Annotated in this window: 53 protein-coding genes and 3 tRNA genes (1 of these 56 running past the window's edge); 20 read left to right on the plus strand and 36 right to left on the minus strand. The window is 68.8% G+C overall.

Features of this window, described 5'->3' with window-relative positions; genetic code table 11:
- Window positions 1-49 precede the first annotated feature (49 nt).
- The gene (locus M1M07_RS09420) at window positions 50-1213 is read right to left on the minus strand and encodes a steroid 3-ketoacyl-CoA thiolase (protein WP_248673941.1); all 1164 of its coding nucleotides are present in this window, start codon (window positions 1211-1213) and stop codon (window positions 50-52) included.
- Window positions 1214-1479: 266 nt separating this feature from the next.
- Between M1M07_RS09420 and M1M07_RS09425 the strand changes: the two genes are divergently transcribed.
- Window positions 1480-2295, plus strand: a complete 816-nt coding sequence (locus tag M1M07_RS09425) for an SDR family oxidoreductase (RefSeq protein ID WP_197251975.1) — start codon at window positions 1480-1482, stop codon at window positions 2293-2295.
- A 59-nt stretch (window positions 2296-2354) separates the two neighbouring features.
- Here the strand turns inward: M1M07_RS09425 and M1M07_RS09430 are convergent, their stop codons facing one another.
- Together M1M07_RS09430 and M1M07_RS09435 are read right to left on the minus strand one after the other, a co-directional pair.
- Window positions 2355-3455, minus strand: coding sequence for a hypothetical protein (locus tag M1M07_RS09430; RefSeq protein WP_248673996.1), 1101 nt, complete (start codon window positions 3453-3455; stop codon window positions 2355-2357).
- A gap of 5 nt (window positions 3456-3460) precedes the next feature.
- Window positions 3461-4606, minus strand: a complete 1146-nt coding sequence (locus M1M07_RS09435; RefSeq protein WP_248673942.1) for a phosphotransferase family protein — start codon at window positions 4604-4606, stop codon at window positions 3461-3463.
- Window positions 4607-4947: 341 nt separating this feature from the next.
- On the opposite strand from M1M07_RS09435, the gene M1M07_RS09440 reads away from it, so the two are divergent.
- Complete coding sequence (locus tag M1M07_RS09440; protein ID WP_248673943.1) at window positions 4948-5580, plus strand: TetR/AcrR family transcriptional regulator; 633 nt, start codon at window positions 4948-4950, stop codon at window positions 5578-5580.
- A 29-nt stretch (window positions 5581-5609) separates the two neighbouring features.
- Here M1M07_RS09440 and M1M07_RS09445 read toward each other — a convergent pair whose 3' ends face one another.
- Window positions 5610-7202, minus strand: coding sequence for an acyl-CoA synthetase (locus M1M07_RS09445; protein WP_197251977.1), 1593 nt, complete (start codon window positions 7200-7202; stop codon window positions 5610-5612).
- 193 nt (window positions 7203-7395) lie between these two features.
- Here M1M07_RS09445 and M1M07_RS09450 point away from each other — a divergent pair, with 193 nt between their 5' ends.
- Together M1M07_RS09450 and M1M07_RS09455 are read left to right on the plus strand one after the other, a co-directional pair.
- Window positions 7396-8319, plus strand: coding sequence for a 3-oxoacyl-ACP reductase (locus M1M07_RS09450; protein ID WP_197251978.1), 924 nt, complete (start codon window positions 7396-7398; stop codon window positions 8317-8319).
- 31 nt (window positions 8320-8350) lie between these two features.
- A complete protein-coding gene (locus tag M1M07_RS09455) occupies window positions 8351-9097 on the plus strand; it encodes an SDR family NAD(P)-dependent oxidoreductase (protein ID WP_248673944.1) in 747 nt (248 codons plus the stop codon).
- A gap of 84 nt (window positions 9098-9181) precedes the next feature.
- Here the strand turns inward: M1M07_RS09455 and clpX are convergent, their stop codons facing one another.
- From clpX to M1M07_RS09480, 5 genes are all read right to left on the minus strand, one after another.
- Window positions 9182-10459, minus strand: a complete 1278-nt coding sequence (gene clpX, locus M1M07_RS09460) for an ATP-dependent Clp protease ATP-binding subunit ClpX (RefSeq protein WP_197251980.1) — start codon at window positions 10457-10459, stop codon at window positions 9182-9184.
- Window positions 10460-10763: 304 nt separating this feature from the next.
- Window positions 10764-11426: an ATP-dependent Clp protease proteolytic subunit gene (locus tag M1M07_RS09465; RefSeq protein WP_197251981.1), complete on the minus strand. Its 663-nt coding sequence runs from the start codon at window positions 11424-11426 to the stop codon at window positions 10764-10766.
- A gap of 48 nt (window positions 11427-11474) precedes the next feature.
- Entirely contained in the window at window positions 11475-12101 is a 627-nt protein-coding gene (locus tag M1M07_RS09470) for an ATP-dependent Clp protease proteolytic subunit (RefSeq protein WP_197251982.1), read from the minus strand.
- Window positions 12102-12215: 114 nt separating this feature from the next.
- Complete coding sequence (tig, locus tag M1M07_RS09475; RefSeq protein WP_197251983.1) at window positions 12216-13607, minus strand: trigger factor; 1392 nt, start codon at window positions 13605-13607, stop codon at window positions 12216-12218.
- A gap of 74 nt (window positions 13608-13681) precedes the next feature.
- Window positions 13682-13758: transfer RNA gene (locus tag M1M07_RS09480), tRNA-Pro, on the minus strand.
- Window positions 13759-13901: 143 nt separating this feature from the next.
- Between M1M07_RS09480 and M1M07_RS09485 the strand changes: the two genes are divergently transcribed.
- The 4 genes from M1M07_RS09485 (at window position 13902) to M1M07_RS09500 (ending at window position 17769) form a co-directional block, all read left to right on the plus strand.
- Window positions 13902-13975: transfer RNA gene (locus tag M1M07_RS09485), tRNA-Gly, on the plus strand.
- 154 nt (window positions 13976-14129) lie between these two features.
- The gene (locus tag M1M07_RS09490; protein WP_197251984.1) at window positions 14130-15359 is read left to right on the plus strand and encodes a wax ester/triacylglycerol synthase domain-containing protein; all 1230 of its coding nucleotides are present in this window, start codon (window positions 14130-14132) and stop codon (window positions 15357-15359) included.
- A 53-nt stretch (window positions 15360-15412) separates the two neighbouring features.
- Window positions 15413-16237 (plus strand): GA module-containing protein, encoded by an 825-nt coding sequence (locus M1M07_RS09495; protein ID WP_197251985.1) that lies wholly within the window; start codon window positions 15413-15415, stop codon window positions 16235-16237.
- Between the two features lie 161 nt (window positions 16238-16398).
- Window positions 16399-17769, plus strand: a complete 1371-nt coding sequence (locus tag M1M07_RS09500) for a wax ester/triacylglycerol synthase domain-containing protein (RefSeq protein WP_197251986.1) — start codon at window positions 16399-16401, stop codon at window positions 17767-17769.
- A 22-nt stretch (window positions 17770-17791) separates the two neighbouring features.
- Here M1M07_RS09500 and M1M07_RS09505 read toward each other — a convergent pair whose 3' ends face one another.
- From M1M07_RS09505 to M1M07_RS09515, 3 genes are all read right to left on the minus strand, one after another.
- Window positions 17792-18589: a DNA-formamidopyrimidine glycosylase family protein gene (locus tag M1M07_RS09505; protein ID WP_248673945.1), complete on the minus strand. Its 798-nt coding sequence runs from the start codon at window positions 18587-18589 to the stop codon at window positions 17792-17794.
- A 12-nt stretch (window positions 18590-18601) separates the two neighbouring features.
- Window positions 18602-19075, minus strand: coding sequence for a ribose-5-phosphate isomerase (locus M1M07_RS09510; protein ID WP_248673946.1), 474 nt, complete (start codon window positions 19073-19075; stop codon window positions 18602-18604).
- A 125-nt stretch (window positions 19076-19200) separates the two neighbouring features.
- Window positions 19201-19818, minus strand: coding sequence for a DsbA family protein (locus M1M07_RS09515; protein WP_197252001.1), 618 nt, complete (start codon window positions 19816-19818; stop codon window positions 19201-19203).
- Between the two features lie 190 nt (window positions 19819-20008).
- Here M1M07_RS09515 and M1M07_RS09520 point away from each other — a divergent pair, with 190 nt between their 5' ends.
- Both M1M07_RS09520 and pepN read left to right on the plus strand, forming a co-directional pair.
- Complete coding sequence (locus M1M07_RS09520; protein ID WP_197251989.1) at window positions 20009-21241, plus strand: NAD(P)/FAD-dependent oxidoreductase; 1233 nt, start codon at window positions 20009-20011, stop codon at window positions 21239-21241.
- A 92-nt stretch (window positions 21242-21333) separates the two neighbouring features.
- A complete protein-coding gene (pepN, locus tag M1M07_RS09525; RefSeq protein ID WP_248673947.1) occupies window positions 21334-23916 on the plus strand; it encodes an aminopeptidase N in 2583 nt (860 codons plus the stop codon).
- A 131-nt stretch (window positions 23917-24047) separates the two neighbouring features.
- On the opposite strand, the gene M1M07_RS09530 is transcribed toward pepN, so the two are convergent.
- From M1M07_RS09530 to M1M07_RS09540, 3 genes are all read right to left on the minus strand, one after another.
- On the minus strand, window positions 24048-24530 hold the full coding sequence (locus M1M07_RS09530) for a DUF5130 family protein (RefSeq protein WP_197251991.1): 483 nt from the start codon (window positions 24528-24530) through the stop codon (window positions 24048-24050).
- Complete coding sequence (locus tag M1M07_RS09535; RefSeq protein WP_197251992.1) at window positions 24517-24774, minus strand: hypothetical protein; 258 nt, start codon at window positions 24772-24774, stop codon at window positions 24517-24519. The genes M1M07_RS09530 and M1M07_RS09535 overlap by 14 nt, the downstream gene beginning before the upstream one ends.
- Before the next feature lie 64 nt (window positions 24775-24838).
- Window positions 24839-25465: an HNH endonuclease gene (locus M1M07_RS09540; RefSeq protein WP_197251993.1), complete on the minus strand. Its 627-nt coding sequence runs from the start codon at window positions 25463-25465 to the stop codon at window positions 24839-24841.
- Between the two features lie 162 nt (window positions 25466-25627).
- Here M1M07_RS09540 and M1M07_RS09545 point away from each other — a divergent pair, with 162 nt between their 5' ends.
- A complete protein-coding gene (locus M1M07_RS09545; protein ID WP_197251994.1) occupies window positions 25628-26020 on the plus strand; it encodes a globin in 393 nt (130 codons plus the stop codon).
- A gap of 24 nt (window positions 26021-26044) precedes the next feature.
- On the opposite strand, the gene M1M07_RS09550 is transcribed toward M1M07_RS09545, so the two are convergent.
- Complete coding sequence (locus M1M07_RS09550; RefSeq protein WP_197251995.1) at window positions 26045-26467, minus strand: cupin domain-containing protein; 423 nt, start codon at window positions 26465-26467, stop codon at window positions 26045-26047.
- 136 nt (window positions 26468-26603) lie between these two features.
- On the opposite strand from M1M07_RS09550, the gene M1M07_RS09555 reads away from it, so the two are divergent.
- Window positions 26604-28160 carry an alpha-amylase family glycosyl hydrolase gene (locus M1M07_RS09555; RefSeq protein WP_248673948.1) on the plus strand — a complete coding sequence of 519 codons (1557 nt, stop codon included), beginning with the start codon at window positions 26604-26606 and terminating at the stop codon, window positions 28158-28160.
- Window positions 28161-28197: 37 nt separating this feature from the next.
- Here the strand turns inward: M1M07_RS09555 and M1M07_RS09560 are convergent, their stop codons facing one another.
- The 8 genes from M1M07_RS09560 to M1M07_RS09595 form a co-directional block, all read right to left on the minus strand.
- Window positions 28198-28893, minus strand: coding sequence for a hypothetical protein (locus M1M07_RS09560; RefSeq protein ID WP_197251996.1), 696 nt, complete (start codon window positions 28891-28893; stop codon window positions 28198-28200).
- Entirely contained in the window at window positions 28886-29320 is a 435-nt protein-coding gene (locus tag M1M07_RS09565) for a thioesterase family protein (RefSeq protein ID WP_197251997.1), read from the minus strand. Before M1M07_RS09565 ends, M1M07_RS09560 begins: the two co-directional genes overlap by 8 nt.
- Before the next feature lie 3 nt (window positions 29321-29323).
- Window positions 29324-34114, minus strand: a complete 4791-nt coding sequence (locus tag M1M07_RS09570; RefSeq protein ID WP_248673949.1) for an NAD-glutamate dehydrogenase — start codon at window positions 34112-34114, stop codon at window positions 29324-29326.
- Window positions 34115-34216: 102 nt separating this feature from the next.
- On the minus strand, window positions 34217-34648 hold the full coding sequence (locus M1M07_RS09575) for an acyl-CoA thioesterase (protein WP_248673950.1): 432 nt from the start codon (window positions 34646-34648) through the stop codon (window positions 34217-34219).
- The gene (gene ettA, locus M1M07_RS09580) at window positions 34641-36314 is read right to left on the minus strand and encodes an energy-dependent translational throttle protein EttA (protein WP_197251999.1); all 1674 of its coding nucleotides are present in this window, start codon (window positions 36312-36314) and stop codon (window positions 34641-34643) included. Before ettA ends, M1M07_RS09575 begins: the two co-directional genes overlap by 8 nt.
- A gap of 84 nt (window positions 36315-36398) precedes the next feature.
- On the minus strand, window positions 36399-37520 hold the full coding sequence (locus M1M07_RS09585; RefSeq protein ID WP_248673951.1) for an alpha/beta fold hydrolase: 1122 nt from the start codon (window positions 37518-37520) through the stop codon (window positions 36399-36401).
- A gap of 70 nt (window positions 37521-37590) precedes the next feature.
- A complete protein-coding gene (locus M1M07_RS09590) occupies window positions 37591-39621 on the minus strand; it encodes a cytochrome c oxidase assembly protein (RefSeq protein WP_248673952.1) in 2031 nt (676 codons plus the stop codon).
- A gap of 88 nt (window positions 39622-39709) precedes the next feature.
- A complete protein-coding gene (locus tag M1M07_RS09595; protein ID WP_197256800.1) occupies window positions 39710-40327 on the minus strand; it encodes a TetR family transcriptional regulator in 618 nt (205 codons plus the stop codon).
- 141 nt (window positions 40328-40468) lie between these two features.
- Between M1M07_RS09595 and M1M07_RS09600 the strand changes: the two genes are divergently transcribed.
- From M1M07_RS09600 to M1M07_RS09610, 3 genes are read left to right on the plus strand one after another with little or no spacing between them, the layout of a single operon-like run.
- Complete coding sequence (locus M1M07_RS09600; RefSeq protein WP_248673953.1) at window positions 40469-40669, plus strand: ferredoxin; 201 nt, start codon at window positions 40469-40471, stop codon at window positions 40667-40669.
- Between the two features lie 32 nt (window positions 40670-40701).
- Complete coding sequence (locus tag M1M07_RS09605; protein WP_197256796.1) at window positions 40702-41982, plus strand: cytochrome P450; 1281 nt, start codon at window positions 40702-40704, stop codon at window positions 41980-41982.
- A 59-nt stretch (window positions 41983-42041) separates the two neighbouring features.
- Window positions 42042-42881 (plus strand): mycofactocin-coupled SDR family oxidoreductase, encoded by an 840-nt coding sequence (locus M1M07_RS09610; RefSeq protein WP_197256794.1) that lies wholly within the window; start codon window positions 42042-42044, stop codon window positions 42879-42881.
- 65 nt (window positions 42882-42946) lie between these two features.
- Here M1M07_RS09610 and M1M07_RS09615 read toward each other — a convergent pair whose 3' ends face one another.
- From M1M07_RS09615 to M1M07_RS09645, 7 genes are read right to left on the minus strand one after another with little or no spacing between them, the layout of a single operon-like run.
- Complete coding sequence (locus M1M07_RS09615) at window positions 42947-44296, minus strand: wax ester/triacylglycerol synthase domain-containing protein (RefSeq protein ID WP_248673954.1); 1350 nt, start codon at window positions 44294-44296, stop codon at window positions 42947-42949.
- A 22-nt stretch (window positions 44297-44318) separates the two neighbouring features.
- On the minus strand, window positions 44319-45524 hold the full coding sequence (locus tag M1M07_RS09620; protein ID WP_197256790.1) for a VWA domain-containing protein: 1206 nt from the start codon (window positions 45522-45524) through the stop codon (window positions 44319-44321).
- Window positions 45524-46414, minus strand: coding sequence for a MoxR family ATPase (locus M1M07_RS09625; RefSeq protein ID WP_248673955.1), 891 nt, complete (start codon window positions 46412-46414; stop codon window positions 45524-45526). The genes M1M07_RS09620 and M1M07_RS09625 overlap by 1 nt, the downstream gene beginning before the upstream one ends.
- Complete coding sequence (locus M1M07_RS09630; RefSeq protein WP_248673956.1) at window positions 46411-47286, minus strand: XdhC family protein; 876 nt, start codon at window positions 47284-47286, stop codon at window positions 46411-46413. The genes M1M07_RS09625 and M1M07_RS09630 overlap by 4 nt, the downstream gene beginning before the upstream one ends.
- A 19-nt stretch (window positions 47287-47305) precedes the next feature.
- Window positions 47306-49702, minus strand: coding sequence for an aerobic carbon-monoxide dehydrogenase large subunit (locus tag M1M07_RS09635; RefSeq protein WP_248673957.1), 2397 nt, complete (start codon window positions 49700-49702; stop codon window positions 47306-47308).
- Window positions 49699-50196, minus strand: a complete 498-nt coding sequence (locus M1M07_RS09640) for a (2Fe-2S)-binding protein (RefSeq protein WP_248673958.1) — start codon at window positions 50194-50196, stop codon at window positions 49699-49701. The genes M1M07_RS09635 and M1M07_RS09640 overlap by 4 nt, the downstream gene beginning before the upstream one ends.
- A 4-nt stretch (window positions 50197-50200) precedes the next feature.
- A complete protein-coding gene (locus M1M07_RS09645; protein ID WP_248673959.1) occupies window positions 50201-51082 on the minus strand; it encodes a xanthine dehydrogenase family protein subunit M in 882 nt (293 codons plus the stop codon).
- Window positions 51083-51227: 145 nt separating this feature from the next.
- Between M1M07_RS09645 and M1M07_RS09650 the strand changes: the two genes are divergently transcribed.
- A tRNA-Arg gene (locus M1M07_RS09650) sits at window positions 51228-51304 on the plus strand.
- A gap of 89 nt (window positions 51305-51393) precedes the next feature.
- Window positions 51394-51561, plus strand: a complete 168-nt coding sequence (locus tag M1M07_RS09655; protein ID WP_248673960.1) for a hypothetical protein — start codon at window positions 51394-51396, stop codon at window positions 51559-51561.
- A gap of 11 nt (window positions 51562-51572) precedes the next feature.
- On the opposite strand, the gene M1M07_RS09660 is transcribed toward M1M07_RS09655, so the two are convergent.
- Window positions 51573-52235: a PaaI family thioesterase gene (locus M1M07_RS09660; RefSeq protein WP_248673961.1), complete on the minus strand. Its 663-nt coding sequence runs from the start codon at window positions 52233-52235 to the stop codon at window positions 51573-51575.
- A gap of 235 nt (window positions 52236-52470) precedes the next feature.
- Here M1M07_RS09660 and M1M07_RS09665 point away from each other — a divergent pair, with 235 nt between their 5' ends.
- Entirely contained in the window at window positions 52471-53277 is an 807-nt protein-coding gene (locus M1M07_RS09665) for a DUF5602 domain-containing protein (protein WP_248673962.1), read from the plus strand.
- A gap of 98 nt (window positions 53278-53375) precedes the next feature.
- Here M1M07_RS09665 and M1M07_RS09670 read toward each other — a convergent pair whose 3' ends face one another.
- Together M1M07_RS09670 and M1M07_RS09675 are read right to left on the minus strand one after the other, a co-directional pair.
- Window positions 53376-54491: a glycosyltransferase gene (locus tag M1M07_RS09670; RefSeq protein ID WP_248673963.1), complete on the minus strand. Its 1116-nt coding sequence runs from the start codon at window positions 54489-54491 to the stop codon at window positions 53376-53378.
- A gap of 37 nt (window positions 54492-54528) precedes the next feature.
- Entirely contained in the window at window positions 54529-55674 is a 1146-nt protein-coding gene (locus tag M1M07_RS09675; RefSeq protein ID WP_248673964.1) for a helix-turn-helix transcriptional regulator, read from the minus strand.
- 110 nt (window positions 55675-55784) lie between these two features.
- Here M1M07_RS09675 and M1M07_RS09680 point away from each other — a divergent pair, with 110 nt between their 5' ends.
- Window positions 55785-56531 (plus strand): Mut7-C ubiquitin/RNAse domain-containing protein, encoded by a 747-nt coding sequence (locus M1M07_RS09680; protein WP_248673997.1) that lies wholly within the window; start codon window positions 55785-55787, stop codon window positions 56529-56531.
- Between the two features lie 10 nt (window positions 56532-56541).
- On the opposite strand, the gene M1M07_RS09685 is transcribed toward M1M07_RS09680, so the two are convergent.
- The gene (locus tag M1M07_RS09685; RefSeq protein WP_197256779.1) at window positions 56542-56946 is read right to left on the minus strand and encodes a DUF1304 domain-containing protein; all 405 of its coding nucleotides are present in this window, start codon (window positions 56944-56946) and stop codon (window positions 56542-56544) included.
- Window positions 56943-57398, minus strand: coding sequence for a hypothetical protein (locus tag M1M07_RS09690; protein ID WP_248673965.1), 456 nt, complete (start codon window positions 57396-57398; stop codon window positions 56943-56945). The genes M1M07_RS09685 and M1M07_RS09690 overlap by 4 nt, the downstream gene beginning before the upstream one ends.
- 88 nt (window positions 57399-57486) lie before the next feature.
- Here M1M07_RS09690 and M1M07_RS09695 point away from each other — a divergent pair, with 88 nt between their 5' ends.
- A protein-coding gene (locus tag M1M07_RS09695) for a helix-turn-helix transcriptional regulator (protein WP_248673966.1) crosses the window boundary here: on the plus strand, window positions 57487-57671 show its beginning. The gene runs 853 nt beyond the window's last position; the window shows 185 of its 1038 coding nt (coding positions 1-185); the start codon lies at window positions 57487-57489; its stop codon lies beyond the right edge, outside the window.

Genomic DNA, 57671 nt, shown 5'->3' on the forward strand with positions numbered 1-57671 from the left:
GCGGGAGGGGAGTGCACAGCCGGGATGGCGCGGGTACAGGTGGAACGGTCTAGATGCGCTCGATGATCGTGGCGGTGGACAGTGCCCCGCCCGCGCACATGGTGATCAACGCGGTGGAACGATCCGAGCGTTCGAGTTCGTGCAGGGCGCTGGTGATCAGCCGGGCACCGGTGGAACCGACCGGATGTCCCAGCGCGATCGCGCCGCCGTTGACGTTGACCTTGCTCATGTCGGCATCGAGAACCTGCGCCCACGACAGGACGACCGACGCGAACGCCTCGTTGATCTCGACGATGTCGATGTCCGACAGCGACATTCCGGTGCGTTCGAGGACGTCCCGGGTGGAGTCGATCGGGCCGTCGAGATGGAAGTACGGGTCGGAGCCGACGAGGGTGGACGCGAGGATCCGGGCTCGCGGGCGCAGGCCTGCCGCGCGCGCCTTGTCCTCGTTCATGAGCATCACCGCGGCCGCGCCGTCGCTGATCTGGGACGAGTTGCCGGCGGTGTGGATTCCGCCGTCCATCACCGGTTTCAGGCCGGCCAGCGCCTCCGCGGTGGTGTCCCGGAGGCCGCCGTCGGTGGTGACGGTCGCGACCTCCCCGGTGGGTTCGCCGTCCTTGGTGACGACGGGCGCGACCACCGGGACGATCTCACGGTCGAAGCGGCCTTCGCTCCACGCCAGCGCGGCGCGTCGCTGCGATTCCAGCCCGAACGCGTCGACGTCGGCGCGGGTGATCCCCCGGTGGGCGGCGATCCGTTCGGCGGAGGTGAACTGGTCGCCCATGTCGACGGTCCAGTCGTCCGGGTAGGGATTGCCGGTGCCGGGTGTGTTGGCCTGGCCGAGGAACACGCGGCTCATCACCTCGACGCCGCAGCCGATTCCGGCGTCGATCTGCCCGGACGCGATGAGCCCGGCGACCATGTGGACGGCCTGCTGCGACGATCCGCACGCGCAGTCGATGGTGGTGGCGGCGGTGCGGTACGGGAACCCGGCGTGCAGCCATGCCTGGCGGGTCACGTTGTTGGACTGCTCCCCCGCCTGGGTGACGACGCCACCGACGAGTTGCCCGATCCGGTCCGCGGGCAGGCCGGTCCGGTCGAGGACGGCCTTCTGGGCGGCGCCCAGCAACACAGCCGGATGCACTCCGGACAGTTGCCCGCGACGACGGCCGATCGGCGTCCGCGCGGCCTCGACGATGACGACGTTGCTCATGTCCACTCCCTGCTCCCGAATACTGAAATTTATTCTATTCCGCTGGCGGGCCGCTCCCCCGTCCATCCCACCGAGCGGGACCACACTGCTCAGCGCCGATGTCGGAGACACACCGGGGGCACGAGATCGCCTGTAGCGCTGGGCAAATTGCCTTCACGACCAGCTCACCGGTGTTACAGTGCCCACACCCGTATCCAGTTCTAACGAATCGACGCACTGCGCCGGGAACGCCGACCGGCGCCCACCGCTGTCACGAGGAGGGCTCCATGCCCGATTTCTCCGGCAAGACCGTCGTCGTCACCGGCTGTTCGTCCGGGGTCGGCGCTGCCGCCGTCACCAAGCTCGCCGCCCAGGGCGCCACCGTGATCGGCGTCGATCGAGTCGAGAGCACCGATCCCGCGATATCCCGGATGGTGGTGGGCGATCTGTCGACGCACGCCGGCGTCCTGGACATCGCCGAGCAGATCGCCGGTCCCGTCGACTCGCTCATCAACAACGCCGGTGTCGCCGCGACCCTGCCGTGGCGGACCGTGCTGTCGATCAACACCCTCGCACCGCGCGACCTCACGCGCGCGCTGACCCCGAAGTTCACGCCGGAGCCCACCGTCGTCACGACCGCCTCGCAGGCCGGTTTCATGTGGCAGCAGCACTACGACCTGCTCAACGAGTTCCTCGCCGTCGACGACTGGGACGCCGCGCTCGACACGTTCACGGATCACCCCGGCATCGAAGGCGCGTGCTACAGCCTCTCCAAGGAGGCCGTGATCATCTGGTCGAAGAACCTGGCCGTCGAGGGGAAGGCCACCGGCCTGCGTTCGAACAGCGTCTCCCCCGGCACGATCGGCACGCCGCTGCTGAAGGACTTCACCGCGACGATGGGCGCGGACACCATCAACGGCGCCGCGGCGTGGGCGGGCCGGCACGGTCGCCCCGAGGAGATCGCCGACGCCCTGCTGTTCCTCGCGTCGTCGGAGTCCACCTGGATCAGCGGCGCGGATCTTCCGGTCGACGGCGGGTTCGGCGCATACGTGCACCGCACGTTCATCGCACCGGCGCCGGCCGCCCAGACCACGGAGAACTGAGGGCGGTCCGCAAGGGGCAGCCCATCGATCACCGCACCACCCCTTGCGTTTTCGTCTTCCTACGGCGCCATGTCCAGCCAGCCGGTGAAGCCCGACGGATCGTGGCGTCCCATGACCGCGTGCTCGAACATGCCCCAGCCCACCCGGCCGTCGATGGTCGCCTTCGCGACGTGGTCGATGGTGGAGAACGGGAGCCGGCCCAGAAAGTCCCGGCTGGTGGTGTCCACGAAGGACGACGACGACCAGTTCGCGCCCTTCCACTCGCCGTGCGTCCACTCCGGGTCACCGCCGTAGCCGGCGCCGTGACTCAGCGAGATGAACCCGAGGGGTTCGATGTCCACGACGACGGGCTCACCCTTGGGCGTGGTCAGGTGCAGCCGCGCCGACTCGGGATGCCGTGTGCCGCTGCGGTAGTTCACCTCGACGCGGGGCCAGCCCAACTGCTCGACCCGACCGTCCGCGAAGACGCGGGTGGCGTGATTGAGGGTGCGGTGCCCGTCCTGCGACTCCTGCACGATGACGACGAGCGCGAAGTCGTCGAAGCGCAGCGGGACGTAGGTCCAGTAGTGGCCGCCGCGGTTCTCGTAGGTCCAGCGACCCTGCGGATCCGGCTCGCCGACGGGACGGATCCCCCAGGAGCGGTCGCGCGTGCCCATCCAGATCTCAGGATCGACGGCGAAGTCCTTGCCCTGCACCGACAGGGTGCCGGACCAGCTACCGACCTGGGCGAAGCGGGACGCGTCGAGGATCGGTCGCGGACCGGACATGAGGATGTGCGCCTCCTCGAGCACGGCGGGAAACGAGCCGTCCCACGTGATGTCGCACGAGAGGTCGTCGTGCTCGCAGATCACCCGGATCTTCTGCAGGGGCTCGACGACCTCGAGCCGATAGCCGCCGACCTTGCTCTCCATCGAACGCTCGTCGAGCGCGTCCGAGAACCGGACTGCGACCTGCGAGTCACCGTGCCGCACGGTGACGAACGCGTCGACGACACTCAGGTTCGGGTAGACCCCGAAACCGGTGATCAGGAAGATGTCACCGGTGCGGTCGTGGGCGTTGAAGTAGTTGCGGTCGTAGAAATTCCGGTCCGTGGAGGACACACGACCCAGCGACAGCGGCGACTGGTGAATCGGATATTCGTCGAGCTGAACCGGTTTCATCGGCGTCACTTCTCCCAATCGTAGGAATCGTCGATCAACTGCGCGAGCATCGCGTGGTGGAGCACCAGGTGGTCGGGGTCGGCAGGGATCTCCATTTCCCCGAAGTGCACGCGGCGCCGCATGATCTGCGACATCACGATGCCGTGGCGCAGTGCGGCGTACACGAGGTAGAAGTCGAGGTCGCGGACCTCGACGCCGGAGATCCTCTCGTATTCCGCCACGACGTCCGAGCGCCGGAGGAATCCCGGCAGGCCGGGGATCGAGAACTGGTCGGCGATGTCCTGGAACATACGATGGAAGAAGATGAACCAGCCCAGATCCAGTTCGCGGGGAGCGAGCGCAGCCGACTCCCAGTCGAGGACCGCAGCGACGTCGGTGCCCCGGTACATGATGTTGCCGATCCGCGCGTCGCCCCAGCACAGCACGTCCGCGGACGGCTCCGCCGGCCAGTTCTCCTCGAGCCAGTCGAATGCCTTCTCCAGCACAGGGATACGAATCCCGTCCTCGCGGCGGGTCCATTCGTAGTAGGCGCACTCGTTCTCGAAGTGCCGACGCAGGCTCGACTGCCCGTCCGGAGCGACCAGCGCGGGAAACTTGGACGCGGGATCGGCGATCGCGTGGATGTCGGCGAGAACCTTCACGCTCGCGCTCTGCACGGCCCTGCGGGTGTCGTCGTCGGCGTCGAGCAGCCAGCCGGTGAACACGTACGGCGGGTTGTCCACGGGCACGACACCTTCGGCGCGATCCATCACGAGGAACGGCCGGCCGAGCGGGCCCGCGGAGGTCTCGACCCACCGCACCTTCGGCACCGCGATGCCACCGTGTTCGCGGACGGCGGTCATGACCTCGAACTGGCGCTGCAGGTCGTAGCCGGGGAACACCGGATACGCGTCCTCCTCGGGGGCGAGCCGGGCGACGAGCTGTGCCGTCTGCTCCGCACCGTCCTTCGTCCAGTCGAGATCGAACAGGACCGAGATGCTGGACATTCCGGAGTGTTCCGGTCGCGTCAGGTTGTGGACACGCGGCGGCGCGTCGGCGCCGAGACGCTCGCCGAGCCGGCCTTCGAGCCGGCTGCGCAGCTCGTCCAGGTCGGTCTCGCTGGTCTTGATCTCCTGCTCCGCACCTTCAGGCACCACACTCTCGGCGGTCATGCCCGTACCTCCCGTTCGTCGACGAAGTAAGCCCGTGCGACGCGCTGCGGTTGCCGGAAATCGTTCGCGTCGAAGCGGGGTGTTCGGATGAGGGTCGCGATCGTGGCGGATCTCGTGCTGCGTAAGCATTTTCGATCCGCCCTGCGACGGGAGCGCCTTGTCCCATGTAGTCACCCCCGTTGCCGACCCCCTGGGGACAAAGATAGACGCTGGTCCAACTTCTTGGAACCCGTTCCAGGAATTCTCGCAACTCCGGGCGAACCTTCTACGCTGACAACGACTCAGCGCCTCGCCCACGCGTACGGCGGAACGAGAGGCCCGACGAGGAAAGTGCGGACACCATGAGCGAGCCCACGGCACTCGGTCGCCGCGAGCGGAACAAGCTGCGGACCCGGCAGCGCATGCTGGACGCGGCCAGACGGCTGTTCGCCGAACGCGGCGTCGACGGTTCGACGATCGAGGACATCGCCGATCTCGCCGGCGTCTCGCGCGCAACGGTTTTCAATTACTTCCCCAGCAAGGACGACCTGATCACGGCGCTGCACGCGAGTCACATGGACGCGCTGACAACCCTGATCGACCAGCTGCTCGCGCAGGACCTCACCACCGCGGAACGGATCGCGGGCGTCTTTGCCGACTTCGCGCGTGAATCGCGGCGGTATCCCGGTTACATGCGGGCGGTCACCGGCGAGATCGAAAGGGATCTCGGCACACCCGATACCGCCCGCGAACGCACGCAGCGATTCGACGAGCAGATGCTGCGCATCGTCGAGCCCGGTGTCGAGCGCGGCGAGGTCCGCACCGACTACCCGCTGCCGTTCCTCGCGCAGATGGTCGGCGCCGTGTACGTCTCGACGCTGCGGCACTGGCGTCAGAACCCGGACGACGACGGCACCGAGAGCTTCGACCGGGCAGCACGATTCGCTGCCGACGCCCTCGCGCCCGGCACCGGATCCGGTCGCGGTCACGGGTAGCGCACCCGCGACCGCGACCGGTAGAGGGACTACTTCGCGGCTTCGAGAGTTGCCTTGGCCCACCGGTAGTCGGCCTTGCCCGCGGGCGAACGCACGATCGTGTCGACACCGACGACCAGCCGCGGCACCTTGTAGCCGGCGATCCGGTCGGCGACATGCGCGATCAGCTCGTCGAGATCGGGCACCGCGTGGCCCTCGCGCGGCTGCACGACGGCTCCGACGCGCTGCCCGTAGCGTTCGTCCTCGACTCCCGCGACGAGCACATCCATCACGGCCGGGTGGCTCTTGATGGCCATCTCCACCTCTTCGGGATACACCTTTTCCCCGCCGGTGTTGATGCACAGCGAGCCGCGTCCGAGCAGCACGATCGTGCCGTCCTCCTCGACTTCGGCCATGTCCCCGAGAACCGACATGCGAACCCCGTCGATGACCGGGAAGGTCGCCGCGGTCTTCTCCGGGTCGCCCCAGTACCCGAGCGGCACGTGGCCGGCGCGGGCGATGTAGCCGATCTCGCCGGAACCCGGCTCGATCGGGCGCATCCGCTCGTCGACGACCTTGACGGTCGGCTTCGCGGCGATCCGCATCCGGCCGTCCTCGCCGATCGACAGATCGCCGTCGATGCCGGACTCGGAGGATCCGAATCCGTCGCGCACCATGACGTTCGGCAGGAGCGAGACGAGCTGCTCGCGGACCTGCTTGGAGAACAGCGCGCCGCCGGACCCGACGACGAACAGCGAACTCAGGTCGTACTCGGAGCCGTGTTCGGCGATCGCGTCGGCGAGCGGACGAGCCATCGCGTCGCCGACGATCGTCATCGTCATCACGCGTTCGCGTTCGACGACCGCGAGCACCTCCTTCGCGTCGAACGCCGGGAGCACGACCTGCGAGACTCCGAGGCAGAAGGCACTGAACATGCTGTACATCGCGGCGCCGTGGATGAGCGGCGCGGTGAGCAGCCACGTCATCTCCGGCATGTTCGCGGCCTGGTTCGCAACCGATGCGATGTCCGAGTGCGGCTCCCCCATCGAGTTGCCGCCGGACAGTGCCGCGAAGAAGAAGTCCTCGGCGCGCCACATCACGCCCTTCGGCATGCCGGTGGTGCCACCGGTGTAGATGATGAACTGGTCGTCGCCGCTGCGCGGCGCGAAGTCGCGCGCGTCGGACTCCGCGGCGACCGCCTTGTGGAAGTCGGCGGTGGTGACCGTCCCCCAGTCGACGTCGTCGGCCGGTCCCACGGTGACGATGTGCCGGACCGTCGGCGTGCGCGGCAGGACCGCGGCCGTCCTGGGCGCGAACTCACCGTCGGCGACGATGGCGGCGAGTTCGGCGTTGGCGAACAGGTAGGCCAGCTCGGCGTCGACGTAGCGGTAGTTGATGTTGATCGGGACGGCCCGGATCTTCAGGATCGCCAGAAGCGCTTCGACGAATTCGGTGCTGTTGCGCATGTAGAGACCGACGTGCTCACCTGCGGAGATCCCCGCACCGGCCAGATGGTGAGCGAGCCGGTTGGCTGCGGCATCGAGTTCGCGGTAGGTGAGGCGGCTGTCCCCACAGATGATCGCGGTGCGATCGGGGACGGCGTCGGCGATGGCTTCGAACAGGTCCGCGAGGTTCAGCGACATCGAGATTCCTTCTGACACAGTGGTGGAAATCGTCGCGACACCGTGACATCTGTCACCCCGGCGATTCCTGTCACTCCCGGCCAGTGGGACAGCTCCGGACCGGCCGACCCACCGGCCTCACAAACTAGAACCAATACTAGTTCTGTCCCGGGGTTCGTTCTCCCCGTGGCAGCCGCACACAGGGAGAGATCGCATGGGCGAATCAGTCAGCTTGGCCGGCCGCACCGCCGTCGTCACCGGAGCCGGCGCGGGTCTCGGCCGCGCCGAGGCGCTCGCTCTCGCCGCCGCGGGCGCCGCGGTCGTCGTCAACGACATGGGTCCGGCCGCGCACGACGTCGCCGACGAGATCACCGCGGCCGGCGGCCGGGCGGTCGCCGTCACCGGCGATGTCTCCGACTGGTCGCTCGGCGGCCGTCTCGTCGACGAGGCCGTGAGCATGTTCGGCTCCCTCGACATCCTGGTCAACAATGCGGGCATCCTGCGCGACAAGATGATCTTCAACCTGTCCGAGTCCGACTGGGACGACGTGATCCGCGTCCATCTCAAGGGCCACGCCGCCACCTCGCACGCCGCCGCCGTGCACTGGCGCAATGCGAGCAAGGCCGCCGGTGCCCCTGTCTACGGCCGGGTCGTCAACACCTCCTCCGAGGCATTCCTGTTCGGTTCGGCCGGGCAGCCCAACTACTCGGCGGCCAAAGCGGGAATCACCGCGTTGACCCTGTCCACCGCACAGGGCCTGGCCCGCTACGGTGTCACGGCGAACGCGATCTGCCCGCGCGCCCGGACCGCGATGACCGCCGGGACGTTCGGTGAGAACGAGAACCCGAACGGCGGACTCGATCCCCTCGCACCCGAGCGCGTCGCGACCCTGGTGTCCTACCTGGCATCGCCCGCGTCCCACGAGATCACCGGCCAGGTCTTCGTCGTGTACGGCAAGATGGTCGCGCTCATGGCCTCACCGAAGGTCGAGAACCGTTTCGACGCAGCGGGATCCGAGTTCACGGTGAACGAACTCGACGAGCAGCTCTCCACCTACTTCACCGGCCGCGGCAGGTACGAGACGTACTCGGCGTACAGCGTGGCCGAGCTGGAGAAGCCCGCACTCGCCATCGACTGACCGGATCCGAGACCGAAAGCAGACGCACGACATGAGGCTTGCAGGCAAGGTTGCGATCGTCACCGGCGGCGCCGGTGGTATCGGACGAGGCATCGTCCGCGCGTTCACCAAGGAAGGCGCGAAGGTTCTGTTCGTCGACGTCGACGCGACCGCGGGTGCCGCGCTCGAAGACGAACTGGGAAGCAGCACAGCGCGATTCCTCGAAGCGGATATCTCCGAGGAGACGAGCGCCGACCGGATCGTGGCGGCTGCGGTCGACGCGTTCGGGAAGGTCGACGTGCTGGTCAACAACGCGCACGCGTCGAGGCAGGCACCGCTGCTCGAGACCACCCAGGAAATGCTCGACCTGTCCTTCGGAACGGGCTTCTACCCGACCTTCCGGCTGATGAAGGCCGCGCACGCTCAATTGGCCGCGAACCGCGGTTCGGTGATCAACTTCGCGTCCGGTGCCGGCATCGAGGGCAACGTGACGCAGAGTTCCTACGCCGCGGCCAAGGAGGCGATCCGCGCGATCAGCCGGGTCGCGGCCAACGAGTGGGCCGCCGACGACATCAACGTCAACGTCATCTCCCCGCTGGCGCTCACCGAGGGCGTCCAGGCATACATCGAGGCGAACCCCGGTGTCGAGCGGGCACTGCTGTCGAAGACGCCGCTGGGCCGCTTCGGCGACCCGGAGTCGGACATCGGCCGGGTCGCGGTGTTCCTCGCCAGCGACGACGCCTCATACATGACCGGCCAGACGCTGATGGTCGACGGCGGCAGCGTCAAGCTGCGCTGAGCACCGAATCCGCAGGAACGGCCCCCGCAGAACCGACACGGCCCCCGGCAGATGCCGGGGGCCGTCGTCGTCGAAGTTCGGAGCCTAGGCGGTCTTGTCGCGACGCTCGCGGTCCTGCTTGCGGGGAACGATCGTCGGCAGCACGTTGTCGGTGACGGTCTCCGCGGTCACCACGACCTTCTCGACGTCGTCGCGGCTCGGGATGTCGTACATCACCGGCAGCAGCACTTCCTCCATGATCGCGCGCAGGCCGCGGGCACCGGTGCCGCGCAGGATCGCCTGGTCCGCGACCGCTTCGAGCCCGTCGGTGGTGAACTCGAGTTCCACACCGTCCATCTCGAACAGGCGGACGTACTGCTTGACGAGGGCGTTCTTCGGCTCGGACAGGATCTGGACGAGCGAGTCCTTGTCGAGGTTCGTCACGGACGCCACGACGGGCAGGCGGCCGATGAACTCGGGGATCAGACCGAACTTGATCAGGTCCTCCGGCATGACCTCGGCGAAATGGTCGGTGGTGTCGATCTCGGCCTTCGAGCGCACCTCGGCGCCGAAACCGATTCCTCGCTTGCCGACGCGATCGGACACGATCCGCTCGAGGCCCGCGAACGCACCGGCCACGATGAACAGCACATTGGTGGTGTCGATCTGGATGAATTCCTGGTGCGGGTGCTTGCGTCCGCCCTGCGGCGGCACCGACGCCTGCGTGCCCTCGAGGATCTTCAGCAGCGCCTGCTGCACGCCCTCCCCCGACACGTCGCGGGTGATCGAGGGGTTCTCGCTCTTGCGGGCGATCTTGTCGACCTCGTCGATGTAGATGATGCCGGTCTCGGCCCGCTTGACGTCGTAGTCCGCGGCCTGGATGAGCTTGAGGAGGATGTTCTCCACGTCCTCGCCGACATAGCCGGCTTCGGTGAGGGCGGTGGCGTCGGCGATGGCGAACGGCACGTTCAGCATCTTCGCCAGCGTCTGCGCGAGATAGGTCTTGCCGCAGCCGGTGGGGCCGAGCAGCAGGATGTTGGATTTGGCGAGTTCGACGGTCTCGCCGCGCGCGTCGCGGGTCCTGTCGCCCGCCTGGATGCGCTTGTAGTGGTTGTAGACCGCGACCGCGAGGGTTCGCTTCGCGGAGTCCTGGCCGATCACATAGTTGTCGAGGAATTCCCGGATCTCGGCCGGTTTGGGCAGCTCATCGAGCTTGACCTCACTGGATTCGGCCAGTTCTTCCTCGATGATCTCGTTGCAGAGATCGATGCACTCGTCGCAGATGTAGACACCGGGGCCTGCAATGAGCTTCTTGACCTGCTTCTGGCTCTTTCCGCAGAACGAGCACTTGAGCAGATCTCCGCCATCACCGATACGTGCCATCTGTCAGGTCCCCTACTTCCTCGTGTGCGTGCAACCGACCCCGGGACCGCCGACAGTGCCGGTCCGGCGAGCGCGCCTCGGTTCGACCGTACCCGGAGATCACCACGCAGGTCGACCTGTTGTCCACGTTTCGAAGGTCATATTTGTGTGGTGCACTGTGTTTTCTTCATGCGGTGCACTGTGTTTTCTTCGTGCGGCGCACAGTGTTTTCTTCGTGCGGCGCACCGGGATTTCGTTCCGCCGCGTGTGGACCGGCCCGGTCCGGAAGCCCGCGATGGCGGTGCCTCGGACCGGGCCGTGCCGGTCACTTCTGTGCCGAGAGCTTGCGGTACTCGAGCACGTTGTCGATCAGGCCGTATTCGACGGCCTCGGCCGCGGTGAGGATCTTGTCGCGGTCCGTGTCCTTGCGGATCTGGTCGGGATCCTTGCCGGTGTGCTTGGCCAGCGTGGTCTCCATGAGGCGACGCATGCGCTCGATCTCGGCGGCCTGGATCTCCAGGTCGGAGACCTGGCCCTGGATACCGCCGGTGGCGGGCTGGTGGATGAGCACGCGGGCGTTCGGCAGCGCGAGACGCTTGCCGGGGGTGCCGGCGGCGAGCAGCACGGCCGCGGCCGAGGCGGCCTGGCCGAGGCACACGGTGGTGATGTCGGCGCGCACGTACTGCATGGTGTCGTAGATCGCCATCAGCGACGTGAACGAGCCACCCGGCGAGTTGATGTACATGGTGATGTCGCGGTCCGGGTCGAGCGACTCGAGAACCAGCAGCTGCGCCATGACGTCGTTCGCCGACGCGTCGTCGACCTGCACGCCGAGGAAGATGATGCGTTCCTCGAACAGCTTGTTGTAGGGGTTGGATTCCTTGACGCCGTAGCTCGAGTGCTCGATGAACGACGGAAGGATGTAGCGCGAGGAGGGGCCGGCCGGTGCGGCTCCGCCCAGAGCGCGGGGATCGAAAAGGTTGGTCATCGCTTCTCCAAGAAGTTCGTGATGCGGGGGACGGATCGTCGGGGTCGGCTAGTTGCCGGTGCCGCCGGCCTGCGCGGCCCGGGACACGACGTGGTCGACGAAGCCGTACTCGAGCGCCTCGGCCGCGGTGAACCAACGGTCCCGGTCGGAGTCGGCGGTGATCTGCTCGACCGTCTGACCCGTGTGCTCGGCGATGAGCTCGGCCATCTCCCGCTTGGTGTGCGCGAACTGCTCGGCCATGATCGCGATGTCGCTGGCGGTACCACCGATGCCCGCGGACGGCTGGTGCATCATGATCCGCGCGTGCGGAAGGGCGTACCGCTTGCCCTTGGTACCGGCGGAGAGCAGGAACTGTCCCATCGAGGCGGCCAGGCCCATGCCGAACGTCGCGACGTCGCACTCGACGAACTTCATGGTGTCGTAGATCGCCATACCGGCGGTCACCGAACCACCCGGGGAGTTGATGTAGAGAGAGATGTCGCGCTCCGGATCCTCGGCCGCGAGCAGGAGGATCTGGGCGCAGAGCTTGTTGGCGATGTCGTCGTCGACCTGGGTACCGAGGAAGATGATCCGCTCGCGGAGCAGGCGCTCGTAGACCGAGTCGCTGAGGTTCAGCCCAGCGGTGGCCGAGGTCATCGTCGGACCGATGGATGTCGCCGGATTCTGAGGAGTCACGGTACCTGCCTTCTCGTCAATCGTGGATTGCTGACACAGACACTAACGAAAGCGGGGCGGCACCGGATGCCCGGTGCCGCCCCAATTCGCTTACAGCGGAACGATCAGCGCGTTCTACTCGGCCGACTCGTCGGCCGCAGCCTCGTTCTCCGCACCTTCGGCCTCGGCCTCGGCGCCCTCTTCGGTCTTCGAACCGAACAGCGTCTCGGTGTCGACGGTCGCACCGGTGGTGTCGGTCACGGTCGCCTTGTTCACGACGCTGCCGAGCGCCTTGCCGCGACGCACGTCCGCGAAGATCGCGCCGAGCTGGTTCGCCTGGCTGATCTGCTGGATGAACTGCTCCGGCGGGATGCCGTAGCGCTGCGCCTGGAAGAAGATGCGCTCGGTGAGCTCCTGCTGCTCGACCGTGGTGCCCTCGGCCTCGGCGATCGCATCCAGCAGCAGCTGGGTCTTGACGGAACGCTCGGCGGACTCGCGGGCGTCCTTGTCGAACTCCTCGCGGCTCGAACCCTGCTCCTCGAGCAGCTCGTTGAGCTTGGTCTCGTCATGGTCGAGCGCGTGGATGGCGTCGTGCAGCGCGCTGTCGATCTCGGCCTGGACGACGGCCTCGGGCAGCGGGACCTCGACGGCCTCGAGGAGAGCCTCGAGAACCTTGTCGCGGATCTGGCCGGCCTGCTCGACCTGCTTGACGCGCTCGACGCGCTCACGCAGGTCCGCCTTCAGCTCGTCGAGGGTGTCGAACTCGCTCGCGAGCTGCGCGAAGTCGTCGTCCTCGGCGGGAAGCTCGCGCTCCTTGACGGAGTTCACCTTGACGGTGACGACGGCTTCCTTGTCGGCGAACTCACCGGCGACGAGCTTCGAGGTGAACTCGGTGGAGCCACCGGCCTCGAGACCGATGATGGCCTCGTCGAGGCCCTCGATGAGCTGGCCGGAGCCGACCTCGTGGGACAGGCCCTCGGTCGCGGCCTCCGGGACGGGCTCGCCGTCGACGGTGGCCGACAGGTCGATGGAGACGAAGTCGCCGTCCTGCACGGGCCGCTCGACACCCTTGAGGGTGCCGAAGCGCTGGCGCAGCGAGAGAAGCTGCTCGGCGACGTCCTCGTCGGTGATCTCGACGGGATCGACGGTGACGGCGATCTCGGAGAAATCGGGGAGGGTGATCTCGGGGCGGACGTCGACCTCGGCGGTGAACGCCAGCTCGACGTTGTCCTCGATCTTGGTGAGCTCGATCTCGGGCTGGCCGATGACCTTGACGTCGTTGGTGGTCACGGCCTCGCTGTAGCGGGGGCCGATCGCGTCGTTGACGACCTGCTCGAGCACGGCGCCGCGGCCGACACGAGCCTCCAGCAGCTTGCGGGGAGCCTTGCCGGGACGGAAGCCGGGCAGGCGGATCTGGCTGGCGAGAGCCTTGAACGCGCGGTCGAAATCAGGCTGGAGCTCCTCGAAGGGCACCTCAACGTTGATACGGACTCGCGTCGGGCTGAGCTGCTCGACGGTGCTCTTCACGGACATGCTCCTTCTGTGTCGTGCTCTTGTCTAGGTCTGACTACAGGCGCCGATTTCTCCGCCGCCGTTCGTTCTGGTCGGGATGACAGGATTTGAACCTGCGACCCTCCGCTCCCAAAGCGGATGCGCTACCAAGCTGCGCCACATCCCGTCGTCCAACCGGTTCCCGTCGACCGCCCGGGGACCCGCTGAGGAATCCTACGGCCCCCCGATTATGAAATCCAAAGCGAGGTTCGGTACAGTCTCATCCGGCAGCGACGGAGACGGCGATCCCGGCAGAAGTCGCTTGCTCGCGGGGATGTAGCTCAATGGTAGAGCCCCAGTCTTCCAAACTGGCTACGCGGGTTCGATTCCCGTCATCCCCTCCACGGGACCTCACGTCCGCCACCACTTCCGGTGGCGGGCGTGAGTCGTTTCCGGGCACCCCGTTCCTGTTCCTCCCGGTCACCGTTTCGACTCGAAACGGTCATCACACCGAGATCGAACGGGTTCCGCCGGTGTCGGTATGAGAACGTTCCGAGCATGAACGACGCTTCCGGCCGTCCCGCCGCGCCCCCTGAGCAGACGGCGCTGCGGTCGACGATCGTCGCCGCCGTCCTGCTCGACGCCTCCCCCGACTGGGATCGGGTCGGTGAGATGCTCTCCGGTGGAACCCCCGAAACGCCGGCGTTCCGGCACCGCGTTCTCGACGTGCCGTTCGGGCTGGCGCCGCCGCGATGGGCCGGCGAACACGACTCGGACCTGCCGTGGCAACTCGATCGGGTGACCCTGCCCTCCCCCGCGACCTTCGACGACGTTCTCGACTACGCCCGCACGACCTCCGCCGCCGCGGTCCCGGAACATCCCGGGTGGGAGCTGACGCTGGTCGAAGGGTTGCTCGGCGGCCAGTCCGCCCTGCTGATCCGCATTCACCACGCGTACGCCGACGGCGCCGACGGCACCCACATCACCGCCCGCATCGTCGACCTCGAACGACACGGTCACGAACACCCGGAACCCGAGCCGGAAACGACGACCGCGGAGGACGCGACCGATCGGGCAGCCGGCTCGTTCGGTTCCCTCGTCGAGTCGATCGGCGGACTGGTGCAGTCCCTCGCGGCGCCGCTGCGGTGGTTCACGTCGTCCGCCGAACCCGCCAGGACCGGCGCCCGCCGGCTGCACGTGGTGGACGTGCCGCTCACCGAGTTGCGGGCGGCCGCCGAGCGCGCGGGCAGCACCCTGGACAGCGCGTTCCTCGCGGCGGTGCTGCTCGGGCTGGCCGATTACCGGTTCCGCTGCGGTATCGACGTCGACGAGCTGAGCCTGGCGATGCCGCTGGCCCCAGAGAACGGTGGTACAGGGAACGGCGGTCCCGGGATCAGCCTGGCCCGTGCCGACCTGCCGGTCCCCGCCGACGATCCGGCGCTGCTCATGCGACTGCTCGACGAGTACTCCGGCCCCGCCACCGAACCCGGCCGGCACCTCGCACCCCCACCGAACCTGCTGCCGGCGGTGATCGACGACCCGCTCGACCACGACGACGTGTTCGCCTGCACGGTGCCGGGATCGCACGTGCCCCTGTACGTGGCGGGCGCGAAGATCGAGAAGTACTACGGCTTCGGGCCGACGCTCGGTTCGGCGTTCAACGCGACCCTGATGTCGTACCTGGACAGCTGCTGTCTCGGGTTCACGATCGACACCGACGCGGTGCGCGACGCCGAGATGTTCGACGACTGCATCCGCGCCGGTCTGCTCGCAGTCCTCGAGAGCTGACCGTCGGTAGGCTGGGCGTCGTACCCGCACGCACAGTCGGAAGGCGCATCGCCGTGGAACTCCTGCTCATCGTCCTTGCCGTCGGCGCGGTCGTGTACTTCGTGTCGCGGAGCCAGAAGAAATCGTCCGGCCACAGCGCGGTCCGTCTCGACGATGCGAAGGCGGACGCCCGTCAGGCGATCGAGCGTCTCGGCGGTCAGATCTACAACCTGACCGGGACCGACGACGCCTCCAAGCAGGCGCTCGCGGACGCGTCCGAGCGCTACAACGCGGCCGGCTCGCAAATCGAGCAGGCGCAGACCCCGGCGCAGGCGCGCCTCGCGAAGCAGAGCGCTCTCGAAGGGCTGTACTACATCCGGGCGGCCCGCATCGCGATGGGCATGGATCCCGGACCGGAGATCCCGCCGCTCGACGGCCAGAAGTCGGCCGGCGCCGTCACCGAGGAACGGCAGATCGAATTCGAGGGCCGGCAGGTGTCCGCATCCCCGTCCCCGTCGCCGCGGACGCCGAACTACTACCCCGGCGGCCGGGTCGCGGGCCGTCCGGTGCCGGCGGGCTGGTACTCGGAACCGTGGTGGAAGCCGGCGCTGGTCGCGGGCGCCTGGGGCGTGGGATCGATGCTGCTGTTCTCGGCGATGTTCTCGGGCATGGCCGGGGTGCCGTACGACGCGCAGGCGTTCGAGAGCGGTGTCGGCGACGGCACCGCGGACGTCGGTGACGTGGGCGGCGGTGAGGACTTCGGCGGAGACGATTTCGGCGGCGGTGACGATTTCAGCGGTGGTGACGATTTCGGCGGCGGTGGCGACTTCGGCGGCGGTGGCGACTCCGGCGGGTTCGACTTCGGTGGCGGCGACTTCGGGGGCGGGTTCGACTTCTGACCGGCGCAGCTGAATCGTCGATCCTGTCGACGTAGGCAGCCGTTCCGATCGGCGGTCACCGGTGTCCGGGGACTTCCGACCGGAACGGCCGGGATCGTGGACTCTGGCCGCGGCGCCCGCAAATGTGGGATCGTCCGAACATGGGCACCGCAGGACGGCGCATGGCGCAGACCGATTTCCTGACGTGGAGCATGGAGCAGGACCCCGCGCTGCGTTCGACGATCGTCGCCGTCATCACACTCGATTCGTCCCCCGACTGGGACCGCGTCGTCGAGATGATGGACCGCGGCACCCGGGACGTCCCGCACTTCCGGCACCGGGTCGTGTCCGTCCCGTTCGGCCTGGGCGCGCCGCGCTGGGTCGCGGACCCGGACTTCGACCTGTCCTGGCATCTGCGGCACACCGCGCTGCCGTCCCCCGGCACGATCGACGACGTCCTGGAACTCGCCCGCATCGCGGCCATGACGGCGTTCGACCGGGCCCGGCCGCTGTGGGAGCTGACCGTCGTCGACGGCCTCGCCGACGGAGGCGCAGCGATCCTGCTCAAGGTGCACCACGCGCTCACCGACGGTCTCGGTGGCATGCAGATCACCGCGCACATCGTCGATTTCACGCGGGAGGGCACCCCGCGGCCGGAACCGCCCGCTCCCCCGGAACCCGAGCGCCTCGGCTCGTGGGACCTCGTGACCGAACTGCTAGAGGATTACGGGTCCCAGGCCCGCGGCATGGTCGGCCGGGGACTGCGGTCGGTGTGGCCCGCGACCCGCGCGGTGGTCACCGACCCGGTCGGAGCCGCGCGCGGTGTGCTCGGCACGGTGTCGTCGGTGGCCCGCTATCTGCGGCCGATCACGACGACCGCGTCGCCGGTGATGACCGAACGCGCCTTGGGCCGGGCGCTGTTCTCGTTCGATGTCCCGCTCGAGGGGCTCCGCGCGGCGGGGCATCGCGCCGGATGCACCGTCAACAGCGCCTTCCTCACGGCACTGGTCGTCGGCCTGCACCACTATCACCGCGCTCACGACGCCGACGTCGAGTCGTTGCGGGTGACGATGCCGCTGAGCGTGCGCCGACCGGACGACGAGATGGGCGGCAACCGCATCAACCTGGCGCGATTCGCGCTTCCGGTACACGGCGGCGACGTCGACGACCTCATGCGGGAGATCGAGTCGATCGTCCGTGCGTGGCGGGCGGAACCGGCGCTCGATATGGGCGAGGTGCTCGCCGCTCCCCTGAACATGTTGCCGCCGGCGGTGGTCGGCAGCATGCTCGAGCACGTCGACTTCCTGGCCTCGAACGTGCCGGGATCCCCGGTCCCGCTGTATGTGGCGGGTGCGCGGGCCGAGCGGTACTACGCCTTCGGGCCGACACTCGGGTCGGCGTTCAACGTGACGATGGTGTCGTATCTCGGCACGTGCTGCCTGGGCGTCACGCTCGACGTCGGGGCAGTGCCGGACCGGGCCGTGTTCGAGGAATGCATCCGCACCGGGTTCCGGGACGTCCTCGGCGAGAAGTCGGACGAATCCGTGTCGTGACGGTCAGGCGGGGTCGTGACGGTCAGGCGGGCTGGCAGGTCGGGCACCAGAACAGGTTGCGCGCCTGCATGACCGAATGGAGGACGGGAGTGCCGCACACGCGGCAGGGATCACCGGCGCGGCGGTAGACGTAGGTGCGGGGCCGGTCCTTGGCATAGGCCGGGGCGCCGTGATCGTGTTCGGGCCGCACGACGTGCATCCGGCCGCGCTCCATCCCGATCTGCATGAGTTCGACCAGGTCCGCCCACATAGCGTCGAATTCGCTGCGCGACAGGTTCTTTCCGGGTCGTTCCGGGCTGATGCCGTGGCGGAACAGCACTTCGGCCCGATACACGTTGCCGACCCCGGCGATCACCGCCTGGTTCATGAGCAGTGATCCGATTGCGGTGCGGGACTTGGATATCCGCCCCCACGCCAGATCCGGGTCGGCGTCGGCGCGCAGCGGATCGGGCCCCAGCCGGGCCTCGATGGCGTCGACCTCGTCGGGGGTGAGCACATCGCACGCCGCGGGGCCGCGCAGATCGCTGCCGTGCTCGACCCCGATCATCCGCATGCGGACCTGACCGACCGGCGGGCCGAGCGGCAGCGCGGATTCGGTGAACTCGCCGTAGATGCCGAGGTGCACGTGCACCACGGCGCCGGTCTCGTAGTGATGGAACAGGTGCTTGCCCCACGCTTCGGCGTGGGTGAGTACCCGCCCGTCGACGAGCGCGGCACCGTCCGAGAACCGCCCTTGCGGGCTCGAGACCCGCACCGCCGCACCGGCGTAGTGCCGCTGGTGCAGGCGGGCGAGCCTGTGGAGTATGTGTCCCTCGGGCACCGGGCCCCCGGACTACGCGCCGGGGACGGCGGGAGCGACGCCGGTCTTCTCGTACTCGGCGAGGATGTCGATGCGACGCTGGTGCCGCTCCTCGTTCGACCAGGGGGTCGCCAGGAACGCGTCGACGATCGCGAGCGTCTCCTCGAGCGTGTGCATGCGACCACCGATGCCGATGAGCTGCGCGTTGTTGTGCTCGCGGGCGAGCTTGGCGGTCTCGACGCTCCACGCGAGGGCACAGCGGGCGCCGGGCACCTTGTTCGCGGCGATCTGCTCGCCGTTGCCGCTGCCTCCGAGGACGATGCCGAGGCTGCCCTCGTCGGCGACGGTGCGGCGGGCCGCCTCGATGCAGAACGCGGGGTAGTCGTCCTGGGCGTCGTATTCGTGTGCGCCGCAGTCGACGGCTTCGTGACCGTTGGCGGTCAGGTGTTCGATGATCTGGTTCTTACGTTCGAAGCCGGCGTGGTCGGCACCCAGGTAAACGCGCATGAGTCAAGAGTCTAACGAGCCCGATGCGGTGCCGACGAACAGCAGGGAGCACCGCGTATGCGGGAGGCCGGCAGCAGTCCGACGGATTGCCTGAATCCTCGGAGCTGCTTGCCGGCCTGCCGGATCTACTCGAAGCTCGGACCCTCGGTCCGGGTGCGCTTGAGTTCGAAGAAGTGTGGGTAGCTCGCGAGCGCGACCACGCCGTCCCACACCTTGCCGGCTTCCTCGCCGCGCGGGATCTTCGAGAGCACCGGGCCGAAGAACGCGACCCCGTTGACGTGGATCGTGGGGGTTCCCACATCGGGGCCCACCGCGTCCATGCCGGCGGCGTGGCTCGCGCGCAGCACCTCGTCGTAGGCATCGGTGTCGGCGGCCTTCGCCAGTTCCGGGTCCAGGCCCAGATCGGCGAGCGCCTTGCCGATCACGGCGGGGAAGTCGTCGTTGCCCTCGTTGTGGATCTGCGTGCCCAGCGCCGTGTACAGCGGGGCCAGGATCTCGTCACCGTACTTCTGGGCGGCGGCGATCGCCACACGCACCGGACCCCACGCCTTCTTCATCTTCTCGGCGTACTCGGCGGGCAGGTCGCGTCCCTCGTTGAGGACCGCGAGGCTCATGACGTGGAAACGCGCCTCGATGTCGCGCACCTTGGTGACCTCGAGGATCCATCGCGAGGTGATCCAGCACCAGGGGCAGAGCGGGTCGAACCAGAAGTCGGCAGTGTCCTTGGTGATCGCTTCGCTCACGGGGTCCTTGGCGGTGGCTTCGCTCACGGAATTCTCCTCAGATGTCCCGTCGTCGACACGTCGACGACAACCGATGCTGTCGACAGCACAACGTCGCAGCAAGCCGGATTCTTCCCGAACCGCACCAGCGCCCGCGCGGCACACCGTACGGTCGAATCGAACCGCACGACTCGTGACACGGGAGACTGCGATGCCCAGCGAAGAAACGTTCGTGATCGTCGGCGGCGGACTGGCCGGTGCCAAGACCGCCGAGGAACTGCGCGCCCGCGATTTCCTCGGGCACATCGTGCTGCTCGGCACCGAGGAGCATCTGCCCTACGAGCGACCGCCGCTGTCGAAGGAGTATTTCGCCGGCAACAAGCGGTTGCTGGACTTCACCGTCCAACGCGGCGACTGGTATCGCGACCACCGGATCGAGCTGCGCCTGGGCACCACCGTCACGGCGCTGGATCCGGCCGCACACACGGTGACGCTGCCGGACGACTCGGCGCTGCACTACGACAAGCTGGCGCTCGCAACCGGCTCGCGGCCCCGGACGATCCCACTGCCGGGCGCCGACGCGTCGGGGGTGTACGTGTTGCGCACCGTCGACGACGCGGACGCGCTGCTCTCGGTGGTGCGCGCGGACGGGGCCCGCCTGGTGATCGTCGGCGCCGGCTGGATCGGGCTCGAGGTCGCCGCGAACGCCCGCGGGCACGGCGCGGAGGTGACGGTTCTCGAGACGGCCGCACAGCCGTTGCAGGCCGCGCTGGGCCCCGAGATCGGTGCCGTGTTCGCGGACCTGCACCGCGCGCACGGCGTCGACCTGCGGTTGCAGACGTCGGTCGAGGAGATCGTCGTCGAATCGGGTCGGGCCACCGGGGTGCGCCTCGGCGACGGCAGTGTCGTCCCCGCCGACGCGGTGCTGCTCGCCGTCGGCGCGGTGCCGAACATCGAGCTCGCCCGGGAGGCGGGGCTCGCCGTCGACGGCGGGGTCCTCGTCGACAGCACGCTGACCACCAGCGACCCGGACATCGTCGCGGTCGGCGACATCGCCGAGGCCGAGCATCCGGTGCTCGGCGGCCGGGTCCGCGTCGAGCACTGGGCGAACGCGTTGAACCAGCCGGCGGTCGCGGCGGCGACGATGCTGGGCCGGCCGGCGTCCTACGAGCGGCTCCCCTACTTCTTCACCGACCAGTACGACCTGGGCATGGAGTACGTGGGGCACGCGCCGCGCGATGCGACGGTCGTGACCCGCGGCGACGTCGCGGGCCTGCAGTTCCTGGCGTTCTGGCTCGACTCCGACGACCGGGTGCGGGCGGGGATGAACGTCAACATCTGGGATGCCGGCGACGAGATCCGCGCGCTGCTGGGCTCCGGCACCGCCGTGGATCGGGCGAGGCTCGCCGATCCGGGTGTGGCGCTGGCCGATCTCGCGGGGTGAGCTTCACCGCCCGCAGCGGGTCCGACGGGTCCACGGCGTCCGCACGTGGTGGGATTGGTTCGTCGCAACCCGTCGTGTAGAAGGAGATCTTCGTGGCACCACCGAATCTGACCCGTGAGCAGGCTGCTGAACGGGCCGCGATCCTGTCGGTCGACAACTACCGCATCGAACTCGATCTCACCGACGGCGCGGGCGCACCCGGCACCACCACGTTCCGTTCGATCACGACGGTCACGTTCGGCGCCACCGAGGGTGCGTCGACGTTCATCGACCTGATCGCGCAGAAGGTGAACTCGGCGACGCTCAACGGCTCCCCCATCGACGTGTCCGGTTACACCGAGGACACCGGTCTGGCGCTGTCCGGGCTGTCCGAACGCAACGAACTGGTCGTCGACGCGAACTGCCTGTACACGAATACAGGTGAGGGTCTGCACCGGTTCGTCGATCCCACCGACGGTGCGGTGTACCTGTACTCGCAGTTCGAGACGGCCGACGCCAAGCGCATGTTCGCGTGCTTCGACCAGCCGGACCTGAAGGCCACGTTCGACCTCTCGGTGACCGCGCCGGAGGACTGGGCGGTGATCTCCAACGCCGAGACGGTGCAGACCGTCGCCGCCACGCCCGGCAAGCACATCTTCCGCACGACACCGCGGATGAGCACCTATCTGGTCGCGCTGATCGCCGGCCCGTACTCGGTGTGGACGGATGCGTACACCGACGAGCACGGCACGATTCCGCTGGGCATCTACTGCCGCGCGTCGCTCGCAGAGTTCATGGACGCCGACCGGCTGTTCACCGAGACGAAGCAGGGCTTCGACTTCTATCACCGCAACTTCGGGGTGCCCTACGCGTTCGGCAAGTACGACCAGTTGTTCGTGCCGGAGTTCAACGCGGGCGCGATGGAGAACGCCGGGGCCGTCACGTTCCTCGAGGACTACGTCTTCCGGTCGAAGGTGACCCGCGCGTCGTACGAGCGTCGCGCCGAGACGGTGCTCCACGAAATGGCGCACATGTGGTTCGGCGACCTCGTGACCATGCGCTGGTGGGACGATCTGTGGCTCAACGAGTCGTTCGCGACGTTCGCCTCGGTGCTGTGCCAGTCCCGCGCGACCGAGTACACCAACGCGTGGACGACGTTCGCGAACGTCGAGAAGTCGTGGGCGTACCGGCAGGATCAGCTGCCGTCGACGCATCCGATCGCCGCGGACATCCCCGATCTGGCGGCCGTCGAGGTCAACTTCGACGGCATCACCTACGCGAAGGGCGCGTCGGTGCTCAAGCAGCTCGTCGCGTACGTCGGCGAGGAACCGTTCCTGGCGGGTCTGCGCGACTACTTCCGCGACCACGCCTACGACAACGCGACCTTCGACGATCTGCTCGCCGCGCTCGAGAAGGCGTCGGGCCGCGACCTGTCCGGGTGGGGCGCGCAGTGGCTCAAGACGACGGGCCTGAACATCATGCGCCCCGATTTCGAGGTCGACGCCGACGGGAAGTTCACCCGGTTCACGGTCGTGCAGGAGGGAGCGCAGCCGGGTGAAGGCGAGTTCCGGGTGCACCGCCTGGCGATCGGCGTGTACGACGACGACGGTTCCGGGAAGCTGCTGCGCACCCACCGCGTCGAGATCGATGTCGATGCCGCCGCCCGCACCGACGTGCCGGAGCTCGTCGGGGTGCCGCGCGGGCAGTTCGTGCTCGTCAACGACGACGACCTGACGTACTGCTCGGTGCGGCTCGACGAGCAGTCGCTGCGCACGGTGATCGAGCGGGTCGGCGACATCGCCGAGCCGCTGCCCCGCACGCTCGTGTGGTCGGCGGCGTGGGAGATGACGCGGCAGGCCGAGCTCAAGGCCCGCGAGTTCGTGGCGCTCGTGCAGCGCGGTGTGGCCGCCGAGAGCGAGGTGGGTGTCGTGCAACGGCTGCTCATGCAGGCACACACCGCGCTGGGCAGCTACGCGGATCCGGCGTGGGCGGACAGCCAGGGCTGGGCGGACTACGCGAACCGGCTGCTGGAACTGGCCCGCGCGGCCGAGCCGGGATCCGATCATCAGCTCGCCTTCGTCAACGCCCTGACCACGGCGCAGTTGTCGGCGTGGCACACCGAGGTGCTCGCCGAGCTGCTCGCCGCCGATCCGTCGACGGTGGGGTTGCCGGGGCTGGTCGTCGACACGGATCTGCGGTGGCGGATCGTGCAGGCGCTCGCCGCGGCCGGAGAGATCGACGCCGACGGTGTCGAGTCCCCGGTGATCGACGCGGAGGCCGAGCGCGATCCGACGGCCGCCGGTGCCCGTCAGGCGGCGGCCGCGCGGGCGGCCCGTCCGCAGGCGGCGGTCAAGGAACAGGTGTGGCAGACGGTGATCTTCGACGACACGGTCCCGAACATCACCGCCCGTGCGATCATCGGCGGGTTCGCCCCGGCCGGCCAGAGCGAACTGCTCGAGCCGTACGTGGCGCGGTACTTCGCGGACGTTCCGGGCGTGTGGGAGCGGCGATCGAGCGAGGTCGCGCAGACCGTCGTGGTCGGCCTGTACCCGGCGTGGTCGATCTCGGAGGCGTCGGTCGCGGCGGCCGACGAGTTCCTCGCCGGTGACCTGCCGCCCGCGCTGCGCCGGCTCGTCGTCGAGGGCCGCGCCGGCATCGTGCGGTCGCTGAAGGCCCGCGCCTTCGACGCCTCCTGAAACCGGCTGCGAACCGAACTGAGCTGCACACCGAACCGAGGGGGGTGTCTCCCTGCTGCCGAGCAGCAGGGAGACACCCCCTCAGTGGTAAGCGCCGGAAACCGAGGTGCCGGAGCCGGAAGTGCCGGGAATCAGGGCGCGACGATCGCGTTGGCGATGACGCGGACGGCGCTGACCAGGCCGTCGAGAAGGTGGCCCTGGCCGAAGGACGCGACCGCGGCGGTCACGCCGAGCTGCGCGACACGGTCCGTGACGCGGTCCGCGACGTCGACGCCGCTGCGGATCTGGATCGACCGCTGGTTCGGATAGACCGCGATGAGCACCGAACGCGCCGCCTCGGGGGTCTGCGGGAAGACCGCGTCGGTCGCCGCCGCCGGGTCCGTCGCATCGCCGATGTAGACGTTGAACCGCACCTTGGTGGCGCGGGTGGCCTCGGAGAGCGCATCGTCGAGCGCGATCAGGTCCCGCTCGGCGAACGGCGGGTTCTCGTCGAACGTGTGGTCGAGGCCGGCCGGGATGGCCCGCGAGATGCGTCCGCTCGCCGTCAGTGCGGCGGCGTACGGCAGGTTCTCCGGCGCGATTGCCGGGGCGTGGATCACGTCACCACTTGCCACTTGCGGTACCTCCGATCAGTTCCGTCGCCGAACCGGCGTGTCCGTGCCCACCGTGGTGTCCGTGTCCGGTCACCTCGTCGACAGCGCTCCACAGCACCGGCTCGTGATCCCACTTGTCGCCGAGCTTGTACTCGGGCGGATTCGGGGTCGCGTACTTCGGCCCGATGTAGCCCAGCCCCGCGACGATCAGGATCACCAGCAATGGGATGCCCACGAATATCAGGGTTGTCTCGAGAATGCTCACACCGCAAACGGTAGCCCAGCCGGTACCATCCCGGCGCACTTGGCCCGGGATGTCTCCGTTGCGCTCAGGCGGCGCCCTCTCCCAGATACGGCAACCAGGTCGGATGCAGCTCCGGCAGGGTGGCCAGCAGACGCCAGTGCCGGCCCTTCGGCGGCACCAGTGAGGCCCGCAACGTCCAGCCCAGTTCGCTGAGCAACCGGTCTGCTTTCTTGTGGTTGCACGACGCGCAGCAGGCGACGCAGTTCTCCCAGGAATGCTCGCCACCGCGGCTGCGCGGAACGACGTGATCGATGGTTTCGGCCTTGGCGCCGCAGTAGGCGCACCGGTTGCCGTCCCGGTGCATGAGCGCGGCCCGGGTCATCGGCACCCGCGCGTGGTAGGGCACGCGGACGAAGGTGCGCAGCCGGATCACCGAGGGAAGCTGCACGGACCGTTCCGCCGAGTGCACGACCGGTGCCTGCGGGTCCTCGTGCACCGTGTCGGCCTTGCCGCAGGTCATGAGCACCACCGCGCGGCGCGCCGGCAGCGCGGTCAGCGGTTCGAAGGTGGCGTTGAGCAGCAGCACCCTCAACGCGAACCAGTCCGGTAGGGCACCGGGGTCGCGCACGACCCGCAGAGTGTTGGCCCCCGGGACCCCGTCGAGGGTCTCCGCGGGCGGGAGTTGTCGATGTGCGCTGCTGCGGTGCTTCATGCGACCTCCGGAAGACTGGCAATAGTGCACCACGGATGCCGCGACATCGCACCCCGAATTCGCCGACATGTTGCGGTCGGGGTGTGAACGTCCCGTACCGCCCCGGCGCCCTTACTGCAGAAGCAGGCACAATGGGCGGGCGAGAGGGAATGGTGAGCAACGATGAGTGACGAGCAGACCTTCTACGACGCGATCGGTGGGGCCGAGACGTTTCGGAAGATCACCGCGCGCTTCTACGAAGAGGTCGCCAAGGACGAGGTCGTCCGGCCGCTGTATCCGGAGGAGGATCTGGGCCCGGCGGAGCGCCGCATGCGCATGTTCCTCGAACAGTACTGGGGCGGTCCCCGCACCTACTCCGACGAGCGGGGGCACCCGCGGCTGCGGATGCGCCACCACCCGTTCAAGATCGGCCCGATCGAGCGGGACGCGTGGCTGCGGTGCATGCACACCGCGATCGCCTCGATCGACGACACCACGCTCGACGCCGCGCATCGCCGCCAGTTGCTCGACTACATCGACATGGCCGCCGACTCGCTGATGAACTCGCCGATCTGACCCCTTCCGGCGCGGTTCGGCGGCTCAGCCGCGGCCGAGCACCGACCGGATTCTGGTCACGACGCGCAGCGCGAACGCGATCGGCGCGGGGAGGCTCCGGCGCAGGATCGCGTGCTTGCGCACGTATTCGGGGACCTGCCAGACCGCCCAGGTTCCGGCGCGGAACAGGGCGGCGTCCCCGGCACGCAACGTGCGGGGCGGGAAGTCGTCGGCGGACACGGTGACGGCGCCGTCGACGATGTGCACGATCTCGTCGACGGCGAAGTACCAGTTGAACCGGCCCGCGGTGCAGTCCCAGACGTGCGTCGTCGTGGTCCGATCCGTGCTGGTCGACCACTGGCCGCAGCGCGCGCGGGGGTCGCCCGCGATGATCCAGGCGGGGTCGATCGGGTCGTCGGCGAGCTCGACGTCGTCGAGGCGGGCAGCCACCACGGATGTCCGTTTCATGCCGATCGTCCTATCACGCGGGGTCCCCCGGCCGCGACCTCGTGACTCGCCTCCCACGACACCCGCGGCCGAGATTTGACACCATGTTTGCGTGTCAAGGCCGCAGAGCACGTCGTCCCCGGCACCTCCTTTTCCGGTGCCCTGGTGGCGCGATGCCGTCTTCTACCAGATCTATCCGCGGTCGTTCGCCGACGCGAACGGTGACGGTGTCGGCGATCTCGCCGGCATCCGTGAGCGCCTCGGTTACGTCGAACTGCTCGGTGTCGACGCGATCTGGCTGAACCCGGTGATGCGGTCCCCCATGGCCGATCACGGTTACGACGTGTCCGATCCCCGGGACATCGATCCGCTGTTCGGCGATCTCGACGACTTCGACGAACTGGTCCGGGAGGCGCATGCCCGGCGGATCCGCGTCGTGATGGATCTGGTGCCGAACCACACCAGCAACGAGCACCCGTGGTTCCGCGCCGCCCTCGCCGCACCGCCGGGCAGCCGCGAACGCGCCCGCTACCACTTCCGCGACGGCCGGGGTCCCGGCGGCGACGAGCCCCCGAACAACTGGCCGAGCATCTTCGGCGGTCCCGCCTGGACGCGGATCACCGAACCCGACGGCACCCCCGGCCAGTGGTATCTGCACCTGTTCGCCCCCGAACAACCCGACCTCAACTGGGGCAACGAAGAGGTCTTCGCGGATCTGGAACGGACCCTGCGGTTCTGGCTGGATCGGGGCGTCGACGGCTTCCGCATCGACGTCGCGCACGGCATGGCCAAACCGGACGGCCTGCCGGACCACGACGGGTGGCAGTCGAACAAGCTGCTCTCGCACTTCGACACCGATCCGCGGTTCAACGATCCGAACGTGCACCACATCCACCGGCGGATCCGGAAGGTCTTCGACGAGTACCCGCACGCGGTGGCGATCGGCGAGATCTGGGTGCACGACCCGCAGCGGTTCGCGGAGTATCTGCGCCCGGACGAGCTGCATCTCGGATTCGACTTCCACCTGGCGCTGACCGGCTGGGACGCGACCGCGATCCGGGAGGCGATCGAGGGTTCGCTCGCCGCGGTCGCTCCGGTGCAGGGAACCCCGACGTGGACGCTGTCCAATCACGACGTCTCCCGGGAGGTCACCAGGTTCGGCGGCGGTCCGGCCGGGATCGCGCGGGCCCGGGCGATGCTGCTCGTCGAACTGGCGCTGCCGGGGGCGGTGTTCGTCTACAACGGAGCCGAACTCGGGCTCGCCGATGTCGACCTGCCCGACGAGGCCCTGCAGGATCCGGTGTGGAAGCGGTCCGGGTACACGGACCGCGGTCGCGACGGCTGCCGGGTTCCGCTGCCGTGGGAGGGCGACCGGCCGCCGTTCGGGTTCACCTCGGCCGCGCAGGGCTGGTTACCGCAGCCGGAGGACTGGGCGGAGCTGACCGCCGAACGCCAGCTCGAGGACGTGACGTCGATGCTGTCGCTGTACCGGGCGGCGCTCGAGCTGCGCCGTCGCCGCCCGGAGTTGTCCGGCGGGATCGATTGGTACGGAAGCCCACCCGGATGCCTGGCGTTCCGGCGGCAGGGCGGGCTGACGTGCGCGCTCAACACCACGGACGATCCGGTGCCGCTGCCCCCGGGTGCGGTGCTGCTCGCCAGCGCACCGGGTGTGGACACCCACCTGCCGCCGAACAGCGCGGCCTGGTTGCTGTGACACCGGAACGGCCGCCACGGTTACGAAAAGCTGTGCGTCACAACACGTTCAGACCAATTCCCCCGCCGCGTCGCAGGTACACCGAACCGTAGCGGGCGTCGAGCCGCAGCCACGTCGCGGTGGCCCGCACCCGCACCACCTCGGCGGGGTCGATGCGCGCGAGGTCGATCTCCGCGGTGGCGCCCGCCGGACCGACGGGCACGAAACCCATGCCGTTGAGCGCGAACACCAGCCGCATGGGCACCCCGACCGTGAGGCCGCCGCCGGTGACCTCGAGCACCTCCTGCGCGAGCAACGACACCGGCGGTCCCTGCGCCCCCTGCTCCCGGGTCGCCGCGACGCCGCGCTGGGCGAGATCGACGAGCACACGCGCGGGAACGTCGTCGACGTGGACGTAACCGCCCTCCGGTGGGAGCGACCCCCGCCAGGCCGAATCGACCGCCCAGCCGGGGTCGATGCTCTCCCCCGCATCGGGTGCGGTCAGTGCCGCACGCAGCCCGTCCGCGGCCACACAGGTGTCGGCGGGGGTGACGGTACCGGGCAGCGCGCGCACGGCCAGCGCGTCGAACCCGGTGCGCACCCACGCCGCGAGCAGGCCGTCGCGCCGGCGGTGCAACCGCACGACGGTCGATTCGTCGAGGCGCAGTGCCCGCCCCAGGAAGGTCGCGAGATCGGCCCGGTCGTCCGCGTCCGGGATGTGGACCTGCCGTTCGGCGTGTCCCGGCTCAGCCACGGCGCCACCGCTGCAGGAATTCTCGTTCGGGGGCGGTGAGCCGGCGCAGCTTCTGGGTGTCGATGTCGAACGCGGCGATCTGCGTCGACGCGACGATCGACGGCGGCGTGTCGACGGGCGCGCCACCGGGCCGCACCTCGTAGCCGATCGTGAAGTCGACGGCGCGCACCTGTTCGGTCCACATCACCACGTCCAGCGGGCTGTCCTCGTGCCGCAGCTGGCCCCGGTACCGCACGTGCAGGTCGGCGATGACGGCTCCGTCGCGCAGGTTCACGGTGGGCCGGCCGTCGGCGAACAGCCACGGGATGCGGGCCTCCTCGAGCAGGGTCACCATCCGCGCGTGGTTGACGTGCTGGAACACGTCCATGTCGGACCAGCGCACCACCACCTCGGTCCGGAACCCGAACTGCTCCGCCGCATCCTTCACGTGCTACCTCCGATCGGGTGCACCCGCGCGCACCATGGTCCTGATCTGCCGTGCCGCCACCAGCAGCGTGGCCAGGTCCAGGTTTCCAGATGCGAATATCTCCTCGAGCGCCGCCCTCGCACGCACGAGCCGCGACCCGTTCGACAGCTCCCAGTCCTCGATCATCTCGACGCTGGTCTCCTCCGGTTCGGCGCCGGCGAGCACGTCCCGGGTCAACGCCCGCAACGATCCGTACAGTTCGTCGCGCAGCGCGAGCCGCGCGAGCGAATGCCACCGGTCGCCCCGGTCGAGTTCGGAGACCGCCGACAGCAGCCGGTCGACACCGAGGTGCGCGTCCATCGCGTAGTACAGCTCGGCGACGATCTCCTCGTCGCGTTCGACGATGTCGGCGATGTCGATGACGTCGAGCAGCGGGAACTGGTCGAGCAGCCGGAACACGTCCTCGGTGAGCGCGTGGGGGGCACCCCGGGAGAGCAGCGGCGCCATCCGGTCGCCGAGGTCCTCGCGGACGTGGCCGCGCATCCATTCCCCCACCCGCGGGGCCAGCTGCGCGAACGGCGACCGGTAGCGGGCGATCTCGGCGCCGACGGCCAGCGGCTGCGGCCGGTTCGACAGCAGCCACCGCGACGCCCGGTCCAGCACCCGGTTGGATTCGAGCAGCAGGTCGTCGGCGACGTCGGTGGGGATGTCGGCGCTGCGGATGCGCGTCCACAACTGCGGCAGCCCGAAGATCTCGGTGGCGGCCGCGTAGGCACGGATCGCGTCCGTGCTCGACGCCCCGGAATCCTCGCTCAACCGGTACACGTAGGTGATGCCGCCGTTGTCGACGGTCTCGTTCGCGAGGATCGTCGCAACGATCTGCCGGCGCAGCGGATGCGCCCGGATGCCGTTGCGGAACCGCTGCCGCAACTGTTCCGGGAAATAGCCGGGCAACCGGGCGGCGAACGTTTCGCTGTCGGGCAGGTCGGTCTCGAGCAGGTCCTCGACCAGGGCGAGTTTGACGTGGGCGAGCAACGTGCACAACTCGGGTGAGGTCAGTCCTTCACCGGCCTCGAGCCGCTGTTCGATCTCCTCGTTGTCCGGCAGCGCCTCGAGGGTCCGGTCGAGGCCGCGTTCGGCGACGAGGGCGTTGATCAGGCGCTGGTGCACCCCGAGGAGCGCCGGTGCCGACGCCCGGGACACGCCGAGCACCCCGTTCTGGGCGATGTTGTCGGCGAGGACGAGCCGGGCGACCTCGTCGGTCATGGATTCGAGCAGCGGATTGCGTTCGGACTCCGGCAGTTCCCCGGCGGCGACCATCGAATCGAGCAGGATCTTGATGTTGACCTCGTGGTCGGAGCAGTCCACCCCGGCGGAGTTGTCGATCGCGTCGGTGTTGATCTTGCCGCCGGCGCGGGCGTATTCGATGCGGCCGCGGGGGGTCACACCGAGATTGCCGCCCTCCCCCACCACCCGCGCCCGGATCTCGTCGCCGTCGACGCGGACCGCGTCGTTGCTCTTGTCTCCGACGTCCGCGTGCGTTTCGGTGTGGGCCTTGACGTAGGTGCCGATGCCGCCGTTCCACAGCAGGTCGACGGGGGCGCGCAGGATCGCGCGGATCAGTTCGGGCGGAGGCAGTTCGGTGACCTCATCGGGTAGGCCCAGCGCGGCCCGGGCCTCCGGCGCGAGCGGAATCGACTTGCGGGTGCGTTCCCACACCCCGCCGCCGGTACTGATCAGCTTCGGGTCGTAGTCCGCCCAGGAGGACCGGGGCAGTTCGAACAGCCGGCGTCGTTCGGCGTAGGAGCGGGCCGCGTCGGGGTCCGGGTCGAGGAAGATGTGCCGGTGGTCGAACGCGGCGACGAGCCGGATGTGTTCGCTGAGCAGCATCCCGTTGCCGAACACGTCACCGCTCATGTCGCCGATGCCGACGACGGTGAAGTCCTGTGTCTGCGTGTCGAGGCCGAATTCGGCGAAGTGGCGTTTGACGCTCTCCCACGCCCCGCGCGCGGTGATACCCATCGCCTTGTGGTCGTATCCGGCCGAACCACCCGAGGCGAACGCGTCGTCGAGCCAGAAGTGATGTTCGCGCGCAACCTCGTTGGCGAGGTCGGAGAACGACGCGGTGCCCTTGTCCGCGGCGACGACGAGGTAGGGGTCGTCGCCGTCGCGGCGCACGACCCGGCCGGGCGGGATCGCCCGATTGGTGGCGCGGTCGAGGTTGTCGGTGATCTCGAGCATGCCGCCGACGAACCGGCGGTAGCAGCGCTCGCCCTGCACGCGGACGGCGACACGGTCGACCGCGGGGTCCCCGGTGGGGGCGACGGGTTTCTTCACCACGAACCCGCCCTTGGCACCGACCGGCACGATCACCGCGTTCTTGACGGCCTGAGCCTTGGCGAGGCCGAGGATCTCGGTTCGGTAGTCCTCGCGGCGGTCGGACCAGCGCAGTCCGCCACGCGCGACCGGACCGAACCGCAGGTGCACACCCTCGACTTCGGGCGAATAGATGAACATCTCGAATTTCGGCCGGGGGCGCGGTAGTTCGTCGATCTCGCTGGGATCGAGCTTGAACGTCAGGATGCGTCCCATCGCGTCCCGGTCGTCGACCGGAACGAAGTAGTTGGTGCGCAGGGTGGCCCGGATCAGCGCGAACAGCCCGCGCAGGATGCGGTCGGCGTCGAGACCCGTGACGGCGTCGATCGCCCGCTCGAGTGCCGCGACGAGGTCGCGTTCACGGGCCGCCGAGACCGCCGGGAGCAGTTCCGGATCGAACATCGTCTCGAACAGTTCGACGAACAGACCGGTGGTGGCGGGGGCGGCGAGCAGCACCCCGGCGATGCGGTACTCGCTGTACGGGAAGCCCGCCTGCTTCAGGTATTTCGCGTAGGCGCGCAGCATCGCGGCCCGGCGCCAGGTCAGCCCCGCGCGCAGGACCAGTTCGTTGAACCGGTCGACGACGACGGCCCCGTGCCACACAGCCTCGAAGGCGTCGGTGAAGCGTTGCGGCATCGCGGATTCCGGATCCACGTCGACCGGCATGTCGAGCCCGAAATCGTATATCCAGCAACTCATCCGGTCCGCGCGGATGATCTGGTACGGCCGCTCGTCGACGACGTCGACACCGAGGCTCTGCAGCGCCGGCAGCACCCGACTCAGCGTGATGCCCTCGCTGCCGATGTACAGCGCGAAACGCCACCGGCGCGGCACGGCGTCGTCGGGGCGGTACAGCAGCATGTCGATCGAGTCCGCCCGCAACGCCTCGAGGCGGGCCACGTCGGCGAGGGCGTGCGCCGGGTCGAAGTCCTCCTTGTACGCGTCGGGAAAGACGTCCGAATAGCGCTTCACGAGTGCAGGATCGATGGTCGGGTCGTCCGCGGCGATCTCGGCGAGCCGGTCGTCCCAGCTGCGGCTGGCCTCGGCGAGCAGACCCTGGATGCGCAGCCGTTCGGCCTCGGTCGTGTCGACCCGGACGTCGGGTGCACCGACCGCCGAACGGATCGTCACGTGCAACTGCGCAAGATCACCCTCGGTGACGCGGGCCGTGTAATCGAGTGTCCCCCCGCCGAATTCGCGCAACAGTATCTGCTGCATCGCGACGCGGACGCGGGTCGTGTAGCGGTCGCGCGGCAGATACACCAGGCACGAGACGTACCGGCCGAACGGATCGACGCGCACGAACAGCCGGACCTGACGACGCATCCCCACGACCGAGGACACGGTCCGGTACAGGGTGTCGGTGTTCATCGAGAACAGCTCGATCCGCGGCATCGACTGGATGATCTCAAGCATCGCCTGCCCGGTGAACGAGGACATCGGCACGCCCGCCCGGGCGATGGCACCGCGTACCCGGCGCGACAGCATCGGGATGTCGAGGACGTTCTCGTGCAGTGCGGTGACCGTGAGCACCCCGAGGAACCGGTGCTCGCCGACGATGCGGCCGTCGTCGTCGAGGTTCGCCACGTCCACGAAGTACGGGTACACCGACCGGTGCACGGTCGCCGGCAGCGAGCCCTCGGTGAGCACCAGCAGCGGACGGTCCGCCGGTTCCGCAACGGCCGGCAGATCGATCGGATCGTGTGTCACCTGGTCGCGGAGCAGACCGAGGCCGCTGCCCGGTACCGGGTGGATCGGGCGCGCACCGTGCTCGTCCGGATCCCCGAGGTTGTACTGGCGGTAGCCGAGGAGAGCGTAGTTGCCCTCTCCCAGCCAGCGCAGCAGCGCTGCCGTCTCGGTCAGCTCCTCGGCGGTGCGTGTGCCCGGCGGGTCGGTGGCGAGCGCCTCCAGGTACGCCTCGAGTTCGCGGCTGCGATCCTGCATGGCGTCGGTGTCCGTCACCACCTGGCGGACATCGGCGAGCACCACCGGAAGCTCGGCGTCCACGGCGTCGAGCGCCGAATCGGTCGTGGTGGGGTGCAGCTGCACGTGGATCCACGATTCGGCGGTGGCGTCGTCGGCTCCCGCCGGGACGGGGGTCAGCGCGACCAGCTCCCCCGTCGGTCCGCGCCGGGCCCCGAAGATCGGGTGCACGACCTCGCCGACGGTGACACCGAGGCGCTCCAGCAGGGACGTCACCGATTCCACCAACAGCGGCATGTCGTCGGTGACGATCTGCACCGCCGGGCCGATCCCGTCGCGGCGCCCGGCCCGGTACACGTGCGTCACGGCGGTACCCGACGGGCGGTGCCGTCCCAGTTCCAGATGCGCCTGAATCGCACGGCGCAGATCGATGAGCTCGCCGCCGCCCTGTCGATATGCCCGTTCCAGTACCTCGATATCCGGCGAAACATGCTGCGATGCAGGCGACTCGGCCATGATGACCCTCCTCACTCGGATCTGCTGCGCAAACGCGAACGCCGCGGACAGGCCCGAAGTCGAGCCTATCCGCGGCGTGGCGTCCGAGGAGGGAAACGAGCGTCAGCCGACGGGTACGGCCAGGTATTCGCCGAGCATCCGGCGCTCGTCGTCGGTGAGCGTCCGGGCGGAGTCGGTGGCCGGGTCGAACCCGACCAGCACCGCGTCACCGAGTCCGCACACGTTGCCGTGCACGTCGGTGACGACGTGCCGGAGCGTGTAGGACGTGGTGCCGAGCCGCAGCACCGTCACCGTGACGGTGATCGGGCCCGACTCGTCCTTGAGCGGCCGCAGGAATTCCACGTCGGTCTTGCGCACGACGACCGGCAGGGGCTCGAACGGTGCGGATCGGAAGAACTTGATCCGCGCCTCCTGCATGTACTCGACGAACTTGGTGTTGTTCACGTGCCCGAGCCGATCGGAATCGGCCCAGCGCACCTCGAGCTCGCAGGCGAACTCCTTGCCGCCCTGGTCGGCCACGCGCGGGTCAGTCACGCGTCAGCTTCCGGTGGGTGACCCGGTGCGGGCGGGCGGCCTCGGCGCCGAGACGCTCGATCTTGTTGGCCTCGTATGCCTCGAAGTTGCCCTCGAACCAGAACCAGCGGCCCTCCTCGACGTTGCCCTCCCACGCGAGGATGTGGGTGCAGGTGCGGTCCAGGAACCAGCGGTCGTGGGAGATCACGACGGCGCAACCCGGAAACTGCTGCAGCGCGTTCTCCAGCGAGCTGAGGGTTTCGACGTCGAGGTCGTTGGTCGGCTCGTCGAGCAGGATCAGGTTGCCGCCCTCCTTGAGGGTCAGCGCGAGGTTCAGGCGGTTGCGCTCACCACCGGAGAGCACCTCCGCCGGCTTCTGCTGATCCGGGCCCTTGAACCCGAACGCCGACACGTACGCGCGCGACGGCATCTCGTTCTGGCCGACCTCGATGAAGTCGAGCCCGTCCGAGACGACCTCCCACACGGTCTTCTTAGGGTCGATGTTCGCGCGGGTCTGGTCGACGTAGCTGAGCTTGACGGTCTCGCCGACCTTGACGGTGCCCGAATCGGGCTGCTCGAGACCGACGATGGTCTTGAACAGGGTGGTCTTGCCGACGCCGTTGGGGCCGATCACACCGACGATGCCGTTGCGCGGCAGGGTGAACGACAGGTCCTTGATGAGGACCCGGCCGTCGAAGCCCTTGTCCAGGTGCGAGACCTCGACGACGACGTTGCCCAGGCGCGGCGGCGTCGGGATCTGGATCTCCTCGAAGTCGAGCTTGCGGTGCTTCTCGGCTTCGGCGGCCATCTCCTCGTAGCGGGCCAGACGCGCCTTGTTCTTGGTCTGCCGGGCCTTGGCGCCGGAGCGGACCCACTCCAGCTCCTCCTTGAGGCGCTTCTGGAGCTTCTGGTCCTTCTTGCCCTGCACCTCGAGGCGCTCGGCCTTCTTCTCGAGGTAGGTGGAGTAGTTGCCCTCGTAGGGATGCAGCTTGCCGCGGTCGACCTCACAGATCCACTGCGCGACGTGGTCGAGGAAGTACCGGTCGTGGGTGACGGCCAGCACCGCGCCCGGGTAGGACGCGAGGAACTGCTCGAGCCACAGCACGGACTCGGCGTCGAGGTGGTTGGTGGGCTCGTCGAGGAGCAGCAGGTCCGGCTTGCTCAGCAGCAGCTTGCACAGCGCGACACGGCGACGCTCACCACCGGAGAGGTGGGTGACCGGCTCGTCCGGCGGCGGGCAGCGCAGCGCGTCCATCGCCTGCTCGAGCTGCGAGTCGATGTCCCACGCGTTGGCGTGGTCGAGCTCCTCCTGGAGCTTGCCCATCTCCTCCATCAGCTCGTCCGAGTAGTCGGTGGCCATGAGCTCGGCGATCTCGTTGAACCGGTCGAGCTTGACCTTGATCTCGCCGAGGCCCTCCTCGACGTTGCCCCGGACCGTCTTCTCCTCATTGAGCGGAGGTTCCTGCAGCAGGATGCCGACGGTCGCTTCCGGGTCGAGGAATGCCTCGCCGTTGCTGGGCTGATCCAGCCCGGCCATGATCTTCAGGATCGACGACTTGCCCGCGCCGTTCGGTCCGACGACACCGATCTTGGCTCCCGGGTAGAAGCTCATGGTGACATCGTCGAGGATGACCTTGTCACCGTGCGCCTTGCGCACCTTCTTCATCGTGTAGATAAACTCCGCCATGCGTACCAGCGTATCGGGCCGGGCGTGGGAACCCACATCCTGGACTTTCTCCCCGGCCCGCGAGTGCACGCACGGCCGGAGTAGCTATCCGGCGAACAACCCCGCCACGAACGGCGTCGTGTCCGGCAGCGACGCGAACATCGTGTCGTCGTGATCCCCCGGATACGGCCGGAACCGCAGGTCTGCGCCGCCCGCGGTGAGGTCGGCGGCCAGCTTCACCGACAGCGGCGGCGGCACCATCGTGTCGCGCACCCCCTGGCCGATGAACAGGGGACGGTCGTAGCCGCGGGTCGGAACCCCCACGTAGTCGGCGAACACCGACCGGAACCGTTCGTCCCAGAGCGGCCGGGAGAGCAACTCCCCCACCTTCACGTCTCCGTACCGCTCGTCGAACTCCTCGTAGCAGAGCGTCTCGGCGGCCTCGAGCAGCTCGACACCGCGAGGTGAGAGATAGCTGTTCACGTCCAGGTCGGGGCGTGCCGCCCGGAGCCCCGCGAACAGGTAGCCGGTGTAGGCGGTCAGCCCCTCGAGACCGAGGTCGGGAAAACCGGGGAAACCGAGCGGGTACAGCAGCTCGAGGTTCGACGGCGCGCCCGTCGCGACCATGCCCCGGAAGTCCAGTTCGGGGGCGCGGGCGGTGGCCGCGTGCGCGGTGTGCAGGGCCGCGTGCCCGCCCTGGGACTGGCCGATCACCACCCAGCGGTCCGACAGCGAGGGTTCGACCGCGCGGGCCGCGCGGACGATGTCGACGATGCTGTTCGCGGCGCTCGGACCGTCCAGGTAGGTGTGGATGCCCTCGGTGCCCAGACCGGGATAGTCGGCCGCGACCACCGCGTATCCCTGCGCGAGCCAGTGATCGAGGTAGGCGGTGTCGCGGGGGCCGCGCGGCCGCACCGACGGTGCGCAGTCGTCGGCGATGCCGTACGTCCCGTGCGCCCACGCCACCACCGGGCGGCCCTCGGCGGGTGCGGGGCCCGGCGGCAGGAACAGCACCCCGGTGCCGACGGCCGGGGCGCCGGACCGCCACTGCGTGCGGTATTCGATGCGCTCGGCGACGGCGGCCCCCGGCAACGACAGTTCGGCGGGCAGCGATCGCACGTCGATCACCGATCCCGGGACCGGGTCGGCTCCGGCCGTCGGTGACAACGCCGCACAGACGAGTGCCGCGCCCAGCACCGTCGCGATCCCGACCCGCACCCGACCCATCGCCCACCCCCGTGTCCGCCGATCTGCCGCTCTCAGCGTGGCAGACGCGGACCGCTTCGGTGTCCGGTTCTCAGCGGCCTTCGCGGTCGCGGCGGGCGAGTTCGGCGAACATCGCGTTGTGCGCGGCGAGTTCGGCGTCGTGGTCCCGCTCCGCGGCCCGGTCGATGCGCCGCGCGGTGCGGTCGTCGCTGCGCGACCACTGCACGAGCAGTGCGAGCATCACCAGCACCAGCGGGATCTCCCCCGCCGACCAGGCGATACCGCCGCCTGTCCTCTGATCGGAGAACAGGTCTTCGTTCCACGGAAGCGCCAGGCCGCGGTAGTACGTCTCGGCCATCACCGTGCCCATGCTCATGAGCGTGACGCCGAAGAACGCGTGGAACGGCAGCGAACCGAACACCATCGCCAGCTTCGTCACCGGCTGCACGTCCCGCGGAGACGGGTCGACGCCGATCACCACCCAGTAGAACAGGTAGCCGCTCATCAGGAAGTGCAGGTTCATCAGCACGTGCGCGGCGTGACTGTCGACGGAGGATTCGAAGATGCCGCCCAGGTACAGCGCGTAGAAGCCGCCGACGAACATCACCGACGCCACGAGCGGATGGGTGAAGAACCGTGACGGCGGGCTGTGCAGGAATTCGAGGATCCACTCGCGCGGGCCGGGCGCCCCGTCGCGGCCGGCCGGCTTGAACGCGCGCAGCGCGAGCGTCATCGCACCGCCGAGCGCGAGCAGCACGGGAGCGAGCATCGACATCGCCATGTGCGCGCCCATGTGGACGCTGAACATCGCCGGCGAGTACATCCCGACACCCGAGGAGGTCGCGACCAGCAGCACGAAGCATCCGCTGAACCAGGCGATCGCCCGGCCCACCGGCCACGAGTCGCCGCGCTTGCGCAGCGTCCACATGCCGAGCGCGTACGCGGCGGCGAGCACGACGGCCGCGGTGCCGAAGATCAGGTCGAAACGCCACGGGCCGAAGAACAGGTTCGCGAAGGTGGGCGGGCCGTCGAGGTTGTAGCCGAGCTCCACCTCGAGGACGCTCGGCGACGTCGTCGGGGCGGGCGGCGGGGTGCGGCCCAGTCCGACGGCCAGGCCGATCGTCGCCGCCAGCAGGATCGCTTCCACCGCCGCGAACCGGACCAGGGCTCCGCGGCTGGTGGGGTCGGCCTCGAGGGCCGGCAGCGCGCGGCGGCGCTGCGCCCAGCCGAGGATGCCGATCAGGATCAGGGCGACGGCCTTCGCGACGACGAGCCGTCCGTAGGTGGTGGTGAGGAGGTCGTCGAACGGCACCCGCACCGCGGAGTTGACGATGCCGCTCAGCGCCATCACCACGAACGCGATGCCGGCGACGACCGAGAACCGGCGGGCCGCGAGATCGGTGTGGTCACCGCCGCGGCGCGCATGCACGAACAACGCGAACAACCCACCGGCCCACACCGAGGCCGCCACCAGGTGCAGCACGAGGCTGTTGGTGGCCATGTCGTGCGAGCCGCCCGAGGAGGAGTGCCCGGTCAGGGCGATCGGCAGGAGCGCGATCAAGGACAGCAGCAGCAGGTAGGGCACCCACGCCCAACGCACCGCGAAACGGATCAGCATCGCCAGCACGACGGTGAGGACGAGCGTCCACGCCCACGCCGACGCGACCTCGACCTGCCCGACGGCCCGCCACATGTTCACCGGCTTGATCGCCTCCCCGAGCGGCTGCCCGGAGGTGTCCGACAGGGTCAGCGGCACCAGCAGCGCCGAGCACAGGGCCCATACGAGCGCCGCCGCCCCGGCGGTCCGCACCGACCGGTAGCCGTCGACGTCGAGCACGCCGCTGCGTTGCGGGGGCACGAGGAAGGCCGCGAAGAACAGCGAACCGATCGTGGCGACCGCGGCGATCTCCGCGACACCCCGGACCGCCGGCAGCCCGTAGGTGGTGAGCGGGCCGGGATCGGGGATACCGAGCAGCACGAGCGCCTGCGACGCGGACAGTCCGACCACGATCGCCGCGACGATCGCCGAAATGACGCCGAACACGACATACAGAGCAGTCGTGCCCGATCGTGGGGCGGAGGTGGGTTCGGATTCGGGCTGCGCGAGCTCGGGTGCTGCCATGGCTACCAGGGTAGGACGTGCCCGGAGTCCCCTACGACACGACGTCGGAGCACAGTGTCCGCCGTCACGACCCCGTTCGCTCCGGCGGTCATTCCGCTCGCGTGGGCACCGGGTTCCCGTTCCGGAGCGTCGATTCGTATCCGGTCGTGAGCCAGAAGACGGTGCGATCGATCGTGGGGATGATGTCGGTGATCGCGATGTGCCCGTCGTGGTATCGCCCCACCAGCCCGTAGACGAGGCTCGACAGGATCGATTCCAGTTCGGCGACGAAGTCGGGGTCCACGTCCGACAGGACCGCCTGGCCGACGGGCACGACGACGTCGAAACCCCGCAGGGCGAGGTTTTCGCCGCCGGGCGCGGTCCGCACCCGGAAGTAGGCGAGGAGCATCGCCGGGTGCTGCACCCACGGTTCGAAGATCGCCCGCATCACCCGCATCATCGCCGGGTGCAACGGCTCGCCCGGGTCGCGGCTCTGCTTGACGATGCCGGAGTGGTTCTCCGCCATCCAGCGTTCGATCGCGGCCAGGATCAGCTCGTCGCGCGTCGGGTAGCGCTTGTAGATGGTCGACAGCGAAGTGCGGGCGCGCCGCGCCACCTCGCGTAGCTGGACCGCGTCGTATCCCCCGCTTTCGAGGAGTTCGACGACGGTGTCGAGGAGTCGGTCCGAGGTCCGGTCGACCCCGCCCTCCACATCAGCATTCTCCATTTTGTGAATTTCCTTGCCGCATAGTGGTAACCCGGTTATCGTATGCCCAGTAACAAGGTTACTCGGCTCCGACGCGGCGACGGGCCGATCGGAAACGCCCACGCCGCCGGTTCCAGCCCGCACTCACCCTGTGGAGCACCCATGCCACCGATACGACTGCACGTCGATCACGATCTCTGCGAGGCGCACGCCCTGTGCACCGAGATCGCACCGGAGGTCTTCGACCTCGGCGACGACGACCTCGCCCACTGCGACGAATCACCACCGGAAGCGTTGTGGCCCAAGGTGAAATCCGCCGCCAGCGCCTGCCCGCGCCAGGCCATCAGCATCACCGAGACGTAGCCACCCGCACGAACCGAAAGGCCGGCATTCCGATGACCGATCTCGCATCAGTCGACTACTTCTCCGACGGAGAGGTCGCACAAAGCCCCTTCGAGTACTTCGATCAGCTCCGGGACCGAAGCCCGGTCTACCGCGAACCGCACTACGGCGTCGTGGTCGTCACCGGCCACCAGGAGGTGGTCGAGGCTTTCAAGAACAGCGACGCCCTCTCGGCGGTCAACTCGATCGGCGGGCCGTTCCCCCCGCTGCCGTTCGTGCCCGAAGGCGACGACATCACGGAGCAGATCGAAGCGCACCGTCACCAGTTCCCGATCTTCGAGCACCTCGTCACGATGGATCCGCCCGATCACACGAAGGCCCGCGCGCTGCTGGGCCGGCTCCTCACTCCGAAACGCCTGAAGGAGAACGAGGAGTACCTGTGGACACTCGCGAACGAGCAACTCGACGAATTCATGGACAACGGTCGCTGTGAATTCCTCGGCGAGTACGCCAAACCCTTTGCAACGCTGGCCATCGCCGATCTGCTCGGCGTCCCACAGGAGGACCGCGACGAGTTCCGGCGGGCGCTGGGCGCGGACGCACGGCCCGGCGCGCGGGTCGGCGCCCTCGACGGCGAGCCGGTCGGTATCAATCCGCTCGAATACCTGGACGATCGTTTCAGCGGCTACCTCACCGAGCGGCGACGCGAGCCCCGGGGCGACATCCTCAGCGGCCTCGCCACCGCTACCTACCCGGACGGCTCGATCCCCGAGATCATCGAGGTCGTACGACCCGCGACCTTCCTGTTCGCGGCCGGTCAGGAGACCGTGACGAAGCTGCTCAGCTCGGCACTGCGGGTCCTCGGCGAGCGACCGGAATACCAGAAGATCCTGCGTGAGGACCGCAGCCTCATCCGGCCCTTCATCGAGGAGTCCCTCCGCTTCGACAGCCCGACGAAGGTCGATTTCCGCCTCGCCCGCAAGACCACCACGATCGGTGATGTCGACATCCCGGCCGGGACCGTGGTGATGCTGAGTCTCGCGGCCGCGAACCGTGATCCGCGCAAGTTCGAGGATCCGAACGAGTTCCGCTTCGACCGGCCGAACGCCCACGACCACATCGCGTTCGGCCGCGGACTCCACACGTGCGCGGGGGCACCGCTGGCCCGCATCGAAGGCCAGATCACCCTCAATCGCCTGCTCGATCGGATGAGCGAGATCCGGCTCTCCGAAACCGAGCACGGGCCGGCGACCGACCGCCGGTACACCTACGAACCCACGTTCCTGCTGCGCGGACTCACCGAACTCCACATCGAGTTCACCCCGTCGAACTAGCGGCAAACCCCCGGCATCGCTTCGAGCGGCCGCTCGAGGCGCAACACGAAAGGCATTCCATGGCAGGGAGAGTAGAAGGCAAGGTCGCGTTCGTCACGGGCGCGGCCCGTGGGCAGGGACGCAGCCACGCGGTGCGGCTGGCGCAGGAAGGCGCCGACATCATCGCGATCGACATCTGCGGTCCGATCCGGGAAGGCGCGCTGATCGCCCCGTCCACCCCGGACGACATGGCCGAGACCGTGGAGCTCGTCAAGGGCCTGAACCGTCGCATCGTGAGCGCCCAGGTGGACGTCCGCGACTTCGACGCGCTGAAGGCCGCGGTCGACGACGGCGTCGCACAGCTGGGCCGGCTCGACATCGTCGCGGCCAATGCGGGGATCGGAACCGGCGGCTTCAGCCTCGACCAGACCGACGAGGTGGACTGGCAGGAGATGATGGACATCAACCTGTCCGGTGTGTGGAAATCGGTGAAAGCCGCTGTGCCGCACATGATTGCGGCAGGAAACGGTGGTTCGATCATCCTGACCAGTTCGGTGGGCGGGCTGAAGGCCTACCCGACCATGGGGCCGTACATCGCCGCGAAGCACGGCGTGGTCGGGCTGATGCGCACGTTCGCCGTCGAACTGGGACAGCACTTCATCCGCGTCAACACCGTCCACCCCACCAACGTGAACACCCCGATGTTCATGAACGAGGAGACGATGAAGATGTTCCGCCCCGACCTCGAGAACCCGGGGCCGGAGGACATGAAGGTCGTCACCCAGATGATGCACGTCCTGCCGATCGGCTGGGTGGAACCGGAGGACATCAGCAACGCGGTGTTGTTCCTGGCCTCCGACGAATCCCGCTACGTCACCGGGCTCACGCTCACGGTGGATGCAGGCAGCACCCTGAAGTAGCGGTGCGCTTCGCGCCGGTGTGCCTTTGTGGCGGCTGGAGCCGCCACAAAGGCACACCGCAGGGGTCAGCGCTGCAGCCGGGCGAGTATGTCGGCCAGGTGATTTGCCAGCTCGACCTGCTCGGGGACGATCGCGGGATCGGCCACCAGGGTGATCCCCAGCTCGCCCGCGTACGACAGCACCGCGAAGGTCACACCCGCGTTGCCGGGGGTGACCACCAGCGGCACCAGCGACCGCACCCGGAACCCGGCCAGTTCCACGGGCTCGGCCGGGCCGCGCAGATTGGTCACGAACGTGTGCACCATCCGCTGGTGATCGATGAACAACCGGAACAATCCGAGCCGGCTGAGCGCCCGGAACGCCGATCCGAGCGGCCCGCCGGACGACGCACGATCCGGAAGATGTTCGCGGGCAGCGCTCGTCGCCGCGACGATCCGCGCGAGCCGGGTCTCGTCGTCCGCGATCGCCGGTACCGAGACGGGGCGGACACCGGTGGCGTTGCCGAGACGGTCCGCGGTCGTGCTGCGGCGCCCCGAGATCGGCACCGACACCACCAACCGGTCGGGATGCTCCCCGCGAGCTCGCAGGACAGCCAGCATGGCCCCGGTCACTGCCGTCACGACGACATCGTTGACGGTGCCATGGTGGCGGTGCGCCAGGGATGTGACGTCGGCCAGCGGAACGGTGATCCGTGTGAGACGCCGTCGGCTCGACGTCGGCCGGTTCAGCGAGGTCGGCTCGACGAGGCGAGGCCACCTTCGGCCGAAACCGAGTTCGCGCAACCCCGCGAATCCTCGGCGCATCGCGACCGGGAGCGCTCGCACGGCGGCGAGCTTCGCTCGCGCGGCATCGGCCGCCAACGTCTTCCGGCTCGGCGGTGGCTGCGGGAAGACCGGGCCGGCGACCAGCGGTCCGCCGTCGGTCAGCGCCGCCAGCACCGCCAAGCCGCCGAGGCCGTCGGCGAGCACATGGTGCAGGACCACGATCAGGGCACTTCGTCCGCCCGATCGGTCCGTCACCAGTCGCGCCTGCCACAACGGACGGTCGTGAGGAAGGGGGGTGCAGACGAATTCGGCTGCGAGGTCGAAGAGTCGGCGTTCGTCTGCCGGTACGGGCCAATCCTGTTCGGCCAGATGCTGTTCGAGGGTGAAACCCGGGTCGTCGACCCACACCGGACGGCCACAGCCGAACGGCACTCGCTGCAGTCGCTGTCGCAGCCGCGGAATCGAGGGAATCCGCTCTGCAAGGTGCGTTCTCAGCGTCGACAGATCGGGCCCGGGCGCTGCGTCGAACTCGAGGATCGCACCGATGTTCATCGGTACCGGTCCACGATCGGTCGCGAGCACGGTGAGGTCCGCCGGACCGGCACGCTCGATCCGGACCCGGTTCGATGTGTCGGGGTTCGCGTTCGACACGGAGATCACCTCCAGCACCGGATCATCGCGCCGCGACGACGGTTTCGAGCACGTCGTGCAAGGCGCCGAACGTGTCCGCGGGCAGCAGCGCATCGCAGTACGGCAGCGCCGCGGCCATCGCCCCGGTACTCGGCGTGAAGCCCGGGCTTCCGGCGCGGGGATTGAGCCACACGACGCGGTGCGCGCGATGGCGGATCCGCGCCATCGTCCGCGCCAACGCGGCCGGTTCGTCGCTGTCCCAGCCGTCCGAGGCGATCACGACGATCGCGCCGCGCAACAGGTGCCCGCGGTGCGATCCGAGGATCTCGGCGAGACTGCCCGCGATGCGGGTGCCGCCGAACCGGTCGGCGACCTTCGCGTTCGCCTCGTCGACGGCCCGCTCCACGGAACGGTGGGCAAGGGTCGCGGTCAGACGGGTCGGCGCGGTCGCGAATGCGAAGACCTCCGCATCACCGGACCGGACCGCCGCCCGCATCAGGTGCAGGTAGATCTCGGCGTAGCCGCGCATGGACCGGCTCACGTCGCACAGCACCACGATCCGGCGGCGGCGCCTGCGGGGCTGCGAATGCACCAGCCGGACGAGTTCGTAGCCGGTGTGCCGGGACCTCGCGATGCTCGCGCGCAGATCGATGCGTCCGCTGGTGCGCTGTTCCCGACGGCGTGACCGGCGGGTCGGCCACCGCACCGCGAGTTGCTCCAGCGCGGCGCCGAGATCGCGCAGCGCCGCCGGATCCATGTCCCCGAACCGCTGGTCCGCGGAGCCCGCCAGCGCGGAGGCCAGCTTCTCCCCCGGCCTGGTGTCGTCGCGGGTGTCCGCCACCGCGGCACGGGTGACCCACGGAACGGGGGCCGCGGCGTGGGAGGTGGAGGCGCGGGCGTCCGCGACGTTCGGCTTTCCGATCGGATCGGCGCCGCGCCGGGCGCTGTCGTCGGGACCGGTGCGCCGTGCGTGCGGATCCAGTTGCAGCGCAGCGTGATCGAACACGGCGGTGAACGCGGCGTCGAATCCGGCGAGGTTGTCGTAGCTGCCGACGAGGGACAGCCGCGCCACCCAGTACAGGCGGCTGCGGGTGCGCGGCGGGTGCAGGTGCAGGGCGCGGCTGAGGGTGGCGGACGCGTCGGCGGGCACGGTGACACCCCCGGCACGCAGCCGGTCGACGAGCGCGACCGCGAATGCGGCGCGGTCGACGCCGCGCAGCACGCCTCCGTCGTCGGGTTCCTGCGGCATCACGGGGTTCCCGCGAACTCCCCGTAGGCGCCGCGGATCGTGTCGAGGTCGTCGGGGGTCTTGGCGAGGGCGGCCAGCCCGGTCGCGTCGGACCGCACGAGATCGCTGACGCCGAGCGCAGCGAGCGCGGACACCCAGTCGATGGTCTCGGCGATTCCCGGGGCCTTGTCCAGGTCGAGGGTGCGCACGGTCGCGACGAACTCCGCGGCGCGGGCGATCAGCGCCGCGTTCGCGACGGGCACGGTGCGGCGCAGGATCGCGACCGCCCGTTCCCGGTCGGGATAGTCGATCCAGTGGTACAGGCAGCGGCGGCGCAGTGCGTCGTGCAGGTCGCGACTGCGGTTGGAGGTGAGCACCACCACCGGCCGCCGGGTCGCGGCGAGGGTGCCCAGTTCCGGCACGGTGACGGCGAACTCGCCGAGGAATTCGAGCAACAGCGCCTCGAATTCGTCGTCGGCACGGTCGATTTCGTCGACGAGCAGCACCGGTGCGGTGGGGCCGCGGTGTCGCACGCACTGCAGGACGGGCCGCTCGAGAAGGAATTCCTCCGAGTACAGGTCGGCCTCGCGCAGGGTGTCGCCGCGGGATTCGGCGAGGCGGATGGCGAGCAGTTGCCGCTGATGGTTCCAGTCGTAGAGGGCTTCGCTCGCGGTCAGCCCCTCGTAGCACTGCAGCCGGATGAGCGGCGCGTCGAGTGCCAGGGCGAGTGCCTTGGCCGCGGTGGTCTTCCCCACTCCCGGTTCGCCTTCGAGCAGCAGCGGCCGGCCGAGTTCGACGGCGAGGAACAACGCCGTGGCGGTCCCCTCGTCGAGCAGGTAGTCGTGCGCGTCGAACCGGCGGATCACGTCGTCGACGTCGGTGAACGTCGGGGCCGGGCCGGGCACCGTCACGCCGCGTGCTCCTTCTCGTAGGCGCGGCGGCAACCGGGGCAGCAGAACCACACATCGGTGCCGTCGAGGTTCAGGTGCGGGGTGGAGTCGGTGACGGTCACGGTCATGCCGCACACCGGGTCGACGGCGGTGATCGGCTGCGGCGCGGACACGGGCGGTGCCACCTTGCCGCTGCGGATCGTGCGCACCACGTCCGCGACGATGGACAGGCCGATCTCCGCGGCGGTGCGGGCTCCGATGTCCAGGCCCGCCGGGGTGTGGATGCGGGCAAGTTCGGAGGCGGTGGCGTCGAGCTGCTCGAGGACCTCGGGCCCGCGCTTGCGGCTCGCGACCAGACCGATGTACGGGGCACCGGCGTCGAGGCCGGAGCGGATCACCGCGGCCTCCTCCCCGCCGAGGCTCGCGACGATCACGGCGGTCGCCCCGTCCGGCACGTGGGTGCCGGGCAGCCGGACCACGGCGAGGTCGAGGAGCTCCCCGAACGCCGCGACCGCCTCGGCTATCGGGGACGTCCCGAAGATCGCGAGGATCGGCGCCGGCAGTTGCGGTTCCAGGAAGATCTCCATGGCGCCTCCGGATTGGCAGGGATTGACCGCGACGGTCGCGCCGGGCGCCTCGGGAAAGACGCCCGCGTCCCCCGGCAGCACCCGCAGCAGCACACTCTCACCGGTATCGAGCGCCTCGCGAGCGGCGACGCGCACGGAATTCTCGGTGCACTGCCCACCGACGAAGCCCTCGATGGTGCCGTCGCCGAGCACGAGCGCGCAGTCCCCGGATCTCGCGGACGTCGGCTTCTGTGCCCGCACCACGGTGGCGCGGACGAACGGCCGGCGGTCGGCGGAAAGCTGCGCGGCCCGCGCGGTGAGGTCCATGGTTCTCTTCACCCTCCCGTCAGATCGGTGGTGTCGCCCGGCCCTGCATCGCCTCCCACACCCGCGACGGCGTCAGCGGCATGTCGGCGTGCCGCACCCCGAACGGTTTCAGTGCGTCGACGACGGCGTTGACGACGGCAGGCGGGGACCCGACGGTCGCGGACTCGCCGATACCCTTCGCGCCGATCGGGTGGTGCGGCGACGGGGTGACGGTGAATCCGGTCTCGAGGTGCGGCACCTCGAGCGCAGTCGGGATCAGGTAGTCCATGAAGGAACCGCTGAGACACGTTCCGTTCTCGTCGAATTCGATCATCTCCATCAGCGCCATCCCGATGCCGTCGACGATGCCGCCGTGCACCTGGCCCTCGATGATCATCGGGTTGATGCGGGTGCCGCAGTCGTCGACGGCGAGGAACCGCCGCACCTTCACCTGGGCGGTACCCGGGTCGATGTCGACGACGCAGAAGTACGCGCCGTACGGGTAGGTGAGATTCTCGGGGTTGTAACAGATCTGGGCTTCGAGCCCGCCCTCGATCCCCTCCGGCAGGTCGCCGGCGCCGTACGAGCGCATGGCGATGTCCTGGATCGTGACGGCCGCGTCGGGGTCGCCCGCGACGTGGAAGCGTCCCTTCTCCCATTCCAGGTCGGCGACGGACACCTCGAGCATCCCGGAGGCGATGATCTTCGCCTTGTCGCGGACCTTGCGGGCGACCAGCGCGGCCGCGGCGCCCGAGACCGGGGTCGAGCGGCTGCCGTAGGTGCCGAGCCCGAACGGGGTGTTGTCGGTGTCGCCGTGCACGACGTCGATGTCCTGGGGTGGAATGCCCAGTTCCTCCGCGACGATCTGCGCGAACGTCGTCTCGTGGCCCTGCCCCTGCGACTGCACCGACAGCCGGACCACGGCCTTGCCGGTCGGGTGCACCCGCAGCTCGCAGCCATCGGCCATGCCCAGGCCGAGGATGTCCATGTCCTTGCGCGGCCCGGCGCCTACGGCCTCGGTGAAGAACGACATGCCGATGCCCATGAGCTCGCCGCGCTCGCGCCGCTCCGCCTGTTCGCGGCGCAGCTCGTCGTAGCCGATCATGTCCATGGCCTTGCGCATCGTCGTCGCATAGTCGCCCGAGTCGTACTTCCACCCGGTCTTGCTCATGTACGGGAACTGGTCCGGGCGCAGCAGATTCTTCAGCCGCAGCTGCGCCGGGTCCATGTCGAGGTCGTAGGCGAGGCAGTCCACGAGCCGTTCGACGAAGTACACGGCCTCGGTGATGCGGAACGAGCACGCGTACGCGACGCCGCCGGGCGCCTTGTTGGTGTAGACGGCGGTCATGTGGCAGTAGGCGGCTTCGATGTCGTAGCTGCCGGTGAACACGCCGAAGAATCCGGCCGGGTACTTCACCGGGGCCGCGGTGCCGTTGAAGGCGCCGTGGTCGGCGAGGACCTGCGAGCGGATCGCCAGGATCTTGCCGTCCTTGGTGGCCGCGATCTCCCCGACCATCACGTAGTCGCGGGCGAATCCGGTGCTGACCAGGTTCTCGCTGCGGTCCTCCATCCACTTGACCGGTTTGCCGGTCAGCAGCGACGCCACGATCGCGCACACGTAGCCCGGGTAGATCGGAACCTTGTTGCCGAAACCGCCGCCGATGTCCGGGGAGATCACCCGGATCTTGTGCTCGGGCAGACCTGCGACCAGCGCATACAGGGTGCGGTGCGCGTGTGGGGCCTGGCTAGTGGACCACAAGGTCAGCTTGCCGGTGACGCGGTCCAGGTCGGCGACGGCCCCGCAGGTCTCCATCGGTGCCGGGTGCACGCGCGGGTAGACGATCTCCTGGCGGCTCACCACGTCGGCCTTCGCGAACGCGGCGTCGGTGGCGGCGGCATCGCCGGTCTCCCAGTCGAAGCAGTGGTTGTCGGTCTTGCCGTCGAGGTCGTCGCGGATCACCGGCGCGTCCTCCGCGAGTGCACGGCGGACATCGATCACCGGGTCGAGCTGCTCGTATTCGACGTCGATGAGCTCGAGCGCGTCGCGCGCGGAGTAGCGGTCCTCGGCGACGACGAACGCGACCTCCTGCCCGAAGAACCGCACCTTGTCGGTGACGAGGACAGCCTGCACGTCGTTGGACAGGGTCGGCATCCACGCCAGGCCCTTGGCGGCGAGGTCGGCGCCGGTGACAACGGCTTTGACCTTGGGATGCGACTGCGCGGCGGTGGTGTCGATGCTGACGAGTTTCGCGTGCGCGACGGGGGCGCGCAGGATCGCCAGGTGCAGCATCCCGGGCAACTGGACGTCGTCGACGTAGTTGCCGCGCCCCCGGATGAAGCGGGGATCCTCCTTGCGGAGCATCCGGCCGTGCCCGCACGGTGTGCGGTCGTTGTCGACGGTCTCGGGATCCTGCCGGTCGGGTTCGACGGCGGTCATGACACTGCTCCCTCGGATTCGGTGAGCTGTTCGGCGGGGGCGTGTTCGGCGGCCCAGCGCACCGAACGCACGATGGTCGTGTAGCCGGTGCAGCGGCAGATCTGGCCGGAGATCGCCTCGCGGATGGTGGCTTCGTCGGGGTCGGGATTGCGGTCGAGCAGGGCGCGCGCGGTGATCATCATGCCCGGCGTGCAGAACCCGCACTGCAGGCCGTGACACCGCATGAACCCTTCCTGGACCGGGTCCAGCACGCCGTCCTTCTCGAGCCCTTCGACGGTGAGGACGTCGTGCCCGCCTGCCATCGCGGCGAGCGTCGTGCACGACTTGACGGGTTCACCGTCGACGGCGACGACGCAGGTGCCGCAGTTGCTGGTGTCGCATCCCCAGTGGGTTCCGGTGAGCCCCAGGTGGTCTCGCAGGAAGTGCACGAGAAGCGTCCGAGGTTCGATCTCCGCGGTAACAGGCTCCCCGTTCACCGTCATCGAAACCTGCATGAGTTCAGCCCCTTTCGGAAACTGCGAGCCGTTCGACGGAGCGGCGCAGCGTGCGTACGGTCAGTTCCGACGCGAGATGACGCTTGTAGTCGGCTGTTCCGCGCTGATCGGCGTCAGGGTTGCACGCGGCCGCGGCTCGCGCGCCGGCCTCGCGGAACAGTTCTTCGGAAGGTTCGGCGCCGCGCAGGAATTCGCCGAGTTCGGCGAGCGCGTCGGGATCGGGACGCACCGCGGTGAGCGCGACCCGCGCCTGCTCGATCGTCTTCCCGTTCATCCACACTGCCGCCCCGGCGGCAGCGATGGCCCAGTCCCCCGCACGCCGTTCGACCTTCGCGTATGCACTGGATCCGTTGCCGTGGCGCGGCAGGCGCACCTCGACGAGCAGTTCGTTGCTCGCGGCGGCAGTCTCGTAGGGACCGAGCTCGAAGTCGGCGAGCGCAAGCTCCCGGGTTCCGGACGGTCCGCGCAGCACGCACGTGGCGTCGAGCGCGGTGCACACCGTCGACAGATCCTCGGCAGGATCGGCCTGGCACAAGGACCCGCCGAGGGTGCCGCGGTTGCGGACGACCGGGTCGGCGATCACTTTCTCCGCGTCCCGGAAGATCGGGAACACCGCGGCGAGTTCGTCGGACTCGAGCAGTTCGCGGTGGCGGACCATCGCGCCGATCCGCACCACGTCGTCACCGATGTCGATGTAGCCCAGCTCGCCGGCGAGGTCGTTGATGTCGATCAAGAACTCGGGGTTCGCCAGCCGCAACTTCATCATCGGCAGGAGGCTGTGACCGCCGGCGATGACCCTCGCCTCGTCCCCCAGCTTGTCCAGCAGCGCGATCGCGTGGTCGACGCCGGTCGCGCGTTCGTACTCGAATGGCCCTGGTACCTGCATGTGAAACACCTCACATCCGGTTACATGCGCAGTGTATCGTCGCGGCAGGATCCTGCAGGAGAATCGGGCGATTCCGACCGGATCGACAACTCACCGCCTGCCCGAAATTCCCGATCACGGGCAGAGCAGATACGATGCTCCTCGCGCCTCCGTAGCTCAGGTGGATAGAGCAAGAGCCTTCTAATCTCTAGGTCGCAGGTTCGAATCCTGCCGGGGGCACCATCACCACTCTTTCGTCTCGCCTCCCGGCACCAGTTCTTCGCGGCACACTGGACCGGTAGCCGCACTCCGCCTGACGAGAGGAGCCGCTCGTGACCGAGACGACCGGCGAACACCCTGTCACTGCACGCGCGAACGGACCGACCGTCGTACTCGATCTTCTCGACGGCCTCGGCGTCGCGCTCGACCTCGCGCAGGCCCGGACACTGCTCGAACAGTTGCAGGCGGCGATTGCGAAGGCCGAGCGACTCGACGACTGACTCCCCCGGATTCAGTCCTGCGCGTCGATCTTGGTCCGCGCGTCCTCGATCCACGGTGGGGAGATGAAGATGCCTTCCGCTTCCACGCAGATCCCGTCGGGCCCGGCGATGTGGCCGGTGACGAACGCCTTGCGACCCTCGCGGCGGTCGAGCTTCGCCTCGGCGTGCAGGTCGCCGAGCGGCGTGGGCTTGCGGTAGCGGAGAGTAAGGGTGCCGGTCATGCCGGGTGAGCCCCCGACACGAGCGGCGTCGCCGAGGACCTGGTCGAGAACGAGCGCCGAGACGCCCCCGTGGGTGTGGCCGGCCGGCCCCTCGTAGCCGATGTGCAGGTGGAAGTCCGTCCAGACCCGGCCGTCCGGGTCGGTGTTCATCTCGAGCGGCGGAGCCACCGCGTTGCGCAGCCCTAATGCAGCGTTGCCCCAGGAACGGAATTGGCCGGCGTCGTTGAACCGTGTCCCGTACGGTCCGGGGTCGCGTCGCCTCCCGAGGATCGCCGCGGCCGCCGCGAGGTGTTCGCGAGCCCGGCGGATCTCGTCGTCGTCGGCCTGAGTGGCGATACCGAGCGGAATGAGCGCGCGGATGTCCTCGACCAGCGGCCCGTAGAGCGCCGCCTGGTGCGCGACCTCGTCTTCGGACAGGCCGTCGTTGATGTAGAGGCTGATGACGTCGGTCATGCGGGCTCCTGCGGTGTCGGGACACGGTCGCCGGATTCGAACTGCGCGGAGCCGAAGGTGTCAATCTCACGTTCCGGTGACCGGGACAGGGTCCACGCGCGCACGGCCGCAACACCCCCCGTCCAAGGGATGGTCCGGCGGCACGGCGTCGTCCGATACTGAGCGCACAGGAAAGAGCCTCGATCGAGCGCGAATCCTGTAGTAGAAGAACGTATCTCGACGAGGAGGTCGGACGATGCGGCATCACCGGCTGTTCCGATCCGCAGGACCGGCGATTGCAGCGTTCCTGGTCGCAGGCGGGTTGTCCTGGTACAGCGCGACAGCGGCTCCGGACGGGAGCCGCACCTCCTTCGGATCCTCGGGGAACCTCGGCAACGGAGTGGTTCGAACCTTCGCCTCCGTGGACCCCGGCGGTGCACCGGCCGCGGTCGGTGTCCGGGTCTCGGCGGCTGCACTCGACGGCCTGCCCGCCGAACCCGCCATGCTCATGCTCGATTTCCCGCCGGAGGCGTCCGCGACGGCCTTCGACCACCTGATGCTCAACTGGAACCCGCACGGACACGAACCCGAAACCCTTTTCGGTAAGCCGCATTTCGACTTCCACTTCTACATGAACGACATGGCCTCGATCATGCGGATCGATCCGGCGTCACCCGGCTTCGCCACGCAGGCCGCCCACTTTCCCGACACCCGGTACATGCCGCGCGACTACGTCGCCCCGCCCGGCGCGCTGGCGTCCGAACTGGCGGTGCCGTTCATGGGGACGCACTGGGTCGACGCGACCGAAGGCATGATCCCGGGCGTCTACGAGTTCACCGAGACGTTCATCAACGGATCCTGGGACGGCACCTTCACGTTCATGGAACCGATGATCACCCGCGCATGGCTGCTCACGGAGCCGACCTTGCAGGAGAGCATCAAACAACCTCAGGCCTACCAGAAGTCCGCGTACTACCCCACCGTCTACACCGTCCGATTCGACGACAGCGCTCAGGAGTTCGAGATCACCCTGTCCGAGATGGTGTACCGCACCGGGTCCTGAGACCCGTGGCACCCATCCGCGGCGCGCTCGGTCATCCGCTCTGACGATCCTCGGGGCGGATGACTGACGGCCGAGCGGGTCCGTGAGGGACATACCTATCACGGTGAGTCGTCCAGCGCGAGAAGCCGATCAGCGGCGGCCGCAGCGCCGTCGGTGGCCCTGATCCGGGTGCCGAGCGCGGCCGCCGCGGTCCGATAGCGCTCCGAATGCACCAGCTCGTCGATCGCGTCGCGGATCTTGCCGGGGCTCGCCGTCCTGCGGAGCACCTTTCCGGCACCGGCGGCGGCCACCGCCTTCCCGACTCCCGGCTGGTCGGTGAGCGGCGACATGGGCATGATCAGCATCGGAAGACCGTGCGCGAGAGCCCGGAACGTGGTGGCGTGCCCTCCGTGCCCGATCACCGCGGAGCATTCCGGCATCAACTCGTTGTGCGGAACGTACCGGTGGACCGTTGCATTCGCCGGTACACGGAATCCCGCGGGGTCGACCGAGGGTCCGGTCGTGACGACCAGCTCGACGTCGGTGCCCTCGACGGCGTCGAGGATGTTCTGCAGGGTCCTGCGCTGGCCCGCGAATCCGGCCGTGCTGAGACTGGCCAGCACACGCGGTGGGGTCCGCCCCACCGCCGCCTCCAGGACATCGTGCACGGCCCCGGTCCACACCACGTGCCCGTTCGTCCGCCCGGCTCCGTCGCGAGCCGCGGGATCGAACTCCGGGTCCGAGCACACCAGTTCGAGATCGGAGTTGTGCCACACACGCCGGGGACCGAGCCCTTTCGTTCGGGCGACGATACCGAACGGGCCGCGCCGGAACGATCCGTAGAACATCGCGTAGAAGGTGTGGAACAGCGCGACGTGTCGCAGTCCCTCACGGGCGGCCGCATCGAGCGCGTTGAACAGCATGCAGTCGACGACCACCAGATCGGCCGGATCGGCGCGCACCTCGTCCCGGAGATCCTGCCCGACTCCCGGTTCGGTGACCATCGTGATCCCCATTGTCAGGACCGTCCACGTGCTCAACTGGTCGTGGGGGCGCCACGGCGGGGAGTTCCGGTAGGCGCGGAATTCGAGCCCGGCCGATTCGATCTGCGACTGCTGCATCGCGTGCCCGAGAACCCGGACGCGGTGACCGCGGTGATGCAGTTCCCTGCCGATACCCAGCGCCGGCGGCACATTGCCGCCGGCTTCGAACGTCACGATCAGGATGTCGGACACGACGTTCCCTCCCTCTCCAGGACGCCCCGACCGGTAGCTACGGGTTCTGTTCGCTTCGTGCCGTTCCGGTGAACGAGCCGTCCGGTCCGACCGGCGCACCGAAGTGCGGCAGATGGTGGGCGAAGAACAGGTGCGCGACGAGTTCCTGACGGCTGTTGACGCCGAGCTTGGCGTAGATGCTCTTCAGGTGGTCCTGGACGGTGTAGGGGCTGATGAACATTCGTTGCCCGATCTCCGCCCGCGTCTCGCAGGCGAGGACATGTCCGAGTACCTCCGCCTCCCGCGTGGTGAGTCGGTACAGGTCGGTCACCAGCGCGACGATCTGCGCGGGATGGGCCGGTTCCAGCGTGACGACCACCCGGCCTGCCGCTCCCCGGCCGTCGAGTCGCCCTGCGCGCAGCACCAGCCATTCGCCGTCGGCGGTGCGCATCCGGGTGACCACCGCGTCGCCCGAATTCCGGAAACGCACGGCCGCCGCGACCGCGGGCATCATCCGGATCCGCGAGTCGCCGCCCATCCGATCGAGAAATTCCAATGCGCGCGGGGTCGCCGACTCCACCTCGTCGTCCTCGCCGACGATCACCACGGCGGGGCCGTCGGACACCTCCGCCGCCACCTGTGGCGCCTGCCGGATCAGCGACAGGCGCAGGCCTTCGCCGATCTCGCGGGCAATCTCGGCGAGCGCTTTCACGTCCGCATCGCAGAAGCGGTCGCCGGGTCCGCGCATGAGCGTCCCGCCGCCCCACACCCGGTTGTCGCGCCCACGGAACACCAGACGGACCTCGTCGTCCATCCCGAGCGGTTCGAGTATCTGCTGATACGGCAAGGCATCCCGGACATCACCGTCGATGGCGTCCCGGATCGTCTGGACTCCCTCCGGTTTCCGGGCGAGCCTGCTGTAGGTGTTGGCGTAGGGCGAAGTGCCGTACTCCAGTTCGGCGACGATCTCGACCGCGCGGCCGGTCGGGTCCGTCACGTCGACCATCGTCGCGGACGTGATCATCAGCGTCCCGGGATCAACCGTGCCGACCATGCCCCGATCGAACGGGATCCGTCTGCGGATCACGCTCAGCGCTGCCTGCCCGAAGTCGGACGGGCTGTCGGTGGCGAGCGCGGCATCTCGGATGGACGAGCGAAGTGCTCCGACCGTCCGAGATGCGGCCATGCCCCGCTTCTCGGCCATGACCTCAGTATGCGCAGGCCGAGATAGCCGTCGGTACCCCTCACACGTGGGGTGTGTCGAGAACCCGTCCGGGTTGCGCGGGTGCACGGCACGGCCGGACGATGACAGCTGTGACCGGTTTCGTGGAGGTCCGCCCGTACGCCGAACTCAACGCGTTCGTCGCCGCCGAATGCCGGGGCGTCGCCTCGCGCCGGCCGTTCCGTCCCCACCAGACCGTCAAGGACGTCGCCGAGGCGATGGGCATCCCGCACACGGAGATCGACCTGATCGTCGTCGACGGCGAGCCCGTCGATTTCGGATACCGGCCGCGCACCGGCGCCCGCATCGCGGTGTATCCGGTCTTCGAGGCACTGGGCATCGAACCGATCGAACGGCTGCGGCCGGCGCCGCTGCGCGACCCGCGGTTCGTCGCCGACGTCAACGTCGGCAAGCTGGCCCGCTACCTGCGCCTGCTCGGGTTCGACGTGCAATGGTCCCCTACCGCGGCCGACGAGACGCTCGCCCGGGTCAGCACCGACGATCAGCGCATACTCCTGACCCGGGACCGCGGTCTGCTCGCCCGCAAGGTGATCACCCACGGTCTGTTCGTGCACGCGGTCGATCCGGTCGAGCAGGTCGTCGAGGTCGTCCGGCGGCTCGATCTGACGTGCCGGCTCGCGCCCTTCACCCGCTGCATGCGCTGCAACGACCCGCTCGTGGAAGTGCCCAAGTCGGAGGTTCTCGATCAGCTCGAGCCGCTCACCCGCCGGTACTACGACGACTTCCGGCGCTGCGTCGGCTGCGGCCGGGTGTTCTGGGCAGGGTCGCACCACGATCGGCTCGTCACCCTCGTGGAGACGATCCGCGCGCGGGTATGAGCCCAGCGCCCTACGCGACAGCCAGCGCCAGGAGCGCTACCAGTGACGGCACGGACTGACACAATGAACCGACCACGCCCGACCCGCGCGGTCTGCTCATCGCCATCCGGTCCGAGGCGAACAGCGCGATCCCGGCCAGGAACATGAACGCGCACGTGTAGATCACGAGGGTGCGGCCCGGGGTGTCCTGGCCGGCCCACCACAGGGCGACACCGACGATCGCGCCCGATCCGAGAAACAGGTTGTAGAAGCCCACGTTGAAGGCCCACATCCGGACCGGAGGGACGTCGGCGGTGGGCACGCGGAACAGGTCCCGGTGGATGCCGGGCCGGAGGAACAGGATCGACTCCCACGCGAATGCCAGCAGATGCACCGCGGCGGCGACGAGTGCGGCGACCTGGGCGACGACGATCATGACGACCCACTTCCTTCACCGAACCGGATGTCGTGCCGGCCGGCCAGCAAGGGTGGCAGCTCGGCCTGGGCATGCTGTTCGCGCAACACACCGGCAAGGTCGGAGAAGAAGCCGCTCATCGCCGTACCGGCACTGACGAGAAGGAACACCGCGTTCGCGGTGAGCACCGAAAAGGTGTTCATCGTCCCCGCGGCAATGTCGAGGGAATCTCCCGGCGCGAGATCGCAGCTCGCGCCGTCGACGTGGACCCGGATCCGTCCGCGCAGCAGGTGGTAGGTCTTGGCCCAGGACTCCGCGTGCAGCGGGGGCGGTTCGCCGAGACGTGGCGCCTCGACCAGCATGAGTTCGTATGCACCGCCGGTGTGCTCGTGGGACGAGAGGACCGTGACATCGGCGTCCGGGAGCGACAGCCGCGTGCCCGAACCGGACCGTTCGAGATGAAACCCTGACATACCGTGACGTTAGATCCGGCGAAACCGACCGGGACATCCCAGGAATCGGGGATGTCGACGGCAGCAGGGACCGGCGCATACTGGGCTCATGCTCGAAGTGCGCGCTGAGCGACTGCGCCGGGGCATCCTCGCGTTGGCGGGCACCGGCGCGGGCGTCGCCGAAGTACACGAACGGGCCATCGAACTGGTCGATCGCACCGTGCGCAGCGACCTGACGTGCTGGGCACTGATGGATCCACGGACGCTGACGTTCGGTTCGATGACCAGCGGACG

This window comes from Rhodococcus sp. HM1 (assembly GCF_023218075.1).
In the GTDB taxonomy this organism is placed as follows: domain Bacteria; phylum Actinomycetota; class Actinomycetes; order Mycobacteriales; family Mycobacteriaceae; genus Rhodococcus.

Coding starts and splice junctions, on each gene's coding strand:
- M1M07_RS09420 (WP_248673941.1), bottom strand. CDS start 1,213: ATGAGCAACGTCGTCATCGTCGAGGCCGCGCGGACGCCGATCGGCCGT.
- M1M07_RS09425 (WP_197251975.1), top strand. CDS start 1,480: ATGCCCGATTTCTCCGGCAAGACCGTCGTCGTCACCGGCTGTTCGTCC.
- M1M07_RS09430 (WP_248673996.1), bottom strand. CDS start 3,455: ATGAAACCGGTTCAGCTCGACGAATATCCGATTCACCAGTCGCCGCTG.
- M1M07_RS09435 (WP_248673942.1), bottom strand. CDS start 4,606: ATGACCGCCGAGAGTGTGGTGCCTGAAGGTGCGGAGCAGGAGATCAAG.
- M1M07_RS09440 (WP_248673943.1), top strand. CDS start 4,948: ATGAGCGAGCCCACGGCACTCGGTCGCCGCGAGCGGAACAAGCTGCGG.
- M1M07_RS09445 (WP_197251977.1), bottom strand. CDS start 7,202: ATGTCGCTGAACCTCGCGGACCTGTTCGAAGCCATCGCCGACGCCGTC.
- M1M07_RS09450 (WP_197251978.1), top strand. CDS start 7,396: ATGGGCGAATCAGTCAGCTTGGCCGGCCGCACCGCCGTCGTCACCGGA.
- M1M07_RS09455 (WP_248673944.1), top strand. CDS start 8,351: ATGAGGCTTGCAGGCAAGGTTGCGATCGTCACCGGCGGCGCCGGTGGT.
- clpX (WP_197251980.1), bottom strand. CDS start 10,459: ATGGCACGTATCGGTGATGGCGGAGATCTGCTCAAGTGCTCGTTCTGC.
- M1M07_RS09465 (WP_197251981.1), bottom strand. CDS start 11,426: ATGACCAACCTTTTCGATCCCCGCGCTCTGGGCGGAGCCGCACCGGCC.
- M1M07_RS09490 (WP_197251984.1), top strand. CDS start 14,130: ATGAACGACGCTTCCGGCCGTCCCGCCGCGCCCCCTGAGCAGACGGCG.
- M1M07_RS09500 (WP_197251986.1), top strand. CDS start 16,399: ATGGCGCAGACCGATTTCCTGACGTGGAGCATGGAGCAGGACCCCGCG.
- M1M07_RS09510 (WP_248673946.1), bottom strand. CDS start 19,075: ATGCGCGTTTACCTGGGTGCCGACCACGCCGGCTTCGAACGTAAGAAC.
- M1M07_RS09520 (WP_197251989.1), top strand. CDS start 20,009: ATGCCCAGCGAAGAAACGTTCGTGATCGTCGGCGGCGGACTGGCCGGT.
- M1M07_RS09540 (WP_197251993.1), bottom strand. CDS start 25,465: ATGAAGCACCGCAGCAGCGCACATCGACAACTCCCGCCCGCGGAGACC.
- M1M07_RS09545 (WP_197251994.1), top strand. CDS start 25,628: ATGAGTGACGAGCAGACCTTCTACGACGCGATCGGTGGGGCCGAGACG.
- M1M07_RS09550 (WP_197251995.1), bottom strand. CDS start 26,467: ATGAAACGGACATCCGTGGTGGCTGCCCGCCTCGACGACGTCGAGCTC.
- M1M07_RS09570 (WP_248673949.1), bottom strand. CDS start 34,114: ATGGCCGAGTCGCCTGCATCGCAGCATGTTTCGCCGGATATCGAGGTA.
- ettA (WP_197251999.1), bottom strand. CDS start 36,314: ATGGCGGAGTTTATCTACACGATGAAGAAGGTGCGCAAGGCGCACGGT.
- M1M07_RS09585 (WP_248673951.1), bottom strand. CDS start 37,520: ATGGGTCGGGTGCGGGTCGGGATCGCGACGGTGCTGGGCGCGGCACTC.
- M1M07_RS09590 (WP_248673952.1), bottom strand. CDS start 39,621: ATGGCAGCACCCGAGCTCGCGCAGCCCGAATCCGAACCCACCTCCGCC.
- M1M07_RS09595 (WP_197256800.1), bottom strand. CDS start 40,327: ATGGAGAATGCTGATGTGGAGGGCGGGGTCGACCGGACCTCGGACCGA.
- M1M07_RS09600 (WP_248673953.1), top strand. CDS start 40,469: ATGCCACCGATACGACTGCACGTCGATCACGATCTCTGCGAGGCGCAC.
- M1M07_RS09605 (WP_197256796.1), top strand. CDS start 40,702: ATGACCGATCTCGCATCAGTCGACTACTTCTCCGACGGAGAGGTCGCA.
- M1M07_RS09610 (WP_197256794.1), top strand. CDS start 42,042: ATGGCAGGGAGAGTAGAAGGCAAGGTCGCGTTCGTCACGGGCGCGGCC.
- M1M07_RS09620 (WP_197256790.1), bottom strand. CDS start 45,524: ATGCCGCAGGAACCCGACGACGGAGGCGTGCTGCGCGGCGTCGACCGC.
- M1M07_RS09630 (WP_248673956.1), bottom strand. CDS start 47,286: ATGGACCTCACCGCGCGGGCCGCGCAGCTTTCCGCCGACCGCCGGCCG.
- M1M07_RS09635 (WP_248673957.1), bottom strand. CDS start 49,702: ATGACCGCCGTCGAACCCGACCGGCAGGATCCCGAGACCGTCGACAAC.
- M1M07_RS09640 (WP_248673958.1), bottom strand. CDS start 50,196: ATGCAGGTTTCGATGACGGTGAACGGGGAGCCTGTTACCGCGGAGATC.
- M1M07_RS09645 (WP_248673959.1), bottom strand. CDS start 51,082: ATGCAGGTACCAGGGCCATTCGAGTACGAACGCGCGACCGGCGTCGAC.
- M1M07_RS09660 (WP_248673961.1), bottom strand. CDS start 52,235: ATGACCGACGTCATCAGCCTCTACATCAACGACGGCCTGTCCGAAGAC.
- M1M07_RS09665 (WP_248673962.1), top strand. CDS start 52,471: ATGCGGCATCACCGGCTGTTCCGATCCGCAGGACCGGCGATTGCAGCG.
- M1M07_RS09675 (WP_248673964.1), bottom strand. CDS start 55,674: ATGGCCGAGAAGCGGGGCATGGCCGCATCTCGGACGGTCGGAGCACTT.
- M1M07_RS09685 (WP_197256779.1), bottom strand. CDS start 56,946: ATGATCGTCGTCGCCCAGGTCGCCGCACTCGTCGCCGCCGCGGTGCAT.
- M1M07_RS09690 (WP_248673965.1), bottom strand. CDS start 57,398: ATGTCAGGGTTTCATCTCGAACGGTCCGGTTCGGGCACGCGGCTGTCG.